At 55.4% G+C, this 55,609-nt stretch carries 54 protein-coding genes, 1 tRNA gene and 1 pseudogene (1 of these 56 only partly in view); 22 read left to right on the plus strand and 34 right to left on the minus strand.

Annotation, left to right across the window (positions count from 1 at the left end; genetic code table 11):
• Nucleotides 1-165: 165 nt before the first annotated feature.
• Complete coding sequence (locus DSM25558_RS00880) at nt 166-2,889, minus strand: hypothetical protein (protein ID WP_077100885.1); 2,724 nt, start codon at nt 2,887-2,889, stop codon at nt 166-168.
• Between the two features lie 231 nt (nt 2,890-3,120).
• Between DSM25558_RS00880 and DSM25558_RS00885 the strand changes: the two genes are divergently transcribed.
• The 3 genes from DSM25558_RS00885 (at nt 3,121) to DSM25558_RS00895 (ending at nt 5,108) form a co-directional block, all read left to right on the plus strand.
• Nucleotides 3,121-3,528, plus strand: coding sequence for a hypothetical protein (locus DSM25558_RS00885; protein ID WP_143239971.1), 408 nt, complete (start codon nt 3,121-3,123; stop codon nt 3,526-3,528).
• Nucleotides 3,529-3,627: 99 nt separating this feature from the next.
• Nucleotides 3,628-3,900: a hypothetical protein gene (locus tag DSM25558_RS00890; protein ID WP_077100889.1), complete on the plus strand. Its 273-nt coding sequence runs from the start codon at nt 3,628-3,630 to the stop codon at nt 3,898-3,900.
• Between the two features lie 212 nt (nt 3,901-4,112).
• Entirely contained in the window at nt 4,113-5,108 is a 996-nt protein-coding gene (locus tag DSM25558_RS00895) for a beta family protein (protein ID WP_083716257.1), read from the plus strand.
• Here DSM25558_RS00895 and DSM25558_RS28075 read toward each other — a convergent pair.
• The 4 genes from DSM25558_RS28075 to DSM25558_RS00915 form a co-directional block, all read right to left on the minus strand.
• The gene (locus DSM25558_RS28075) at nt 5,046-5,663 is read right to left on the minus strand and encodes a sce7726 family protein (RefSeq protein ID WP_077100892.1); all 618 of its coding nucleotides are present in this window, start codon (nt 5,661-5,663) and stop codon (nt 5,046-5,048) included. The two genes, DSM25558_RS00895 and DSM25558_RS28075, sit on opposite strands and share 63 nt — an antisense overlap.
• Nucleotides 5,664-5,933: 270 nt before the next feature.
• A complete protein-coding gene (locus tag DSM25558_RS00905; protein ID WP_077100894.1) occupies nt 5,934-6,680 on the minus strand; it encodes a hypothetical protein in 747 nt (248 codons plus the stop codon).
• Nucleotides 6,681-6,686: 6 nt separating this feature from the next.
• On the minus strand, nt 6,687-8,507 hold the full coding sequence (locus tag DSM25558_RS00910; protein ID WP_143239972.1) for a hypothetical protein: 1,821 nt from the start codon (nt 8,505-8,507) through the stop codon (nt 6,687-6,689).
• 133 nt (nt 8,508-8,640) lie between these two features.
• Nucleotides 8,641-8,880 (minus strand): hypothetical protein, encoded by a 240-nt coding sequence (locus tag DSM25558_RS00915; protein ID WP_077101446.1) that lies wholly within the window; start codon nt 8,878-8,880, stop codon nt 8,641-8,643.
• Between the two features lie 114 nt (nt 8,881-8,994).
• On the opposite strand from DSM25558_RS00915, the gene DSM25558_RS00920 reads away from it, so the two are divergent.
• Nucleotides 8,995-9,513, plus strand: a complete 519-nt coding sequence (locus DSM25558_RS00920; RefSeq protein WP_143239973.1) for a hypothetical protein — start codon at nt 8,995-8,997, stop codon at nt 9,511-9,513.
• 4 nt (nt 9,514-9,517) lie between these two features.
• On the opposite strand, the gene DSM25558_RS00925 is transcribed toward DSM25558_RS00920, so the two are convergent.
• From DSM25558_RS00925 to DSM25558_RS00945, 5 genes are all read right to left on the minus strand, one after another.
• A complete protein-coding gene (locus DSM25558_RS00925; protein WP_077100899.1) occupies nt 9,518-9,838 on the minus strand; it encodes a hypothetical protein in 321 nt (106 codons plus the stop codon).
• Nucleotides 9,835-10,029 carry a hypothetical protein gene (locus DSM25558_RS00930; protein WP_077100901.1) on the minus strand — a complete coding sequence of 65 codons (195 nt, stop codon included), beginning with the start codon at nt 10,027-10,029 and terminating at the stop codon, nt 9,835-9,837. The genes DSM25558_RS00925 and DSM25558_RS00930 overlap by 4 nt, the downstream gene beginning before the upstream one ends.
• Complete coding sequence (locus tag DSM25558_RS28935) at nt 10,026-10,187, minus strand: hypothetical protein (protein ID WP_200800708.1); 162 nt, start codon at nt 10,185-10,187, stop codon at nt 10,026-10,028. Before DSM25558_RS28935 ends, DSM25558_RS00930 begins: the two co-directional genes overlap by 4 nt.
• Nucleotides 10,184-10,861: a DUF1376 domain-containing protein gene (locus DSM25558_RS00935; RefSeq protein ID WP_077100902.1), complete on the minus strand. Its 678-nt coding sequence runs from the start codon at nt 10,859-10,861 to the stop codon at nt 10,184-10,186. Before DSM25558_RS00935 ends, DSM25558_RS28935 begins: the two co-directional genes overlap by 4 nt.
• 214 nt (nt 10,862-11,075) lie before the next feature.
• Complete coding sequence (locus tag DSM25558_RS00945; protein ID WP_077100906.1) at nt 11,076-11,282, minus strand: hypothetical protein; 207 nt, start codon at nt 11,280-11,282, stop codon at nt 11,076-11,078.
• Nucleotides 11,283-11,427: 145 nt separating this feature from the next.
• Here DSM25558_RS00945 and DSM25558_RS00950 point away from each other — a divergent pair, with 145 nt between their 5' ends.
• From DSM25558_RS00950 to DSM25558_RS00960, 3 genes are all read left to right on the plus strand, one after another.
• On the plus strand, nt 11,428-11,907 hold the full coding sequence (locus DSM25558_RS00950; protein WP_143239974.1) for a hypothetical protein: 480 nt from the start codon (nt 11,428-11,430) through the stop codon (nt 11,905-11,907).
• Entirely contained in the window at nt 11,904-13,058 is a 1,155-nt protein-coding gene (gene xerC, locus DSM25558_RS00955; RefSeq protein WP_077100910.1) for a site-specific integrase, read from the plus strand. Before DSM25558_RS00950 ends, xerC begins: the two co-directional genes overlap by 4 nt.
• Nucleotides 13,059-13,135: 77 nt before the next feature.
• A tRNA-Ser gene (locus DSM25558_RS00960) sits at nt 13,136-13,225 on the plus strand.
• 279 nt (nt 13,226-13,504) lie between these two features.
• On the opposite strand, the gene DSM25558_RS00965 is transcribed toward DSM25558_RS00960, so the two are convergent.
• Nucleotides 13,505-14,071, minus strand: coding sequence for a P-loop NTPase family protein (locus tag DSM25558_RS00965; protein ID WP_077100912.1), 567 nt, complete (start codon nt 14,069-14,071; stop codon nt 13,505-13,507).
• Nucleotides 14,072-14,269: 198 nt separating this feature from the next.
• Here DSM25558_RS00965 and DSM25558_RS00970 point away from each other — a divergent pair, with 198 nt between their 5' ends.
• Nucleotides 14,270-14,452 carry a hypothetical protein gene (locus DSM25558_RS00970; protein ID WP_077100914.1) on the plus strand — a complete coding sequence of 61 codons (183 nt, stop codon included), beginning with the start codon at nt 14,270-14,272 and terminating at the stop codon, nt 14,450-14,452.
• A 94-nt stretch (nt 14,453-14,546) separates the two neighbouring features.
• Here the strand turns inward: DSM25558_RS00970 and DSM25558_RS00975 are convergent, their stop codons facing one another.
• The gene (locus DSM25558_RS00975) at nt 14,547-14,915 is read right to left on the minus strand and encodes a hypothetical protein (protein WP_077100916.1); all 369 of its coding nucleotides are present in this window, start codon (nt 14,913-14,915) and stop codon (nt 14,547-14,549) included.
• A gap of 490 nt (nt 14,916-15,405) precedes the next feature.
• On the minus strand, nt 15,406-15,654 hold the full coding sequence (locus tag DSM25558_RS00980) for a hypothetical protein (RefSeq protein ID WP_077100918.1): 249 nt from the start codon (nt 15,652-15,654) through the stop codon (nt 15,406-15,408).
• 545 nt (nt 15,655-16,199) lie between these two features.
• Here DSM25558_RS00980 and DSM25558_RS00990 point away from each other — a divergent pair.
• Entirely contained in the window at nt 16,200-17,663 is a 1,464-nt protein-coding gene (locus DSM25558_RS00990) for a D-alanyl-D-alanine carboxypeptidase family protein (RefSeq protein WP_083716260.1), read from the plus strand.
• Between the two features lie 88 nt (nt 17,664-17,751).
• The gene (locus DSM25558_RS00995) at nt 17,752-18,015 is read left to right on the plus strand and encodes a hypothetical protein (RefSeq protein ID WP_077100924.1); all 264 of its coding nucleotides are present in this window, start codon (nt 17,752-17,754) and stop codon (nt 18,013-18,015) included.
• A gap of 116 nt (nt 18,016-18,131) precedes the next feature.
• On the opposite strand, the pseudogene gyrA reads toward DSM25558_RS00995, so the two are convergent.
• Nucleotides 18,132-20,962 (minus strand): annotated as a pseudogene (gene gyrA, locus DSM25558_RS01000) (DNA gyrase subunit A).
• 241 nt (nt 20,963-21,203) lie between these two features.
• On the opposite strand from gyrA, the gene DSM25558_RS01005 reads away from it, so the two are divergent.
• Both DSM25558_RS01005 and DSM25558_RS01010 read left to right on the plus strand, forming a co-directional pair.
• Complete coding sequence (locus DSM25558_RS01005; protein ID WP_077101448.1) at nt 21,204-21,833, plus strand: MarC family protein; 630 nt, start codon at nt 21,204-21,206, stop codon at nt 21,831-21,833.
• A gap of 63 nt (nt 21,834-21,896) precedes the next feature.
• Nucleotides 21,897-23,045 (plus strand): HPP family protein, encoded by a 1,149-nt coding sequence (locus DSM25558_RS01010; RefSeq protein ID WP_077100926.1) that lies wholly within the window; start codon nt 21,897-21,899, stop codon nt 23,043-23,045.
• A gap of 4 nt (nt 23,046-23,049) precedes the next feature.
• Here DSM25558_RS01010 and DSM25558_RS01015 read toward each other — a convergent pair whose 3' ends face one another.
• Together DSM25558_RS01015 and DSM25558_RS01020 are read right to left on the minus strand one after the other, a co-directional pair.
• Nucleotides 23,050-23,307 (minus strand): hypothetical protein, encoded by a 258-nt coding sequence (locus DSM25558_RS01015; RefSeq protein ID WP_077100928.1) that lies wholly within the window; start codon nt 23,305-23,307, stop codon nt 23,050-23,052.
• Between the two features lie 31 nt (nt 23,308-23,338).
• The gene (locus DSM25558_RS01020) at nt 23,339-23,872 is read right to left on the minus strand and encodes a single-stranded DNA-binding protein (protein WP_077100931.1); all 534 of its coding nucleotides are present in this window, start codon (nt 23,870-23,872) and stop codon (nt 23,339-23,341) included.
• A 289-nt stretch (nt 23,873-24,161) separates the two neighbouring features.
• Here DSM25558_RS01020 and uvrA point away from each other — a divergent pair, with 289 nt between their 5' ends.
• Together uvrA and DSM25558_RS01030 are read left to right on the plus strand one after the other, a co-directional pair.
• The gene (uvrA, locus tag DSM25558_RS01025) at nt 24,162-27,083 is read left to right on the plus strand and encodes an excinuclease ABC subunit UvrA (protein WP_077100933.1); all 2,922 of its coding nucleotides are present in this window, start codon (nt 24,162-24,164) and stop codon (nt 27,081-27,083) included.
• 42 nt (nt 27,084-27,125) lie between these two features.
• On the plus strand, nt 27,126-27,926 hold the full coding sequence (locus DSM25558_RS01030; RefSeq protein ID WP_077100935.1) for a DUF72 domain-containing protein: 801 nt from the start codon (nt 27,126-27,128) through the stop codon (nt 27,924-27,926).
• Between the two features lie 9 nt (nt 27,927-27,935).
• Here the strand turns inward: DSM25558_RS01030 and dusA are convergent, their stop codons facing one another.
• Nucleotides 27,936-28,946, minus strand: coding sequence for a tRNA dihydrouridine(20/20a) synthase DusA (gene dusA / locus DSM25558_RS01035; RefSeq protein WP_077101450.1), 1,011 nt, complete (start codon nt 28,944-28,946; stop codon nt 27,936-27,938).
• A 134-nt stretch (nt 28,947-29,080) separates the two neighbouring features.
• On the opposite strand from dusA, the gene DSM25558_RS01040 reads away from it, so the two are divergent.
• Nucleotides 29,081-29,770, plus strand: a complete 690-nt coding sequence (locus DSM25558_RS01040; RefSeq protein ID WP_077100937.1) for a fumarylacetoacetate hydrolase family protein — start codon at nt 29,081-29,083, stop codon at nt 29,768-29,770.
• A gap of 16 nt (nt 29,771-29,786) precedes the next feature.
• Nucleotides 29,787-30,314 (plus strand): gamma carbonic anhydrase family protein, encoded by a 528-nt coding sequence (locus DSM25558_RS01045; RefSeq protein WP_077100939.1) that lies wholly within the window; start codon nt 29,787-29,789, stop codon nt 30,312-30,314.
• Here the strand turns inward: DSM25558_RS01045 and DSM25558_RS01050 are convergent.
• The 3 genes from DSM25558_RS01050 to znuC are packed head-to-tail and all read right to left on the minus strand — an operon-like array spanning nt 30,311 to nt 32,419.
• Nucleotides 30,311-30,715, minus strand: a complete 405-nt coding sequence (locus DSM25558_RS01050; protein WP_077100941.1) for a Fur family transcriptional regulator — start codon at nt 30,713-30,715, stop codon at nt 30,311-30,313. The genes DSM25558_RS01045 and DSM25558_RS01050 overlap by 4 nt on opposite strands.
• The gene (znuB, locus tag DSM25558_RS01055; protein WP_077100943.1) at nt 30,712-31,530 is read right to left on the minus strand and encodes a zinc ABC transporter permease subunit ZnuB; all 819 of its coding nucleotides are present in this window, start codon (nt 31,528-31,530) and stop codon (nt 30,712-30,714) included. Before znuB ends, DSM25558_RS01050 begins: the two co-directional genes overlap by 4 nt.
• Nucleotides 31,523-32,419: a zinc ABC transporter ATP-binding protein ZnuC gene (gene znuC, locus DSM25558_RS01060; protein WP_077100945.1), complete on the minus strand. Its 897-nt coding sequence runs from the start codon at nt 32,417-32,419 to the stop codon at nt 31,523-31,525. Before znuC ends, znuB begins: the two co-directional genes overlap by 8 nt.
• A 103-nt stretch (nt 32,420-32,522) precedes the next feature.
• Between znuC and znuA the strand changes: the two genes are divergently transcribed.
• Together znuA and DSM25558_RS01070 are read left to right on the plus strand one after the other, a co-directional pair.
• A complete protein-coding gene (gene znuA / locus DSM25558_RS01065) occupies nt 32,523-33,509 on the plus strand; it encodes a zinc ABC transporter substrate-binding protein ZnuA (protein WP_077100947.1) in 987 nt (328 codons plus the stop codon).
• An 82-nt stretch (nt 33,510-33,591) separates the two neighbouring features.
• Nucleotides 33,592-34,797 carry a GTP-binding protein gene (locus DSM25558_RS01070; RefSeq protein WP_077100949.1) on the plus strand — a complete coding sequence of 402 codons (1,206 nt, stop codon included), beginning with the start codon at nt 33,592-33,594 and terminating at the stop codon, nt 34,795-34,797.
• A 107-nt stretch (nt 34,798-34,904) separates the two neighbouring features.
• On the opposite strand, the gene DSM25558_RS01075 is transcribed toward DSM25558_RS01070, so the two are convergent.
• From DSM25558_RS01075 to DSM25558_RS01085, 3 genes are all read right to left on the minus strand, one after another.
• On the minus strand, nt 34,905-35,231 hold the full coding sequence (locus tag DSM25558_RS01075; RefSeq protein ID WP_077100951.1) for an RcnB family protein: 327 nt from the start codon (nt 35,229-35,231) through the stop codon (nt 34,905-34,907).
• A gap of 178 nt (nt 35,232-35,409) precedes the next feature.
• A complete protein-coding gene (gene mgrA, locus DSM25558_RS01080) occupies nt 35,410-36,444 on the minus strand; it encodes an L-glyceraldehyde 3-phosphate reductase (RefSeq protein ID WP_077100953.1) in 1,035 nt (344 codons plus the stop codon).
• A 90-nt stretch (nt 36,445-36,534) separates the two neighbouring features.
• Nucleotides 36,535-38,997: a beta-mannosidase gene (locus DSM25558_RS01085; RefSeq protein WP_371479265.1), complete on the minus strand. Its 2,463-nt coding sequence runs from the start codon at nt 38,995-38,997 to the stop codon at nt 36,535-36,537.
• Between the two features lie 412 nt (nt 38,998-39,409).
• Between DSM25558_RS01085 and DSM25558_RS01090 the strand changes: the two genes are divergently transcribed.
• Nucleotides 39,410-40,468, plus strand: coding sequence for a LacI family transcriptional regulator (locus DSM25558_RS01090; protein ID WP_077100955.1), 1,059 nt, complete (start codon nt 39,410-39,412; stop codon nt 40,466-40,468).
• Nucleotides 40,469-40,518: 50 nt separating this feature from the next.
• Here DSM25558_RS01090 and eno read toward each other — a convergent pair whose 3' ends face one another.
• Nucleotides 40,519-41,793 carry a phosphopyruvate hydratase gene (eno, locus tag DSM25558_RS01095; RefSeq protein ID WP_077100957.1) on the minus strand — a complete coding sequence of 425 codons (1,275 nt, stop codon included), beginning with the start codon at nt 41,791-41,793 and terminating at the stop codon, nt 40,519-40,521.
• 225 nt (nt 41,794-42,018) lie between these two features.
• Complete coding sequence (gene kdsA / locus DSM25558_RS01100) at nt 42,019-42,867, minus strand: 3-deoxy-8-phosphooctulonate synthase (RefSeq protein ID WP_077100959.1); 849 nt, start codon at nt 42,865-42,867, stop codon at nt 42,019-42,021.
• 273 nt (nt 42,868-43,140) lie between these two features.
• Between kdsA and lexA the strand changes: the two genes are divergently transcribed.
• On the plus strand, nt 43,141-43,863 hold the full coding sequence (gene lexA, locus DSM25558_RS01105) for a transcriptional repressor LexA (RefSeq protein WP_077100961.1): 723 nt from the start codon (nt 43,141-43,143) through the stop codon (nt 43,861-43,863).
• Nucleotides 43,864-44,253: 390 nt separating this feature from the next.
• Nucleotides 44,254-44,931, plus strand: a complete 678-nt coding sequence (locus DSM25558_RS01110) for a glutathione S-transferase family protein (RefSeq protein WP_077100963.1) — start codon at nt 44,254-44,256, stop codon at nt 44,929-44,931.
• Between the two features lie 20 nt (nt 44,932-44,951).
• On the opposite strand, the gene DSM25558_RS01115 is transcribed toward DSM25558_RS01110, so the two are convergent.
• Nucleotides 44,952-47,438: a ComEC/Rec2 family competence protein gene (locus DSM25558_RS01115; protein ID WP_371479268.1), complete on the minus strand. Its 2,487-nt coding sequence runs from the start codon at nt 47,436-47,438 to the stop codon at nt 44,952-44,954.
• A gap of 261 nt (nt 47,439-47,699) precedes the next feature.
• Between DSM25558_RS01115 and gltA the strand changes: the two genes are divergently transcribed.
• Nucleotides 47,700-48,989: a citrate synthase gene (gltA, locus tag DSM25558_RS01120; RefSeq protein ID WP_077100965.1), complete on the plus strand. Its 1,290-nt coding sequence runs from the start codon at nt 47,700-47,702 to the stop codon at nt 48,987-48,989.
• Between the two features lie 83 nt (nt 48,990-49,072).
• On the opposite strand, the gene DSM25558_RS01125 is transcribed toward gltA, so the two are convergent.
• From DSM25558_RS01125 to lpxA, 8 genes are all read right to left on the minus strand, one after another.
• Nucleotides 49,073-49,804 carry an amino acid ABC transporter ATP-binding protein gene (locus DSM25558_RS01125; RefSeq protein ID WP_077100967.1) on the minus strand — a complete coding sequence of 244 codons (732 nt, stop codon included), beginning with the start codon at nt 49,802-49,804 and terminating at the stop codon, nt 49,073-49,075.
• On the minus strand, nt 49,782-50,441 hold the full coding sequence (locus DSM25558_RS01130; RefSeq protein WP_077100969.1) for an amino acid ABC transporter permease: 660 nt from the start codon (nt 50,439-50,441) through the stop codon (nt 49,782-49,784). The genes DSM25558_RS01125 and DSM25558_RS01130 overlap by 23 nt, the downstream gene beginning before the upstream one ends.
• Entirely contained in the window at nt 50,438-51,109 is a 672-nt protein-coding gene (locus DSM25558_RS01135) for an amino acid ABC transporter permease (protein ID WP_077100971.1), read from the minus strand. The genes DSM25558_RS01130 and DSM25558_RS01135 overlap by 4 nt, the downstream gene beginning before the upstream one ends.
• A 73-nt stretch (nt 51,110-51,182) precedes the next feature.
• Complete coding sequence (locus DSM25558_RS01140) at nt 51,183-51,968, minus strand: transporter substrate-binding domain-containing protein (RefSeq protein ID WP_077100973.1); 786 nt, start codon at nt 51,966-51,968, stop codon at nt 51,183-51,185.
• A gap of 11 nt (nt 51,969-51,979) precedes the next feature.
• Entirely contained in the window at nt 51,980-52,684 is a 705-nt protein-coding gene (locus DSM25558_RS01145; RefSeq protein WP_077100975.1) for a GntR family transcriptional regulator, read from the minus strand.
• A 126-nt stretch (nt 52,685-52,810) separates the two neighbouring features.
• On the minus strand, nt 52,811-54,016 hold the full coding sequence (lpxB, locus tag DSM25558_RS01150; protein ID WP_077100977.1) for a lipid-A-disaccharide synthase: 1,206 nt from the start codon (nt 54,014-54,016) through the stop codon (nt 52,811-52,813).
• Nucleotides 54,013-54,879, minus strand: coding sequence for an LpxI family protein (locus DSM25558_RS01155; RefSeq protein ID WP_077100979.1), 867 nt, complete (start codon nt 54,877-54,879; stop codon nt 54,013-54,015). The genes lpxB and DSM25558_RS01155 overlap by 4 nt, the downstream gene beginning before the upstream one ends.
• Before the next feature lie 3 nt (nt 54,880-54,882).
• A protein-coding gene (lpxA, locus tag DSM25558_RS01160; RefSeq protein ID WP_077100981.1) for an acyl-ACP--UDP-N-acetylglucosamine O-acyltransferase crosses the window boundary here: on the minus strand, nt 54,883-55,609 show its 3' portion. It continues 86 nt past the right edge of the window; only the last 727 of its 813 coding nucleotides appear in the window; the start codon falls outside the window, past its right edge — the gene reads right to left on this strand; it ends in the stop codon at nt 54,883-54,885.

Below are 55,609 nucleotides of genomic sequence, written 5' to 3' on the forward strand. Positions count from 1 at the left end.
GGTGCGTCGGTTTGTGTTTGGCAAAGCCAGGTGATGCCCGGGCCGCTGTACGTCGCGTACAGTCGCCATGGTGGTCTCCTGAGGTTTTGGGGGTTAGTTGCCGATGGCGCGGACGGTGCGTCCGGGGGAAAAGCCATTGTTTTGGAAAATGGACCTCTCCCGTTTTTAGTTTGCCACTCCTTTGGGTTGGCGGCTTTCCAGATCTTGGACCTTTTTTTTAAGGCTCTCGACTTCATCTACGAGAAGACTTACTGCCGCCCAAAGATATGGGGTGCGCTTGCCTTGGTCTATGCCCCACGGCTGATATGCAGCAGTGATGATTTCCGGGAATACCTTGGCGGCCCCCTCTTTCATTTCTGAAATTGGGGAGCCGCCTTCGTCCACTATCCAACTGTCATCCGCGCTGCATTCCTCGCTCGTGAATGGGTTCATGTACCATTTGCTTTCTGCGGAACATTCCTGATGCGTCCGAGGGTCAAAATAGAAGCCCCTCGAAGCGAGGTCAGCAGAAAGCGCATAGGACGTTTGCGCCCCCCAGCCAATTGCGCGCGTGCCGCCGTGCTCTTCATCCCAATCGAAAACCATGACGGGGTCTGCCTTGATCAATTTAATGGCAGCGATAGGATCATATTCACCCCGGAAGGTTTTCCACTGCTCATCCGAAGACGTATTGTAAGCCGTCGCTCCAGCCGAAACGGTGATCGTTCCCACGATTGTGTTGATGCGTGAGAAGCCTTGCACAGCACCGTCGCCGTCTCTGTTGACGAACAAGGACGCCGCACCTTTTCCGGAAAGCATAAGGGCCGGGTTTTGGCCCGATGGGACCTCATAAAGACCAGACCCCATGAATGCCGACTGAAGAATCGAGTTTGTTCCGCCGTTCGACATCCGAGCGACACGAATTCCAATGAAGTTATTTCCGGCACCAAAAGTATTTGAGCTGGAAGTGGACGCTGGCGCGATAGCTATTGACAGATTTTGGAACTGGTTATCGTCAACCGTGAAATTTCTGGTAGTCAGAATGCCAGTAGTGTCGAGAAGGGAAATTCCGGTAAGCACCACGTTAGCGTCGCTGGTCACATTACCCCGAATTGTATTGCTGGTCACATTTCCGCTATCGACGCTGTCAAGAACGACGAGGGATACGAGAGGCGCTCCTGTGCGCCCAAAGCGATAGGAAATTTCGTTTTCAGACATAAGCACTTGTCGAGCGCGCCTTACTGATATCTGAATGTTAGATACCCCGATATGGTTTCCTCCAATACGATACTGATTAACTCTCGTGAGAGGGTTGTCGATGACAAGGCCATCAAAGCACACTTGGAGATCGTTATCCGCGAACCACACGCCCTCAACGTTGTAGATAGCTACAGCAGTTTGGAAACCGAAGATGACGTTCTGGTTGATGTGCAGATTAGCCAAAGTTCTAGTGGACTGATCAGGTATTTCGATGCCGTAATGACTTTCGAAGTCTGATGATGCAAGATCGCCGCCGACATATATGCCTTGGATCATATTTCCTTCGACTCTCGCTCCAAATTGGAAGTCAAGGCGAATTCCCCGTACAAAACCCTGCGACGAGACTGTCTCACCGCGAATATCGTTGCGGAATATGTTGCAACGTGGGTCGAAATAGGGGATGGGCAAGGCGCTCAAAGAGAGCCAGGAGATATCGATTGCCGTACCTGTACTCCCGCGGGTCCATAGGCCGATATCCGTGATAGAAATGTAGTCTTCCCACGTCGTAGGTACTACTTTGATACCAAAGCCAGAAGCAGATGCCCCCCAAATGATTTTCGACTTGTCGCGCCCTCGCCCTACTAAGACGGTTGGGCCGTAAAAAACGATCTGGCTCTTGGAAAAGTAAACTCCATCAAGATCAACCGGACGACCAAAAGCTTGAGCAGCCATTATAGCGGGGGCATCGTCAGTAATGCCGTCTGCACGCGCACCAAACATGACAGGATTAACCGTGGTCGCAACCAACTCCCACCACACTCCATCCGCCGTCTGAAATTTTCCAAGATGTTCAGGCTCGTTGTCGACCTTAGCGTAGAGCGCACCGCCGCCATCGCCAGCAGCATGGTAGCCATTCACGCGAAGAACATTAACGCCAACGGGGATTTCTATTGCAGGCATACCAGCAACCGTAGCGTATATAGGAACGTTTCCCTGCGACACCGCATCGCTAGCGTAGCCAGCGGCGGTATCACGCGCCGCCTCAGACCGATAGGCCTCATCACGAGCTCGGTCGGCTTCAGCTTCGGAACTGTTCGCTGCGGCAACCGCCTTGTCCCGCGCCTCGTAAATAAGGCTAGCAATCGCTTCATCATTCGCGAGACGGTATGTAGCCCCGGTAATTACACCATAGACAACCGAGCCGCCGGCGAGATTTCGTACATCTTCGCCACTGTTCGTCTTGATGGTAAGTGGCGCTCCACCATTGAAGGAGACGGTGACAGGAGAAGCGGTGTTAGTCGCCGCGATAGGCAAAATCACTAGCGCGCTAGAAGATACAGGATTAGACGTGGTGGCCTGAATAGCGTTCGGAGTGCCAGCGCCGGGGTTAGACGCAACGATGAACGAGAAGGGCAGATCGAGAATTCGTGTCCAGCTTCCCGAACCGGAGACGCCGTTTTTTCGGTAGATGCCGTTGTTAGCCACGGTCGGATCATTGTAGACCCAGGCCGTGACGTCGGCTCCTCGTGCCAAATCGGCGTCAAGCTGCGCCTTAGTCGCCTTGGCGATAGATCCCGCTCCAGCGCTGAATGCATCTATCGCTTGCTCGACCTGTTTGAAGATACGACGGATGGCTGGCTTCTCTGGCTGGTAAGGTGCAGCCATAGGACCATCAGCAAAGACGATGTCGGCGTTCGGGTTCAGGGGCATAGAGGCTCCATCTAAGGGATTGCCCACGTCTCCGACGTTGGCGAGCGCCTTGCCTAAGGGCGGATCGGGCAGCGGTCAGAGCCGCAAACTTTGTTGACTCCATAAGACCATTTCCGGTCAGCAATTAGTATTGGAAGCGTCTGGAAACGTGTGACGGTTATGGGGAGTTTTCCGGCGAAGGTTGCAAAGCGCCCTTCTCTATTCTACCAAATTGGGTCTGGGGGACCCATCATGAAGAAATCAACTGCATTGGTGCTATTCGCAATTTTGGCTACGGGCTGCTCCACCAGCACCGCTGACCTCGAAAAGAAAACTGCGGCCACTGCACAAACACTGACATATTCTGAGAATTACCAAGAGATTTACAGACGGGTTTACACAGCATCGTCAAGATGTGTCGCTGGCAACATCAACGCCTACGCGTCAATGAATGTCGACGCTCAGCTCTACAACGAACTCGGTTATGGCGAGATCACTGGATCCTTGGTGAATGTCGGCGTCAGAAATTATTACTGGAAGGCAAAGATCGAGCGTGCTGGTCAAGGCTCGAAAATGACCATTAATTCTGGGAACACTCTCGGAGCCAACGCAACTATGAAAAAAGTTCTGAGTTGGGCATCAGGGGATCAAAGCTGCTGATGGCGTTTTCCAGCGAACCGGTTGCGGTGATGTCTAGATTTGGGTGAGGTGCAGCTTTCATCAATGCGCATCGACTTGAGAAACTTTTGGGAGATTGGAATGGGGCATAACGACCACATCGATTTTGATATGATTGAGCGCATCGAGCATTTTACCGGCACAGGCGAACTGGAGCCGGGTACAAGGGAACACGGCATTGCCCTCTTTGTTGCCGACAATGGCGTTGATGCGCTTTCGCCAAAGCAAAGAACTGTCTGGGACAAAGCTATTGTTCCAATCCTTTCCCAGCCGATGAATGATGAAGAGCGCATGCAGTTGGCAATAGAGCGCGACTGGGAGGACGAGGCACGTTACAACTCAACTGATAAATGAGATTTCTGCACGAAGAAAGGCGCGCCTTCAAGTACGCCCGGTTACCTGGTTTGATACTTGGGTTAACTCAATGAAGGGGTAAGTTAGAAGCGCCTTTTTAAAATGCTATTTATACACATTAATCGCGTTTTACTTGAATTGACACAGCCCCCACGACTCACGCAGGTTGCATTAGCAACTCGTTAGGTTGTTTCCATGATGAGGGGGGCTTCATGCCATACGCTTACAGACCAATGCTAAAAACCAAAGCCGGAGAAGCCGTCGCGCTCGGGCAATTGGCTGCCAACCACAAAGACAGGATATTCCCGATTTTCCAAGTCGGAGAGCAACCTCCAGCCACGTTTGCCAATAAGATGTCAAGCAATTGGCTGGGTCGAGGAGCAGCGTTAGACGGACTCTACAACTACAACTTCACAGGTACGACTGTTGCCTTTGACACAGTCTTCCAAGCACTCGTTGCCGCGGGTATCCCTGTTATCCCTTCCCTCGAGATTTCCGCTCCTTCGGCTTATGTCAGTGCCGTTTCTCAGAAAGTGGGAATAGCCGCGCTTGGACTGGTTTTGCGCTGCAGTCTCGCATCGCTGCCAAACAGCCAAGCCTTTGCCGCGAGCCGCGGTTGGCCAACCACTTCAATTGATCTCATCATCGAGCTTGGGCACATCGCTGAGTTTGACCCTATCACCCTCGCAGCATATGTCGGCAACACGATAGGCTTACATGTCGCACCCAACACGTGGCGATCCGTATCTCTTTCAGCGTCCTCTGCGCCGAAGGACTTTGGCGGGTTGTCGCACGGGGTGAATATTGTTCCGAGGCAAGAATGGGCAATTTGGAATGCTCTGGTCCAGTCACCCGCTCAACCTATCGACTACTCAGATTTTGGTGTGTCACACCTCGATCTAACGGAGCCGCCCGGCTACGCTATGGCAAACGCCACCGTGAGCGTGCGTTACACAGCCGCCAATTACTGGATTATGATAAAGGGCAGAGCCACTAGTGGGCCTCAGGGCATAGCAATGGGGCAGCAGTACCTTAGCCATGCACAGGCACTCGTCGCAAGGCCTGAGTTCAACGGCGTGCACCCTTGCTGGGCTGATGGCAGGATAACGGCTATTGCAAACGCGGCATCGACGCCTGGAGGGAGATCACAGTGGGTGGAGATCAACACTAATCGCCATCTTGCGTTCGTCGCTCAGAACCTGCCGTAACCAATTCGGCCTTTGTTTTAGCACCGATCTTACTTCTGAGCAAAGATCGGCAATCGGAAGACGCTGGCTCAATTCTTGAGCCAGTTTCTCGGACCCAGCGCTCTTGAAACCTTTAGTCCCACCCCAGCGAGCAAGACAGTCTATAGCTTCTTCTCTCCACAAAAGTCGGGCTACCTGCAGAGGATCTATTGCTGGATTTAAGCTACTTTCACGATAGGTGCTCAACACTACGCCATCAGAGGCGTCCGCAGCTGTAATCACACCCCACCAATCAGGTATAAGTGACATTGCCTTGGCTTGGTGCTTGTCTGCTACGACAAGTGTGACACGATCAAACACGCGGTCATACAGCACACGCTGGGCTGGAAGCCGCTGCAAAGTGTCTTTTGCACTCTTCAGCTCAAAACCGTGCATTTCTCCGTTTATCACGGCGACATCAACTCTAACGGCTCCCGCCCAGATGCCCATTTCTTCGATAATCATCGTATCGCGATCATTCGAATGCAAACCGACAAGATGGTCGCAGATCGCTGATCTTACATCGGCATCTCTCATGTAACCCTCCGTCGCATGTCGGGGCGTGCACTACAGGATTTTCCCGCCACAGCAAAGACTAATACAAATCTTTCATTTCGCTATGGCTCAGCTCTCAGTATTTTCATGGTATACATTTCGGAGCTTGCGCTGAAATGGTGATGTGCATGCCGCCGCTGTAAGTCGCTTATAGTGGCCATGGTGGTCTCTGCAATGGCTCCTGGAATCACGGTTCAAAGGCCGAGTTAAAACACCTCGCAATCTTGCCAATTTCCTGTTTTTTGCGCCACTTCAGCAAGCAGTCCTCTTACGTTTCTCGCGGTCGGCGGTGCGCCGCTGCTGTCGGTTCATGTTAGGAAATTGTTGCAAAGTGCGATGCTCTACGAACGGCGCTATCTGCTGGCCGATTTTGTCGTCCCACCTGTGGATGGTCTTAGTCGAAACGCCATGGGCATCGACCACTGTAAAATCGATCTGTCCGCCGACCAGGTGAGCAGGCGCTGTAAAATCTTCACCGGCCACACGAGTTACCGAAGCCTCGCGGTAGAACTGCATCATCGGAATGGCGATAGCTCTGAGATATTCGCTCCATGGCTCCGATTGATCGCGCAACCTGATACCCATCTCACTGAGACCGGCGCTTGCTGTGGCACATGAGCTTGCTAGGCCTGGATGCTCAAAGTCCAGAACGTCTGCATCGCTTCTGAATATCAAGCGATGGGGGCCATTCTTTTCAGACATCCCGGCGATCGTCGCTTCGATCCTCATCGAGGGTCTGCGGTCTGCAAATTTGTGCAGTTGGCTGGTCATCCAAGAGACGGCGTTATCAAAACCAAGCCGATCAACAGCTAAGATGAACTTTTCGGAAAAGTAATTGCCAAGGTCTCGCGATCCTCGTGTTGCGACGGCCACTCGCCCCGAAGATGAAGCCATTACCTTCCGCTCTACACGGGTCAAAATGTTTTCTTCGCTGTAAACCGCCCCATCAGTGACGATGAACACGGCTTCTGCTGTTTCGATTGATACGACTGCGCTCATGATTTTTCACTCCTTGTTTTCAAGATCGAAACCAGAGGAGAACCCTGTCTGGTCGTAGGCATCACACAATGCGGCAAGAGCCTGTGTCTTCTCGTGGATGAGACTGAGCTCTTTCTGATCAACCTCAGTGCCTGTGCGAGCGGCCTCTGCTCTTAAGGCCGACGTCAATTCATATTCGCGACGAAGAGCCGCCGCTGCGCCGCCAGTCTTGCCGATGAGGTCGATTTCAACCTGTTGGTCGAGAAGCATTTTTTCGAGGTTACGCTGACGATCTCTCTGCCCATCGATGATAGCTTGGTTGGCGCGGCGATAGGAAAGCTCAACCTGCTGATTGATGCGTTCCTCGCGAGTTGCGGTGTCCTCTCTGGCTGGGTCAACTGGTTCGGCCTGTAGTCGGCGGCGTTCAGCATCAGCAATGGCTCGGGGGGAACGGGCTCCGATGCCGGAAAGCTCTGCCTCATAGCTGCGGCTCCGGTAAAAGCGACTTTCGTTATTGCTCCGTTGATAGGATTGCTGACTGAGCGCAGCATCCATTCGTGATCTCTCGATCGTGAGTTCGCGCTGCCGATTGTTTAACTGCTGAAGGGCGTCGGCAGCCTCTGTGGCCTCTTTCGTGAAGCCGAGCAGCGTCTGAGCTATTTTCTGGAGCTTTTTATCCGATGGATCTGAGTTCGCTATCTCCTGAATGTTCTTGTTGAACTCAAGAACTTCCGGGTTGCCGGAGTGGATTTGATCCACGAGAGCCTTAACGGCACCTGTGAATTTGCCAAACCTAGCTGTAGAATCTTCACTGCCGATCGAGGATGCGCCGAACCCTTCAAAATCAAACTGAGACGCGTTGACAGAAGCGCCCGCCTGCCCAAGGAAACTGCGCATGTTCTCACGCAAGGTCTTTTCGAGGTTAGTTCGGTCTTGATTGGCGAAGAACCCAATAGCCGTTTGCGCCCGCTGGCCGAACTGCGCGCCGGACTCGCTGGCAGCGTCATAGAGGCCTTTGATCCGCTTGAGAGTGTCTTCGTGCTTGGCAAGCACATCCTCAAATCGGCTTGTGCTACCGACTGCCGAAAGCATACCCGAACCAAGCGAGATAGCCGCAGCAGCAGCAGTCGTGAAGCCGATAGCGGCAAGCGATGCCGGTGTAGCGATCGAAGCCAGACCGGCACCAAGCGTTGCAAGCGCACCCTTAATGCTTTGCCCGCCGACAGCCTGCGCCAACTGTGGACCCTGCTGTAGCCCGACCATAGGCGACGACATATAGGGTGCGGTCTGAAGGATATCGAATAGCTGATATCCCACGTTTGCGGGGTTGCTTTGATTGCCGAATGATCCACTACCGCCGACACCCGCTTGCTGGCGACCTTTTAGCGCAGCAATGCTGCTGAGCGCCGCTTGTCGCTCTCTGCCGATTGCGGATGCCATCTCATCTGCGGAAATGGCTCCCAGCCGTTGCGCTTGGCGGATTTCACCGAGGACAGTCTTATAGTTGTTCAACACCGTGAACACAGGATTGAACTTGCTTCGAAGCCTGTCCAGTTCCTGACCGTAGGCAGCGATGTCTTTGCTGCGATCCCCGAATGAGGAACGGACGTTGAGCGCGCTTTCAATGCGCTTGGATAGGCTCTCAGCATTTGCAGCAGCCACACCCAAGGCTTGGCTGATTTGCACTCCCGCGCCCGCAACTCTCGTAACCGCCCTTGAGGCAGATGAGCCCATCCGGTCTACAGCAGTTTCTGTTCTGCCAGCCGCGGTCACAAGTCTGTCAAGTGCTGATTCCGCGCTGGACGCTGGCGAACTGTCGATTGCGAACCCGAGGGTGGCTGTTGTCATGTGGATAGCTCCCGATAACCGTGTTTCTCGCTAGCTTTTGCGGTCGAACCCACCACATCGGATACCTTAGGAGTTTGTCTCGCATGCTCCGCCCTCAGGCACTGGATCTCTACACGGCTGGCGCACTTTTTACTCATGCCGCGCTCTGCATGTCTGAGGAGATATCACCGGGTTCAAAGACACCTGAGAAACGGCTACCAGAGGCGCTGAGCTTCTCAGCTGTGGCGGTAAGCACGAATTCATTGACGGATACGCCTGCTCGGCTTGCGGCGGCGAACAGAGCTGATCTAAAGCCAGACGTGACCCTGCCGCCGTTCAACATCACGTTGACGATGGGCTCTCTCTGCTTTCGCTGCTTGGCGATGGTTGGCATTGCCGCGGTCTCCTGATCTGTTGTCCAGAAGCAGAAGACCATAATTATTAAGCTTTGCGGATTGGAAGCATTCGGTAATGTGTTGTCGGGATGAAGAATAACAGGGAGGCAAATATGCAAACGACAGATCTGAAAATTAAGAAGCTCTCAGAGACGATGCCTGGGGAGCTAGTGCGTTTGTCGGCTCTAGGTCGTGCGCCACGTTTTTGCATCGTAATGGAGCAAAAGAGGGAGAACGCGATACTAGCATGCCTAGAGCCTATTGCCGGCGTGGTAGATCGACCGTTCCACTTTTTTCCTTCCAACAATCTCAACGCGGTATCTTTCGGTTCCGATTGGTTTCTTGATATTGAGTTAGACCATGAGTTCTATCCGGGATCACAGTCCATGCGGTGGGGATCAGGGGCCCTGAAACTGCAGGGAACGGAGTGGGTCCTCAGCATTCATCAGATGCCAACAGCCTATCAACTCTCAGAACTTTTCTTCAACTTGTCGTCAAATGAAATAACGGAAATGCCTGCCGTATCAACATCGGCACCAATCTCGCAATGGAGAATTTGGAAAGATCGAGAAGCCGCGACGTTGCCCGATGGAAAGCCTCTGGTGACTGTTCAGGCAGTTGAGGTGAATTGAACGTTCAAGGCAGCCCGAGATGATCGAAAACGCGGCGAACGCGTGGGTGGTCGCGCTTTCCATCTCTCAAAAGGTTAAGCGCGATAATGTCGCCGTGGATGACCATCTCCAACGCTGGCGCTGATATCTCTAACGGCGCTCCTGGCTTGGTTTGTCTGGCAATTCCGAACTCTTTGCATAGATCACGCACTGTTTTGTCGGTTTTGCCAGAGACATGAACTGCGGTCTTAAGATTTATAACCTCGTCCTTGCGCATCAAGATCGGCGCGAGGCCGGCACCTTCGCATTCGAGCAACTCTCGCGTGGTGAATAGCGTCTCGGTCAAAACGTGCCTCCGATGATATTCTCCTGCGCCCACGCAACGTATCGATCGAGCACAGAGCCAGCATCTTCGCCGGTGCATTTGCGGTAGGCTTCCCGTGTTGGCTGGTGCCGGATCGCCCATGCAAGGGCCTCAGGATTAACCGGCTCATAGCTATCGGGAATAACACTTATCGTGACTGGTTCTGCCGTCATGCCACGTTCCTTTTCAACGGTATCAGGTCGCCACCACCTTTCGGACGGGGGATATTGTAGATTGTCTCCATCGCTGCCTTATGGATCAGCGACGGAACGAGGTTGATCACGTTACTCGGCTTTGCGTCTGCCCATTCAAACAAGTTGAGCTGCGTCATGCGATGGCCCTCGCGTTCACTTCCCACGCTTCGATGTCGAATGGTGTAAGATGCCCCTCCATCAGCATGCCGAGGCAACGCTTCAGTTCTTCAGGTGGACACCCGCGGCTCAGAATGAACGATTTCCCTTCATCAATGGTCTTTGGAACCGGGAAAGGTCGCGTATACGTATCCTTTCTTCCTTCATCATAAGCCCGACTTTGTGACGGTGCCTGTGCCGTTGATGTTGAAGATGATTTTGATTGTAAAGGTGATGGTGATTGTGGTGGTGATGGTGTTTCGTTTAGCTTTCCATCAGCTTTGCCGTTAGCTTTAGCTGTAGGTTTCGTTTCGGTTTCATTTAGGTTTTCGCCAAGCTTCCGAGGGCGGCCACCTTTCTTGCCATTTTCCACTTTGGTCTGTCGTAATGCCTCAGACTGAACGCGCAGTTCTGCTGTCTTAGAATGCAGCCAGACCCAGTCAAACAAAGGCGCTAAGGCGTTTCTGATGCCTGGCCACTGCTCCCGATCAGCCATGCATATCCGGCGAAGTCTCTCATCGTCGGTCGGAAGTTCGCCGTGTTGCCATTGATGAAGGCGAAGCCTGACATGACATCCATATTCCTCGGGGCTTAAAGCGGAGGTTTCTGCGAGCTCGTCGCCGATATAAATCTGCATCCATGGGAGGTGGCTCATCCGTGTGCCCTCCGCCAAACCCGGTATTTACCCGCTTGGGCGCATGCCTCGGTTGCCTCAAGGGCAGTCAGGCCGAACCGCTCGCGAAGAGCTGAGATAACAGAGGTTGGTGCAGGGTTCTGCTCGGCTAGCCACTGCGCTGCCTGAATGACAGCCTCACTGTGTGCTGCGCTGCTTGCCCCCGGCCCTCCGCTGTTGTGGTGTACCGATCCTGTCATGCAGCAGCTCCAATTCGAGCCTGAAGGCCGAGTTTCGCAGCCAAGGGCGCAACAGGGACAACGATCCGCCCCCCGATCTTGATAGTTTCGAAGTCTCCTTTTTCTGCGGCGTTGTATGCTGCATTCCGAGCGAGTCCGAAAAACAAGCGACCAGCGTCCGGTACCGAAATGGTGGGGCTTTTCAGCGCTTCTTCCAAAGTCATCAACGATCTCCAAATTATCGGCGTTAACGGCGCGACTTGTGCCGTTTTTTAATCATTGATCGTTCGAAGTATTTCGTCAAGCGCTACTTGTGCTTTTTGTGCCGTTTTTTTATGCTCCATGTGAAGTGATATTTAAGGGTGTGAAATGGTAAAACCTCGTGAGAACCGCGTTCCAATCATGATGTCCGAAGAAGAACTCCGCGCGATTGATGATTGGCGATTCGAAAATAGGATTGCCACCAGATCAGACGCGGTTCGGAGATTGGTCCAGATAGCATTACGGTTCGAGCGTCAGTTCGACTCCCTTCACTCTGAAGCGCGAGCCTTAACTGAGTTCGTTCCCCAAACTATCGACCAGTTGAACAAGGACATGAACCAGCCCGATAAGGAAGCGTGGGACGCGTCAGTTGGGTTGCAGGTTTTAATTGCCCTTTTGAACCAGAGCGAAGGTCAGAAAAGGCTACTATCGATCCTTTTCGGCGTTCTGGGCGAGTCTGCGACCCTCAAGGACGAGCAAGCAACAGCTTCGGCAATCGCCCGAACGGACGAGGCTGCTGAGGAATATTACAAGTCTATCGATGAACTGCTCAGTCCGCTTGTCAATAAATGGGAGGATCAAAAGTGAAGGGGCACATAACAGAGCGATCCCCAGGCAAGTGGGGAATTGTCATTGACGTCCCCGATCCAGAGACAGGCAAGCGACGTCGCAAGTGGCACACCTTCCACGGCACAAAAAGACAGGCTGAGACCGAATGCGCCCGGCTGGTTGCTGAGGTGAACGGCGGCAACTATGTTGAACCGGCAAAGACGACAGTGCGCGATTACTTCATCCGGTGGCTGAAGCACGAGAAGTCGAACGTCTCGCCAAAGACGCATCAGCGTTACGAGGAATTGCTTCTGAAGAACGTGGCACCTGTAATCGGTGCCCTCACTCTCAATAAGCTCACCGCCGCCCGTATTGATGGTGCATGGGGCCATCTTCTGGAGAGTGGTCGAAGAGACGGGAAAGGCGGTCTATCGCCTCGTACGGTCCACCATTGCCGCCGCGTGATGCTGACTGCAATGGATCAGGCAGTGAAGTGGGATTTACTAAAGCGCAATCCTGTGGCTCTCACTCGCCCGCCGAAGGTCGAGAAGCAGCAGATGGAAGCGTTCGATGCCCCGCAGACAGCCATCATGCTCGATGACTTTCGAGAGAACCGTGTCTTCATCCCTGCCCTTCTCGCCGCACTGTGTGGACTGCGCAGAGGCGAAATATTGGCCCTTCGTTGGAGAGATATCGATATGGCGGCCGCAACCATCGCTGTCAGGCAAAGCGCCGAGCAAGTAGGCACCGTTGTCCGTTACAAAGAAACGAAGTCTGGCAAGTCTCGCGTGGTTGCACTGTCCTCATCGGTGATCGAGGAATTAAAGCGCCACCGGCTTGCCCAGGCGGAGGAACAATTGAAGATCGGGATCAGGCCAGATGATGCTTCCTTTGTCGTCGCACAGATCGACGGCAGCCCCTTGAAGCCGGTCTCGCTTACACACGAGTGGACGCGCTTGCTGGCGAAAACCTCCCTACCCCGAATCAGGTTTCACGATCTTCGGCACTCGCACGCGACACAGCTGTTGGCTGCCGGTGTCCACCCAAAGATTGCCAGCGAAAGACTCGGACACTCTACAATCGGCATCACGCTAGACCTCTATTCGCATGTCATGCCGGGGATGCAAGCAAACGCAGCAGAGCAGGTTGACGCCGCTATTCAATCTGCTAGAAAGCCAGCCACCAAATGATTGGGTAGCAAAGCGGTAGCAAGCGCCGTTTTCGAGAAGTTAAACAGACTAAGATTTCTCAACTATATCAATCACATGGATGGGTGTCCGAGTGGTTTAAGGAACCGGTCTTGAAAACCGGCGTGCGTGAGAGCGTACCGTGGGTTCGAATCCCACCCCATCTGCCACAATCATATGATTATGCATGGCAATTCTTGTTGAGCACTCCGATCCGGAGCGAGCCGCAACTGCACTTCTTTGCAAAGCTGGCTTGATTCTATCTCCCAGCAAATACAAACCGAATCGGTGTCCGCGCTGAATGGAATGCCTCGATGGCTGCAATCATTCGAGATCCCGTCTGGATGACGGCACTTCTCTAATCTGCTTGTCAGCGTCAAGCTTTGGTCGAACTCATTCTTGAGGCTTCTCCGGGGCAGCTTCCGTCCACAATTGGTTCATTGGGTTGTTCAGGCTCGGTCACGTCCGATGTCAGAAAGTGCGGTAGTGACTGTTTGAGCCAACGCTTGAGTGTCCTTTTCGCCGTCAAATCTAAGCACCGGAGCGGATTGCGCATCGAGCCAACGCTTATGCTGCTCCAGATTGCGCCCAGCGAACGAGGGTGAATCATAGTGAGACGCCCAGTCCCTGAATGCCAAATGTCGCTCATACATGTCCCCGCCGGGCAGGATACGATCGCCATGCAGCAAGGCCTCTCGCCTGTCCAGACGCTGTAGCCGTACAGCCGTCGGCGTATATAGGAACACAATAAGATCGACATTCTTGATCAGGGTGTCGCCCCAACCCATAAAGGAACCTGAAAGAACCCAGCCCTTGCTTTGAGCCTGCTGTTCGTTGATCAGCCGAACCCGATCTTCCGGCGGGCGCTTGGTGGTGAAAGGCGGATCGGTCGGCATCCAGTAGAAGTCGTCTACATCCAGCAGCGGAACTGCGAATTGCTCGGACAGCGTGGCACCAAGCGTCGAAACGTCCGAGCAAGATGCTCCGATCACGTATAGTCTCGGCGTATTGGTCATGTCGTCGTCACCATAAAAAGGCGGATCATATACTGCGCTGCGTCAGGCTCTGCAACGCCCGCTTGTGGCGTCCAGCCGAAACGGCTCTTCAAAGGATACAGACCCACGTCTGCATCCTCGTGACACCAAAACCATTTGAGACTCCTGCGCATGTATTTATAACGTGCGAAAACGACGATTCTCGAAAGGCATTTGATAATGTGGATTGAAGTGACAGCGGTCAGTAACAATCAGAAATTCGCCATCAACTTTGACCATGTGACGCAAATATCACCGCTTGTTCAGGGCACCCTTATTCTGCGCGCTGGAAATGAACGTGTGCAGGTCATGGAGAGCTACGATTATATCATCGCGCGCCTGCACGCGGCTGCATCCAAATAAGTAACGCCTTCAGCCGGATAGCCGAACCACTTTGATCTTTAAAAACAAAAAGCCGACCCAAGGGTCGGCTTTCAAATTCATGACTGAATGCGCCTTACTGGCAAACACGCATGCTTTCCATATGCCAGCCGCCGTCATAGGCGTTACGGACCTGACGGTCCTCGAACCAGCAACGTGGCGGGGGTGGTGGCGGCGGCTCGACATAACGGGGACCGCTGTCTCTTGCCAGGGCACCGCCGATAATACCACCCAGAACACCGGCTGCGATTCCGCCCGCGATAACACGGCCATTGTCATGGTCGCGATGTCTGCGTGGTGGGTCACGATATGGTGGTGGCGGAGGACCGCGACGGTCGTAACTATATGGGCCATCGTAATACTGCGCGGAAGCGGTTTGCACGCTGGTCAGAACTGCGCCACCGGCGATGACAGCAGCAAGCATTGTCAGAAGAATTTTTCTCATAGCGGGCTTCTCCATGTGAGCCGAACCATAACCGGGTAGCGTCTCAATATGCTCTCAAAATGGCACGACACTCATGAACAAGTTCTGAACGCAAAATTCACCATAGCGATATGTTCGTTAATTTGGATCGGCGTACCGTTAGCCGGAACAGTGACCTTTCGGGCTTTGCTTATGAAGGATATGTCAACCTTGCTTCCTCCTCGGGAGGAGCTCCCAAGTCCTGAAAGCCAATCAGGCGAAACTCTAGCCCCGCCTTTTGGTGGGGCCTTTTTTATAGCGCGCCAGAATTTTAATGAAATATGTCAGGATTACTGATGTAATTATTTCAGATAGCGTACCGATACCAGGCTGATTGACCTACCCGCTAAGTCGCATTTTCAATTATCAATGCATATCGCTCAAGGGCTCCGGCCCGATTTTTCCCCGAGCGAACAACCTGCCCCGCTGCGTTTTGCGGGGCTTTTTTGTTTGCAGCAATGACAAGCGGTGCCTATCCGACTCTGCTGGATATCACGACGTTGAGCGCTGGCCCTACGCGCTGGTTGTCGTGGCGGTTTCGAAGCAGGTCATTAAACAACTCAATGACAGCTGCCGGCATATCTCTCGAAAAATCGTCGAAGAGTTCGGTCGCTCTATTCCAGGAGTAGATAGCAGCAAGCGTCAGAACCAGCAGCAGCAACCATGGCCATAACGGTTTTTTACGCGGCGGCCTGTCTTTGATATTATCGTCAACCGTCATCCTGCCGCCCTCAAATGCATACCGTTACTTTCGACCATATCGAGGCTCGCCACCCGGGGCATAAGCCGCCTTTTGCAAAAACCGGAAAATGCTGCCGCACTGAGCGCATCGTATCATATATTCCGAGGGATTTCTGGATGGACGCTCTGTACGGAAGCCCTTCGGCATCTCATCGATACGAAAATCGACGTCAGCATGATGCTTCTCGTCTTTCTCCGACGCCTCGGCAAAACCGCTATGGCCGCATTTTGCACATTCGAGTTTGCGGGAATATCGGTCACGCGAAGCCATGGTCCATCCTTTGTTTCGGGACAGGTAGCAATCGGCAAGCAGCAGTTCAATACATAATGCCTTGTAGCGACCTCTTCCTGCACTGAAATCGCCGGGTCGGACTAGGGGGCGGTGAGAGGAATGGCTGTGCTGTTTTCGATCAAAGACCGCATTTTATCCGCTTCAGATACCATTCATAAACCACTTGGTAACGCCATCGCTCTAAAGTTGGCGTCTGAAAAGTCTGGCGGGGCGTGTCGGACGGAACCTGTGGCATGCGATTAAAGAGTTCAACCGTGTTCAAAAAACTATCTGAGGCACTAGGGCGCACGGCAGGCGCTTCGTCTTTCGTGAAAGTTTTCATGTTTGCAATGGCTGTGGCGACGGCAACTGCCGCCACAACCCAAGTTGCGAATGCTGACCCGAAATTTGCGGGCATCGTTGTGGATGCCAAGACCGGCAAGGTTCTTTATAGTGAAGATCCTGATGGCTTGCGCTATCCAGCATCACTAACAAAGATGATGACCCTGTATCTGACGTTCGAAGCTTTGAACTCAGGTCGCATTTCGCTCAATTCGGCGGTTCCCATTTCGGCAAACGCCGCCAAGGAGCCCCCATCCAAGTTGGGCGTCCGCGCAGGCGGTAGTGTCACCGTTGAGCAGGCAATTCTGGCGCTCGTCACCCGTTCTGCCAACGACGTTGCAACCGCTCTTGGTGAAATGATCGGCGGCAATGAAGAGCGTTTCGGACGTATTATGACGGCGAAGGCCCGTGCATTGGGCATGACCCGCACGACCTACCGCAACGCAAATGGCCTGCCAAATACAGCGCAGATGACGACGGCCCGAGACCAGGCACGTTTGAGTGTCGCCCTGCGTCAGCATTTCCCGCAATATTACGGGTATTTCAACACCCGTGTGTTCAATTTTGGCAAGCAGGTTATCGGTAACCACAATCGTCTCGTCGGCACTGTTCGCGGTGTTGATGGCATCAAGACCGGCTACACCCGTGCCGCCGGTAGCAACCTGGCGACCTCTGCTCAGCTCGATGGACGCTCCATCGTTGCCGTTGTTCTCGGCGGTCGCTCCAGTGCTGCTCGTGATGCCACGATGCGCAAGCTGGTGGCGGAATATCTTCCGCAGGCTTCGCGTGGGGGTAACAGCAACCTGATTGCATCAACACCAACCATGCGTATCGAAGAGCCGGTCGCGGTTGCAGCAACCACACCAGCATTCGTTCCTCCCGCAGGTCTTCCAAATGCCGGCCCCGTGCCGCAGGCTCGCTATGCGGATGAAACACCTGTTTCCGCTTTCGCTCCAAGCCAGGCCAATGCAGCCGTTACGGCCATGGACGTAGCAACACGTGGCAAGCCTCCGGCTAATCTCACGCCACCTGTCGATATGCGGCCTGATCGCTCAATGGTGACCAATTCGACCAAGGTCGACAACATCGTCACTGCCTCCACCAGCACTGCCCCTTCTGCGAACGGCAATGCAGGTTGGGTTATCCAGATCGGCGCGTCTCCAGACGAAGGCTCTGCGCGAAACCTGCTTCAGGCAGCGCAGGATAAGGGCGGCATCTCTCTGCGCTCCGCCAAACCTTTCACGGTCGCCTTCAACAAGGACGGCGCCCAAATGTTCCGCGCTCGCTTCGGTGGCTTTGGCGGCCAGAATGAAGCGGTCAATGCATGTAATGCTTTGAAAAAGAAAGGCATCAGCTGCTGGGCATCGCTCCAGTAAGCGGAAGACGGTTTCAGGGGCCGGTAGCATGAAAATACAGATTACCGGTTCCACTCCTCGAATTGTATTGTGTAACGAGGCTTTCCAGATGGCGATCAACGAAAACTATTCGGACATTGCAGCAGGTAAAGGCAGACAGCAAAGTCTGTCCGTTCTGCATCCGATCCATGAAGCGGCGATGAGAATTGCCGATCTCGGCTTGAACAGATCGCGGCACAAGACCCGCGATCTCGTCAACCTTCTCCTGTCCCACGGTGCTCGCGCCTGGCGCAGCAACCAGCCGGAAGCGAAGATTCATCTCCACATCGCTTCGAAATCCGGTCGCGGTGCCATTCATTTGCGCCTGCGTTAAAAACTTCACAGCCAATAAAAAAGCCCTGCGAAACATCGGTTTCGCAGGGCTTTTGTTTTGTAGACGATCACGGTTGACGAAAGCGGCGGGACGCAGACTGGCCCGCCGCTTGTGACTTACACGCCCTCGCCGTCCCCTTCTGGTGCTGCACCGGCATCTGTCTCGACGCCGTCGACTTCAGCATCACCCAAAGCCTCGACGTCATCATCGCCTTCAGGTTCGTTGATACGCTCGACGGACACGACCTTTTCATCCTTCGCAGTGGAGAAGATGGTTACGCCCTTCGTTGCGCGGCTAGCAAAACGAATGCCGCCGACGGGAACCGGATCAACTGACCGCCATCGGAAACCAGCATGATCTGGTCTTTGTCATCGACCGGGAAGGCTGCAACCAGTTCACCGATTTCCGCCGTCTTGGACGTATCGGTAGCACGGATGCCCTTGCCACCACGGCCCGACGTGCGGAAGTCGTAGGACGAGGAGCGCTTGCCGAAGCCCTTTTCGGAAACAGTCAGAACGAACTGCTCTTGGGACTTGAGGAACTGGTAGCGTTCTTCGGTCAGATGACCCTCCTCCGTTACTTCCTCGCCAACCAGTGCGATCTCTTCGGCGTCGGTCTCACCCGTCAGGGCGCGGCGTTCTGCAGCGGCACGCTTGAGGTAAGCTGCACGCTCCCATGGTTCTGCATTCACGTGGCTGACAATCGTCATCGAGATGATGCGATCACCTGCGCCAAGATTGATACCGCGAACACCGACCGAGTTACGGCCAGCAAATACGCGCACATCATCCACAGGGAAGCGAATGCACTGGCCGAGTGCCGTGGTCAGCAGAACGTCATCGCCTGCCACTTCGCCAAGAGCGTCAGGGCCTGTGCAGGTCTCGACGGAGAGGATTTCATCACCCTCTTCATCCAGCTTCATGGCGATCTTGCCGTTGCGGTTGACCTGAACGAAGTCGGACAACTTGTTACGGCGTACCGTTCCACGCGTGGTCGAGAACATCACGTCCAGCGTTTCCCACGTCGTCTCGTCTTCCGGTAATGGCATAATGGTGGTAATGCGCTCGCCAGCCGCCAATGGCAGCATGTTGATCAATGCCTTGCCCTTAGACTGCGGTGTACCGATGGGCAGGCGCCATACCTTTTCCTTGTAGACGATACCACGTGAGGAGAAGAACAGAACCGGCGTGTGGGTATTGGCCACGAACAGACGGTTGACGAAATCCGCATCGCGGGTCGCCATACCGGAACGGCCCTTGCCGCCGCGACGCTGTGCACGATAGGTCGTCAGTGGTACGCGCTTGATATAACCCAGATGCGATACCGTCACGACCATGTCTTCACGGGAGATGAGATCCTCATCGTCCATGTCAGGACCGCCTTCGACGATCTGACTGCGGCGCGGCGTGCCGAACTCATCCCTGACAGCAGCGAGCTCATCCTTGACGATCTGCTGGATACGAACACGCGAAGACAGAATATCGAGATATTCGCTGATTTCTGCGCCGATCTTGTTCAGCTCGTCGCTGATTTCATCACGGCCTAGAGCTGTCAGTCGAGCAAGACGCAGTTCGAGAATCGCACGCGCCTGCTCTTCAGACAGGTTGTAGGTCTTGTCTTCATTGATGCGGTGGCGCGGATCGTCGATCAGAAGGATCAGGCTTTCCACGTCGGAGGCGGGCCAGCGGCGCGTCATCAACTGTTCGCGCGCAGTTGCCGGGTCCGGCGCCTGGCGGATAACGCGAATGACTTCATCGATATTGGCAACGGCAATCGCCAAGCCCACCAACACATGCGCGCGGTCGCGTGCCTTACGCAGAAGGTATTTCGTGCGGCGGCTGACGACTTCTTCGCGGAAGGATACGAAAGCACGCAGCATGTCGAGCAGCGTCATCTGCTCCGGCTTACCGCCGTTCAGTGCCACCATGTTACAGCCGAAAGACGTCTGCAAAGGTGTGTAGCGATAAAGCTGGTTCAAAATGACTTCGGCGTTGGCATCGCGCTTCAGCTCAACGACGACACGATAGCCTTGACGGTCGGACTCGTCACGAAGGTCGGAAATGCCTTCGACGCGCTTGTCCTTGACGAGCTCGGCCATCTTCTCGATCATCGACGACTTGTTCACCTGGAAGGGAACTTCGGTGATGATGATCTGTTCGCGGTCACCACGCATCGGCTCGATCGTCGCGCGGCCGCGCATGATGACGGAGCCGCGACCCGTCTCGTAAGCCGAACGAATGCCAGAACGGCCGAGAATGAATGCGCCTGTCGGGAAATCCGGACCAGGGATGATTTCCATCATCTGCGGCAATTCGATTTCCGGATTGTCGATCAGCGCGATGGAGCCGTTGATGACCTCAGTCAGATTGTGCGGCGGAATATTGGTAGCCATACCGACGGCGATGCCGCCTGCGCCATTGACCAGAAGGTTGGGGAACTTGGCAGGAACCACGACTGGCTCCGACATGGTGCCGTCGTAGTTGTCGCGGAAATCGACCGTTTCCTTGTCGAGATCGTCGAGCAGCGCGTGCGCCACCTTCTCAAGGCGGCATTCGGTATAACGCTGGGCAGCCGGCGGGTCGCCGTCGATGGAGCCGAAATTGCCCTGACCGTCGATCAGCGGCATCCGCAGCGACCAGTCCTGGGCCATACGAGCCAAGGCATCATAAATCGCAGAGTCACCGTGCGGGTGGTATTTACCCATCACGTCACCGGTCACACGTGCGGACTTGACGTATTTCTTGTTCCAGTCGAGGCCGAGTTCATTCATTCCGTAAAGAATACGGCGGTGAACGGGCTTCAGTCCATCGCGAACGTCTGGAAGTGCACGGCTGACGATAACGCTCATGGCGTAATCGAGATACGACCGCTGCATTTCCTCTATGATGGAAATCGGCTCAATGCCTGGCGGAAGCTTTCCGCCGCCTGGGGGGCTCTGGTCAGTCAAATCGGATCACATTCTATGTTAAGAATCGGATGGATTTTTATAGCGGAAACAGCACGAAAGCGCCAATTTCCAGCGCGGTTTTGAACAGTCTTTTGCGTCATTTGCAAGACGATGCACAGTTTTATCCCTAAGCGGGGTGAAAACGGTTTCAAACGGCGTCAGACTTACCTACCATAGCATGAAAATCGACCTGACGCCGAAGCGATTGCTCTCGATTTCCGGGAATGATGATGGGGAAAGCATGGCAAGCACCGAACTTCTTCTCAACGCCCTGACCACGATGCTTGTCACGCTCGACCCGCCTGGTCTGGCACCGGTCTTTCTGGCGCTGACGGCGGGCATGACGCGCGCCCAACGCGGCCAGGTCGCGCTTCGCGGCTCGATCATCGCTTTCGGCATCCTTGCCATGTTTGCGCTGTTCGGCTCGTCAATTCTGGAGGTGCTGGGCATCTCGCTCGGTGCGTTCCGCATCTCCGGCGGCCTGCTGCTGTTCTGGATCTCGTTTGAAATGATTTTCGAGAAACGGCAGGAACGAAAGGAAAAGACGTCGGAAGTTGCGATTACGCTAGATCACATCCAGAACATCGCCGTCTTCCCTTTGGCACTACCATTGATCGCAGGCCCTGGCGCTATCTCAGCCACGGTACTGATTTCCGGGTCTATGGAAACCAGCTTTGAGAAAGTCCTGTTCATTCTCCTGCTGGCATTCAGCATGCTGCTGGTTTTTCTGGCACTGTTGGCCGCCGACCGGCTGGACCGTTTCCTCGGCAATACCGGTCGTGCAATTCTCACACGTCTGCTCGGCGTCCTGCTGGCGGCGCTATCGGTTCAGTTCGTGGTGGACGGTGTTAAATCCGCGATGGCGTCCTGACAGAGACGAGGCTGGATTTTCTGTTAAAACGCCAACTCCTGACGAGACTCAAGAGTGGTGAGAATGCGAAATCTGCTGCGCCTTATCGTGCCGGAAGCGATGCCGGTCAGTTATAAGGAACGCCTGCGTGCCGCGACCGGCGCATTGCTCGGCATTTTCATCACTGGCTACATCGGTCATCTGGCTGTTGGTAACAGTGCCGTGCTGCCTGCGCTGATTGCCCCAATGGGTGCGTCCGCCGTTCTGCTGTTTGCCGTTCCATCAAGCCCGCTTGCGCAGCCATGGTCCATTCTGTGCGGCAACATTGTTTCCGCCATCGTGGGTGTCACTGTCGCGATATGGATCGCCGATCCATTCGTGGCAGCAGCGGTTGCGATCAGCGTCGCCATTGCGGCAATGATGGCACTGCGCTGCCTGCATCCGCCAAGCGGTGCTGTTGCGTTGACGGCTGTCCTTGGCGGAGCCGCCATCCACGATCTCGGCTACGGATTTGTCCTGTGGCCGGTCGCGGGCAACTCCATGGCGCTTCTTGCGGTCGCCGTGATCTTCAACAACCTTTCGGGAAGACGTTACCCGCACTCCATCCGGTCTCAACCGTCCAGCCATGCGACGAAAGACCCGGCACCCATTCAACGCATCGGCTTCTCATCGTCCGATCTTGATGATGTTCTCAAAGAATACGACCAGGTTCTCGATATCGACCGCGACGACCTGGAAACGATTTTACGCCGCACCGAATTGCGCTCTTACAAAAGGCGAGCAACCTATCTCGATTGCGCCAGCATCATGTCCCGTGACGTTGTCGCCGTCGCCCCGGACGATTCACTGAAGGCCGCGCACGCACTGATGCGTCATCATCATTTCAAGGCGTTGCCGGTTACGAACGACAACGCAGAGGTGGTTGGCATCGTTACCCAGACGGATTTCCTGGACAAAGCAAGCTGGACAAGTGGTCGCCCAGCAATCGGGTTTCTCCAGCGTGTGCGCCTTATATTTTCCGGACGTAGCGCGCCGAACGATACGGTCAAAGACATCATGACGTCTCCGGTCAAAACCGTATCGCCGGAAACGCCCATAGAAGAAGCCATCATCATATTGGCGGAACAAGGTCTGCATTACCTGCCGGTCGTCAGTGAAAACGCAAAACTCGCAGGCATCATTTCTCAGTCAGACGTGATGATCGCAATGTTGGCAGACAAGGCTGAAAAATAAGCCTTTACCGTTTTGCCTTCAAAATCCGCTTCCATATCGTACCGCCGAGATAGCGGTTGAAAACGAGAAAATAAGCAACGATCAGTGCAAAGACCAGAACTGCTGGCATGCCCTGCAGGCTGAAGCCGTCTTCCGTGCGCCCGCCAAAGACGAGCGCGACGAGATAGCCAAATATCCAAAAAGCAGTAAAAAAGTCCAGTATGGCGGCCAGCACAATGCGCCAGGTCGATGGCTGGCGCGCTGGTGTGATCGTTTCTGTCATGCCTTACCCCTGCCCCAGGTGTTTCTATAGATCAGAACGGAATGTCGTCGTCCATGTCGTTGGAGAAGTTGCCGCCGCCAGACTGGCCGCCGCGTGCGGGCGCAGATCGAGCCGGCTTCTGATCGTAACCACCACCGCCACCAAAATCGCCGCCGCCAGATGCTCCACCGAAATCATCTCCGCCACGGCCAGCACCGCCACCGCCGCCTTCACCACGACCATCGAGCATGGTCAGCGTCGAGTTGAAGCCCTGCAGCACGATTTCCGTGGAGTAACGGTCGTTGCCAGTCTGGTCCTGCCATTTGCGTGTCTGAAGAGCGCCTTCGATATAGAGCTTGGCACCCTTTTTCACATACTGCTCGATGACCTTGCAGAGACCTTCGTTGAAGACCACGACAGAGTGCCATTCGGTCTTTTCTTTCCGCTCACCGGAGGTGCGATCGCGCCAGCTTTCAGAAGTCGCGATACGAAGATTTGCGATAGGGCGACCGTCTTGCGTGCGACGAATTTCCGGATCAGCGCCGACGTTCCCGAGCAAAATTACCTTGTTTACGCTGCCAGCCATCTTCTCAATCCTGTCTACCGACCTTCATGGCCAGCATTTTATCTTTAAAATCCTGCGCATCATAGCCCATCGTTCAGCATGATGTGCACCAGATGGAACGACAATCCACAAGGAATGTTCTTTCAAAGCGCATACCCTTGCCTTTCGTTCCTATTTTGTTCTATTAAGGCTGTATTGATGAGTCAAGTCCAACGAAAACCGGATGTGAAAAGGTTAATTGATCTCGACACGCCGATCTGCGTCATTACATAAGAGCCTGCCCCTCCCACAGAGTATCCCGAGCCTTGTCATGAGTGAATTAAAGACGATTTCGATCCGCGGTGCCCGCGAGCATAATCTCAAGGGCATCGATCTGGACCTGCCACGCAACAAGTTGATCGTCATGACCGGGCTTTCGGGCTCCGGCAAATCCTCGCTTGCTTTCGATACGATCTATGCGGAGGGCCAGCGGCGATATGTCGAAAGTCTGTCCGCTTACGCACGGCAGTTTCTGGAAATGATGCAGAAACCGGATGTAGATCAGATCGAAGGTCTGTCTCCCGCTATTTCCATCGAGCAGAAGACGACGTCGCGCAATCCCCGCTCGACCGTCGGTACTGTGACGGAAATCTACGACTATATGCGTCTGCTGTTTGCACGCGTCGGCGTTCCCTATTCGCCAGCCACCGGGCTGCCCATCGAGAGCCAGACCGTCAGCCAGATGGTCGACCGTGTGCTGGCATTCGAGGAAGGGACGCGCCTTTACATCCTCGCCCCCATGGTTCGCGGACGTAAGGGCGAGTATAAAAAAGAGCTGGCCGAGCTGATGAAAAAGGGCTTTCAGCGCGTCAAGGTAGACGGTCAGTTCTACGAAATTGCCGAAGTCCCTGCCCTGGACAAGAAATACAAGCACGATATCGATGTCGTCGTGGACCGCGCTGTCGTACGCCCGGATATGGCGGCACGTCTGGCGGACAGCCTTGAGACCTGCCTGAAGCTCGCCGATGGTCTGGCAGTCGCCGAATTTGCCGACAAGCCTTTGCCGCCTGAAGAAACAGCTGCCGGTGGCTCAGCCAACAAGTCGCTCAATGAAACCCATGAGCGTGTGCTGTTTTCGGAAAAATTCGCCTGCCCTGTCTCTGGCTTTACGATTTCAGAGATCGAGCCGCGTCTGTTTTCCTTCAACAACCCATTCGGTGCCTGCCCGACATGTGATGGCCTTGGTTCCCAGCAGAAGGTGGATGTGGCGCTCATCGTGCCGGAGCCCGCGCGGACGCTGAAAGACGGTGCTGTGGCCCCTTGGGCCAAGTCGTCTTCCCCCTATTACAATCAGACGCTGGAAGCACTGGGCAAGGCGTTTAGCTTCAAGCTATCGAGCCGTTGGAACGATCTGACGGATGCGGCGAAGAAGGCGATCCTGCACGGAACCGGCGACAAGATCGAGTTCGAGTATCAGGATGGCGCGCGCTCCTACAAGACGGTGAAAAATTTCGAAGGCATCGTTCCCAACCTCGAGCGGCGCTGGAAGGAAACCGACAGTGCATGGGCGCGCGAAGAAATCGAACGTTATATGTCGGCTGCACCTTGCCCCGCCTGCGCAGGGTATCGACTCAAGCCCGAAGCGCTGGCGGTAAAGATCAACACGCTGCATATCGGCCAGGTGACTGAGATGTCGATTAAGCTCGCCCGCGACTGGTTCGAAGTGCTGCCGGAAGCGCTGAACACCAAACAGAACGAGATCGCTGCCCGTATTCTGAAAGAAATCCGCGAACGCCTTCGCTTCCTGAACGATGTCGGGCTGGAATATCTCAGCCTGTCGCGCAATTCCGGGACACTGTCTGGTGGCGAAAGCCAGCGCATTCGTCTCGCATCGCAGATCGGCTCAGGCCTGACAGGCGTGCTTTATGTGCTGGACGAGCCATCCATCGGTCTGCACCAGCGCGACAACGCGCGCCTGTTGGATACGCTGAAACATTTGCGTGACATCGGCAACACCGTCATCGTGGTGGAGCATGACGAGGACGCCATTCTCACAGCCGATTACGTGGTGGATATCGGCCCAGCCGCTGGCATCCATGGCGGCGAGGTGATTGCGGAGGGAACGCCGCAGCAGGTGATGGCCAATCCAAAATCTCTGACGGGCAAGTATCTCTCCGGCGAACTGGGCGTTACAGTTCCATCAGAGCGCCGCAAGCCGAAAAAAGGCAAAGAGATCAAGGTCGTGGGCGCGCGCGGCAACAATTTGAAAAACGTTACCGCATCCGTGCCCCTTGGTGTTTTCACTGCCGTTACCGGTGTCTCCGGAGGCGGCAAATCGACGTTCCTCATTGAGACGCTCTACAAGTCAGCTGCACGTCGTGTCATGGGCGCGCGCGAAATTCCGGCGGATCACGATCGGATCGATGGCTTCGAGTTCATCGACAAGGTTATCGATATCGACCAGTCGCCTATCGGCCGTACTCCACGCTCGAACCCTGCCACTTACACCGGTGCGTTTACACCGATCCGGGACTGGTTCTCAGGCCTGCCCGAGGCGAAGGCGCGGGGCTATGTACCGGGTCGTTTTTCCTTCAACGTCAAGGGCGGACGTTGCGAAGCTTGCCAGGGCGATGGCGTCATCAAGATCGAAATGCACTTCCTGCCGGATGTCTATGTCACCTGCGACGTGTGCCACGGCAAGCGTTACAATCGCGAAACGCTGGATGTGACGTTCAAGAGCAAGTCGATTGCCGACGTGCTTGATATGACCGTCGAAGAGGGCGTCGAGTTCTTCTCGGCAGTGCCTGCCGTGCGTGACAAATTGCAGTCGCTGTTCGATGTCGGCCTTGGCTATATCAAGGTCGGCCAGCAGGCCAACACCCTCTCGGGTGGTGAGGCGCAGCGCGTTAAGCTGGCAAAGGAACTGTCCAAGCGCTCGACGGGACGCACGCTCTACATCCTCGATGAGCCAACGACCGGTCTGCACTTTCACGACGTCAAAAAGCTTCTGGAGATGCTGCACGAACTGGTCGATCAAGGCAATTCCGTCGTCGTTATCGAGCACAATCTCGAAGTCATCAAGACGGCGGATTGGGTAATCGACATCGGTCCTGAAGGTGGTACCGGAGGTGGCGAAGTCGTCGCGACCGGAACGCCAGAGCAGATCGTCAAGGAAAAACGCTCCTATACCGGCCAGTTCCTCAAGGAACTTCTGGAGCGCCGTTCCGATAAGAAAATACAGGCGGCAGAGTAATCGACGTTCTGGCGTGCAATCGATGGGTGGATGGAGGAAAAGATGAGCAAGACAGGTACAATTCGCGCCGGTATCGGCGGTTGGACCTTCGAGCCATGGGAAGGCACGTTCTATCCTGACAAGCTGGTGAAAAGGCGTCAGCTGGAACATGCCAGCCACCATCTGAAAGCCATTGAGGTCAACGGCACCTATTATGGCAGCCAGAAGCCGGAAACCTTTGCCAAATGGGCATCAGAAGTGCCGGATGGTTTCATTTTCTCTTTGAAGGCCAGCCGATACGTGACCAATCGAAAAGTGCTGGCCGAGGCCGGTGAATCGATGGCCAAGTTTCTGACCCAGGGGCTGACGGAGCTTGGAGATCATCTCGGTCCCATCCTCTGGCAGTTCGCGCCGACGAAGACGTTCGAGCCGGATGATTTCGCGGCCTTCCTTGACCTTCTGCCCGAAAAGCAGGATGGGCTGACGCTTCAGCACGTCGTTGAAGTCCGCAATCCAAGTTTCCAGGTGCCTGAATTCATCGACCTGCTAGCGAAGCACAAGGTCGCCGTTGTGTGCGCGGATCATCACGATTATCCCATGTTGCCGGATGTGACCGGGGATTTCGTTTATTGTCGTCTGCAGAAGGGCGAGGATGATATTCAGACCTGTTATCCAGAAAAGGACGTGAAGGCTTGGGGTGAGCGTCTCAAAACCTATGCGGCAGGTTCTGTCCCTGATGATCTTCCGCTGATTGCGCCGGACTGGAAGGTCGAAAAGAAGGCGCGCGACGTGTTTGCCTTCTTCATCACTGGCGGCAAGGTCAATGCGCCGAATGGCGCGCAATTGTTGCAGACTCTGGTTTAGCGTCTGCGATCACACGGCAATATCTGAAGCCGCGTCAAAATTGATGGCCGCAAAGGCGGCCGCAATGACCTCCGGCCCAGCGCCTGGCTTCGTTGCGTCGTTGGATAAAATCTGGCGAAAACGCCTCGCGCCCGGCATTCCCTGAAACAAACCCACCATGTGGCGCGTGACGTGATTGACCCGTCCGCCATGGGCAACATAATCGTCAGCATAGGCCATCATATTATCACGCAACGCCAACCAGTCTGGCTCGCCCGCCGGCTCGCCATAAATGCGGTGATCGACCTCGGCCAGTATCGACGTGTTGTGATAGGCGGCGCGACCGAGCATGACGCCGTCCATATGGGTTAGATGCAACTGCGCCTGATCGAGATCGGTGATGCCGCCATTGATACCGATGAAGACATCCGGGTTTTCCCGCTTCATGCGGTAGACGAGGTCGTAATCCAGCGGCGGAACATCGCGGTTTTCCTTTGGCGAAAGGCCTTGCAGCCACGCTTTGCGCGCATGGATCCAGACCGCATCCGCGCCGGCTTCAACAACGCGAGCAATAAAATCGGGCAGGACGGTTTCAGGTTCCTGATCGTCAACGCCGATCCGGCATTTGACCGTGACAGGCACGGTCGCGACAGCCTTCATGGATGCCACACAGCGAGCGACTGTTTCCGGTTCACGCATCAGACAGGCGCCGAAAGTTCCGGATTGCACCCGATCAGACGGACAGCCCACATTCAGATTGATCTCGTCATATCCATAATCGGCCGCAATTTTCACCGCTTCCGAAAGCTTTGTCGGGTCGGAGCCACCAAGCTGGAGCGCCACAGGATGCTCGGCAGCGTGATAGCCCAAAATCTTGTCACGCTGTCCATGAATGATGGCATCGGCGACGATCATCTCCGTATAAAGCAAAGCATGGCTGGACAGCTGCCGGTGAAGAAAACGGCAGCGCGTATCAGTCCAGTCGATCATGGGGGCCACGGCAAATATTTTGCCACCGGTCGCGAGCGCTTTTTGGTACATGGATCGTAAAACCTCTTTCTGCGGGGCTTCTAGCGCAATGTGCGTGAGAAAGCCAGTTTCCGCCATGGTCATTTAAAGCTGGAAATCCCGGCAGAATCGCGGGACAACCGTCTCCTGAAATCAGGAGTGCAAACATGTCCGCCACCGTTATTCCCGTTCCTCCGTCGGTTCTTTTGCCCGTTGAAGGCGCGACCGAGACATTCCCTGTTCGCCGGGTTTATTGCGTGGGGCGGAACTACGCTGATCACGCGATCGAGATGGGACATGACCCATCGCGTGAGCCTCCCTTCTTTTTCCAGAAGAATGCGGAAAATCTGCTGCCGGCGGGCCAGGACTTTCCCTACCCTGCCTTGTCGTCCAATGTGCATTACGAAGTGGAATGCGTCGTCGCTTTGAAAAGCGGCGGATCGGATATTTCAGTGGAAGACGCACTGGATCATGTCTGGGGTTATGGCGTCGGCATCGATATGACGCGGCGCGATATGCAGGATACGCTGAAGAAAATGGGCCGTTCCTGGGAGGGTGCCAAGGCGTTCGAACACTCGGCGCCCGTTTCCTCGCTCGTTCCGGCGGCTAAAATCGGCCACCCTGCCACTGGTGGCGTCTGGCTTGAGGTGAATGGCGAGCGCAAGCAAAGCGGTGATCTCGATCAGATGATCTGGAAGACAGCGGAGATCATCGCCGAACTTTCCAAGCTCTTCACCCTTGCCGCCGGTGATATCATCATGACGGGTACGCCTGCGGGCGTGGGGCCGATCGTTGCCGGCGATCGGATCGATTGCGGCGTGGATGGCGTTGGCACGCTTTCGGTCAAGGTCGTCTGAGAGCAGGAGCGATAGGATGCCGCTTTATCGCCTCGGCGAACGCGTACCGCAGACCCCTGCCCCGGATCGCTACTGGGTGGCGCCCGATGCCAATGTCATCGGGTCCGTAACGCTGGAAGAGGATGTCGGCATCTGGTTCGGCGCGACGCTTCGCGGCGATAACGAGCCGATCACGGTCGGGCGCGGCAGCAATATTCAAGAAGGCGTGATGGTGCATGCCGATCCTGGTTTTCCGGCCAAGATCGGCGCAGGCTGCACGATTGGGCACCACGCCATCATCCATGGCTGCACCATTGGCGATAATTCGCTGGTCGGCATGGGCGCGACCGTGCTGAACGGCGCGAAGATCGGTAAGAACTGCCTTATCGGCGCCAATGCTTTGGTGACGGAAGGCAAGGAATTTCCCGACAATTCGCTGATCGTCGGATCCCCTGCACGCGCCATCCGCACATTGGATGACGCGGCGGTGGATGGCTTGAAAAAATCCGCCGAAAACTACGTGCGCAACTGGCAACGCTTTGCCAAGGAATTACAGCCGCTTTAGGCGGCGCAGGCCTCGCACAGACCGCGGATTTCTATCGTGGTCTTCTCTGCCTTGAATTTCTGGCTCTTTGCCCAGTGTCCCAGGCTGTGATCGACCTGATGATCGTGAAACTCCGTGACCTGACCACAGGCATTGCAGATAGCAAAGGCCACGCTTCCATGATGATGCGTGCAGCAATCAGTCTGCGTATGGGCGCAGGCAACGAAAGCATTGAGACTTTCCAGCCGGTGCACCAGACCGAATTCGATCAGCTTTTCCAACGCCCGGTAGACTTGCAGCGGCGCTCGAAAGCCGGCATCCCGCAGCTTGTCGAGAATAACATATGCACTGAGCGGTGCGTGCGATCGTGACAAAGCATCGTAAACAAGCGACTGGTTGCGGGTAAGACTTAGTGTGGTCATGAACGGCCTCCCTGCTCTGCCTTGCGCGACAATCCGGGCGCAGGCAAGAGACTTAAGATAAAAAGCATAACAGCAGCGACAACGATGGATGGACCGGACGGCGTGTCGTATTGCAAAGACCCCATCAACCCGCCAATGACAGCGACAGCGCCGATCAGCGACGCCAGTACCGCCATAACTTCCGGTGTTGACGAAAACCGGCGCGCCGTGGCGGCGGGAATGATCAGCAGCGACGTAATCAGCATGATGCCGACGATCTTCATCGCAATGGCGATGACAAGCGCCATCAACAGCATGAAGAGAAGCTTGGACCGCTCCGGCCGCATGCCTTCCGCCTCGGCAAGTTCGGCATTGACGGTGGAAGCCAGCAGGGGCTTCCACAAATAGACAATGGCCAGAAGCACCACCACGCCACCGCCCCATATCAACTGGATGTCTGATACCGAGACGGCCAGGATATCACCGAACAGGAACACCACGAGATCAATGCGCACCCAGGTCATGAAGGCGACGATAACGAGGCCGAAGGCGAGCGCGGAATGCGATAGAATGCCCAGCAGCGCATCCGACGATAAAGCCTGACGCTTTTGCAAAAACAGCAAAATCAACGACACCACGGATGCGACGATGAAGACGCTGACGATCAGGTTGAGTTGAAACAGCAGGGATAACGCCACGCCCAGCAGTGCTGAGTGCGCCATGGTGTCACCGAAATAAGCCATGCGGCGCCATACGACGAAGCAACCCAGCGGACCCGCCATCAGCGCCACGCCCACACCGGCAACCATGGCCCGAACAAAGAAATCGTCAAACATTCCGGGCTCCATGGCTATGGTGGTCATGGTCTTGATGATCGTTACCGCAGCCGCAATCGTCCCTATGATGATCATGCTCATCATGGTGGTGACCGTCTTCGGGATGGCAATGGTCTGTCACCGATCCATCCGCATGCTGCACCCGACCGTCCGGCAAATGCGTGTGATCGTGCTGGTGACTGTAGATGGCCAGCCCCTTTGCCGCGGCACCACCGAACAGGCGCATATATTCCGGGCTTTGGCTCACGGCCTGGGGCGTTCCCCGGCAGCAGATATGGCCGTTCAGGCAGATCACCGTGTCGGTCTCAGCCATGACGATGTGCAGATCGTGCGAGATCAGCAAAATACCGCAACCGGTGGAATTTCGGATATTTTTGATGAGGTCGTAAAGCGCAATCTCGCCAGAGAAATCCACACCCTGCACGGGCTCATCCAGCACAAGCAGGTCTGGCTTGCGGGCAATGGCGCGGGCCAGCAAGGCGCGCTGGAATTCACCGCCGGAAAGATGCTGCACTTCCGCTTTCGCCAGATGGGCAATGCCGGTGGCATTCAAGGCGGCGTCTATCTCGCGTGGCGGCAATTGCCCGGTCAGGGTCATCAGACGACGAACCGTTAGCGGCATCGTCCAGTCGACTGAAAGCTTCTGTGGCACATAACCGACTTTCAGCCCGGAAATGCGTGAAACGCTGCCCTCGTCCGGCTTCAAAACACCGGTTGCCATTTTCGCGCTGGTGGATTTTCCAGACCCATTCGGCCCGATCAGCGTGACGATCTCGCCGCGACGGACGGAAAACTCCACGCCGCGCACCAGCCAGCGTCCATTGCGTTGAACGCCGGCGTTGGAAAGGGAAACGAGATTGTCGTCACTCCGGGCCGGAGAATGAAGCATGTGTTTTTCCAATTGTCGCTGTTGCCTATGGCTATCGCATACGTTATAGCGTTACGCAACATATGTAATAACATAACAATTCCATACAAGTGGAGCATACCGCATGAAATCTATCGCCGCCATTCTTCTCGCATCCGCAGCCATGATCGCCTCTTCAAACGCCATGGCCGCACCCAACGTGGTGGTTTCGATCAAGCCTATTCACTCACTGGTGGCTGCAATCATGGACGGCGTGGCTGAGCCGACATTGATCGTGAATGGCGGTGCGTCCCCCCACACCTACAGCCTGAAGCCTTCCAATGCCAAGGCGATAGAGAGCGCAGACGTGGTGTTTTGGGTCGGTGACGGCCTGGAAAAATTCCTGGAAAAGCCGCTCCAGTCTTTGGCAGGTAAGGCGACGGTGGTGGAACTGGATGATGCCAAGGGCATCGAAAAACTCAAGTTCCGTGAAGGCGGCCCGTTCGAGGCGCATGATCATGAAGAGCACGAAGGCCACGACCATGCGCATGAGGAAGGTCACGACCACAAGCATGAGGCGGAGCACAGCCATGATGACGGGCATGATCATGACGAAGGCGAATATGACATGCACCTCTGGTTGGACCCTGCCAATGCAAAAGCCATGGCTGTCGAAATTGGCAAGACGTTGATGACCGCGGATCCCGGCAACGCCAAGACCTACCAGGAGAATACCAAAAAGCTGGTCGATAATATCGACGTGCTGGACAAGGAAATCGCAGCGACTGTTGAGCCCATCAAAGCCAAGCCCTTCGTCGTTTTCCACGATGCCTATCAGTATTTCGAGCATCGTTACGGCGTGAAAACCGCAGGCTCGATAACGGTCAGCCCGGAAAACACACCCGGCGCGGATCGCATCAAGCAGATCCACGCCAAGGTGAAGGAGCTGAACGCGACCTGCGTGTTTGCAGAACCTCAGTTCGAACCGAAGCTCGTCAAAGTCGTGACTGAAGGCACAAATGCAAAGTCCGGCACGCTCGATCCGGAGGCTGGCACACTGAAGGCTGGTCCGGACCTGTATTTCCAGATGATGCGCGGTATCGCGACATCGTTGAAAGATTGCCTCTCGTAACACCGACAGCGAATGGAAAGGTGGCGCTTTGCCGCCTTTCATTTTACCCATCAATGTAATAGTATTACATAAGGAAAATTCCATGGCTGAAAAACTGCCTGTAACTGTCTTGTCGGGTTTTCTCGGCGCGGGAAAAACCACGCTTCTCAACCATATTCTGGCCAACCGCGACGGGCTGCGCGTCGCCGTTATCGTCAATGACATGAGCGAAGTGAACATTGATGCTGCACTCATCAGAGATGGTGACGCCAATCTTTCCCGAACGCAGGAACAGCTTGTGGAAATGACCAATGGCTGCATCTGCTGCACATTGCGCGACGATCTCTTGAACGAAGTGCGGCAGTTGGCGCAGCAGAACAGGTTCGATTATCTGCTCATCGAATCCACCGGCATCGCAGAACCCCTGCCCGTTGCCGCGACGTTCGATTTTCGGGACGAGGATGGGCAAAGCCTGTCTGACGTTGCCAAATTGGATACGATGGTGACCGTCGTTGATTGCGCCAATCTGCTGAAGGATTATGGTTCGGCAGACTTTCTCGCGGATCGCGGCGAGACAGCCGGTGATGGTGACAACCGCACCCTGATCGACCTGCTGGTTGAGCAGATCGAATTCGCCAATGTCGTGATCCTGAATAAGGTTTCCATCGCGACAGAGGCAGAGCGCGATGCAGCTCGAAAGATCATCGTCGGCTTGAACCCCGATGCAAAACTGATCGAAGCCGATTTCGGCAAGGTTGAACCCAAAAGTGTTCTTGGTACTGGTCTGTTCGATTTTGCCGAAGCGGAAACGCACCCCCTGTGGTTCAAAGAGTTGCACGGGTTCAAACAGCACATCCCAGAAACCGAAGAATACGGCATTCGCTCTTTTGTCTACCGGGCAAAACGCCCATTCGATCCCACTCGCTTCCACGCCTTCATCAACCGGGAATGGCCTGGCGTCATTCGCGCCAAGGGCTTCTTCTGGCTTGCTACTCGCCCGGACCATGTCGGAGAAATCAGTCAGGCCGGTGCGCAGGTCAAGACCGGCAAGATGGGCCTTTGGTGGTCATCCGTACCCAAACAGCACTGGCCGGAAGACCCGGGTTTCGAGCGGATGCTGGCACCCTATCTGGACAATATCTGGGGAGATCGGCGGCAGGAAATCGTCTTTATCGGCGCCGACCCAATGAAAGAGGAAGAGCTTCGCGCCGCACTCGACGAGTGTCTGGTCAAGGCAAAGGTGTTTACGCCGACCGCTTGGTCTCATCTGCAAGATCCGTTTCCAGACTGGAGTTGGAAAGCGGCATGAAGAAAGTATCGAATTTCCGCTGTACTGATGTCACGGATGACATCGCCTCAAACGAAAACTGCGGCCATGGACAAAGTCCACGACCGCAGATGACTTCGAGTTACGGCTTAACGAGCGCCGGACAGTCCGATGATGATGCCGTTGGCAACGTTGATCAGCAGGTACTGATTGTCGACGCGAACCCAACGCTGGCCCCGACCCGGCTCTCTCAGGCTATGGCGGCGATAATCGCGGCGATCGATCACGTTACGACGTTCCGCCGCAGATAGGCGCTGACCACGGTCCCAGCGATGCTTCTTGATGATCACCTTCTTGGTGGTGACGCTCCGTTCCATTGTTCTATGGCCCGGGCGATCATCGTGGCGGCTCTGCGCCTGCGCCATGGGGGCTGCAAGAACGGTGGCGGCGAGAAGGATGGAGAAGAACTTTTTCATCGGTGTTTCCTTTCGTGAAGTGATGGGCTGACTCTATCGTCACAACAATGAACGGAAACTGAATTCTGAAATTACAATTCTGTAATGGTTGTTAATGGTTAGCGCGATCACTTAAAGTTTATGAGGACCGGAAAATATGAAAAAAGGCCGCCCCTTATGCTCAGGGCGGCCCTTTCGTTTATGCCTTCAGTTCAGCGGATTTTGCCCAAAGATTGATATCTGCATCCTTGGCAAAGTGGTCGATCTCGGCCAATTCCTCGGTGGTGAAATCGGGCTTGTCGAGCGCCCTCACGCAATCTTCGACCTGCTCTGGACGGCTGGCACCGATGAGCGCGGTGGTAATGTGGCCGCCACGCAGCACCCAGGCAATGGCCATCTGTGCCAGTGTCTGGCCACGTCGTTCCGCAATCGCGTTCAGTCCGCGAATGTTCTCGATGTTGCGCTCATTGAGGAAGGCAGGGTTCAGCGACTTGCCCTGGCTGGCGCGGCTCGCGTCCGGCACTCCGCCCAGATACTTCGTCGTCAGCATACCCTGCGCAAGTGGAGAGAACACGATGGAGCCAATGCCGAGCTCCTCCAGCGTATCGACCAGACCATCCTCTTCGATCCAACGGTTGATCATCGAGTAGCTGGGCTGATGAATGATGCAGGGCGTTCCAAGCTCTTTCAGAATAGCGGCCGCCTCACGCGTGCGCTGCGAATTATAGGAGGAAATACCGACATAAAGCGCTCTGCCCGACCGCACGATATGATCCAGCGCGCCGCAGGTTTCTTCCAGTGGCGTATCGGGGTCGAAACGATGCGAATAGAAGATATCCACATAATCCAGCCCCATGCGCTTCAGGCTCTGGTCGCAAGACGAAATCAGATATTTGCGGCTGCCCCACTCGCCGTAAGGGCCCGGCCACATGTTGTAACCGGCCTTGGACGAGATGACCAACTCATCGCGATAACCAGCGAAATCGGTTTTTAGAATCTCACCGAAGGCGGTCTCGGCACTGCCGGGAGGCGGGCCGTAATTGTTGGCGAGATCGAAATGGGTGATGCCGAGATCAAAAGCCTTTCGGCAAATAGCCTGCTTGGTCTTGTGTGAAAAATCATTGCCAAAATTGTGCCAAAGGCCCAACGAAATCGCCGGAAGCTTCAGTCCTGATGTGCCGCAATGATTGTATTTCATGGACGCGTAACAGTTTTCAGCCGGTTGCCAAGCCATGGATATTCCTCCCTAAACTGCTGTAAGCCTGCGAAAGAACTCCGCAGGCGTGATGTGGTGGTTCGAACTTAAAGAGATGCTGCCTCCGTATCAACCTTGCGATTGAGATGAAAACAGATCGAAAATCTTAAAAACAGGTCGTGACGTCTGCGCCTTATCGGCCGCCGCGAAAACGATGCGTCGTGTTTCTCCGGCAGCCAGATCGAACAGGTTGTCGGAATATCGCCCGGCCACGTCAGCCTCGATCATCACGAACAGCGCAAGCCCGGTGGCGCTGACCTCTATTTCGAACTGGCCGTCACCCAGCGGCTTGACACTGTGATCAAGACCGGACGGCTGAAGATCAATCGCCTTATAAGTATCAGGGACGTGGTGTCCTTCGCCCGTCATGCCGTTCGAAGCGATGAAGTTCCAGGAGAGCAAGGCACCATCGGCCAAATGTTTCATGTCGATTTCCGTCATGATGACGGCTGCATCCGGCCCGCAGCTGCCGCTTGCGGATTTCAGCGGCGTGCGCGTTCCATCGGTCGAAAGCGCGAAGATGTTCATATCGATCTCCACCTCCTCCGCCGTGTCGTTGACGGTGGAAAACCGCACGGTGCTGCCGTCTTCGGATGGGATGGCGGACACCGTCACGGGCTGGAAGAAGCGCCGTGCGGCGTAGTGCAGGGCTTTCCAGCTACCGCCGTAATCCAGGCTCGACCAAGAGGCCACCGGCCATGTATCGTTCAACTGCCAGTACAGCGTGCCCATGCAATGGGGTTTGAGCGAGCGCCAATATTCTACAGCCGTTTTGATCGCCAGCGCCTGCTGCACCTGGCTGATATAGACGAAATTCTCGAAGTCCTTTGGAAAACGGAAGTAGCGGAACATGGTCCCCGCAATTCGCTCATTGCCGCCCGCGTTCTTCTGGTGAAGCTCGATCACCGGCGACGAGATATTCATGTCCTTTTCGTCCGCATAGGTGCGGATAACAGGCATGGACGTGTAGGACTGGAAACCGAATTCCGAGCAGAAGCGTGGCTTCACGGCACGGTAATTGTCGAAAGATTTGTTCTCGTGCCAGACGGACCAGTAATGCATGTCACCGGAACCATCGGCGTGCCAGGCATCGCCGTAATCCAGATAACCCGACGCCGGGCTGGATGGCCACCATAGGGCAGACGGCGCGGCTTTCTTGAGTGCCTTCTCGATCGTACGGTTCAGCCGATCATAGGCCACGAGATATCGGTCACGGTTATCACGGGACTCTTCGAACCAGTTGAGCGCACCGACGAGTTCGTTGTCACCACACCACAGCGCGATCGACGGATGCGATGCCAGGCGCTTCACCTGATAATCGACTTCGTGCTCGACATTGTCGAGAAAGTCGCCCGTGCACGGATAGAGGTTGCAGGCAAACATGAAGTCCTGCCACACCATCAGGCCCAGCCGGTCGCAGACATCGTAAAACCAGTCCTGCTCGTAGAAACCACCGCCCCAGACGCGCATCATGTTCATATTGGCTTCGACGGCCGAGGACAGCAAATCCTCGGTCTTTTCCCGGCTGGTCAGAGATTGCAAAGCGTCGGCCGGAATCCAGTTCGCGCCACGGCAGAAGATTTCCCGCCCATTGATGCGAAAGGCAAAGCGGCTTCCCGCTTCGTCTTTGTCCGTCAGCAGCTCCACGGTGCGAAAGCCAATCTGCCGTGTTACCGTTTCGTCCGGCAATTCAACGGTGAGTGTGTAGAGCGCCTGCTCACCACTGCCCGCTGGCCACCAGAGCTTTGGCTTTTCCACGAAGAAAACGTGTCGAATCACCGTGTCACCGGCGTGAACACCGCAATCAAGCCGCAGCCGTTCATCGCCAAGCGAAAGATGAATCGGCACGCTGGCCGGCTGCGCGGCATAAAGGGTGACTTCGACATGCAGCTCAACACCACCATCGACATGATGTTGCGACGTGCTAACATGTTCGATGCGCGCCGTGTCGAGGCGCCGAAGGGCAATCGTGCCATAGATACCGAGCGGCGCGAGCGCGATATTCCAGTCCCATCCGAAATGGCACTGAGGTTTGCGCAGCATATTGCCGTGTGGAATCGGAGAATTGCCGGGGTGGTAAGGAACGTAGAACGGCTGCGCCGCCTGCCGCTCCGCGCCAGCCTTGATGCTGGAGTGAAAATGGATTCGGACAGTGTTTTCGCCGGGCCGCAAGGCTGCAGCGACATCAGGTCTATAACGACGAAAGCAATTGTCGGCGGAAAGCACCGGCACGTCATTTATGAAAACGACGGCAACAGTGTCGAGATAGTCGATATCCAGATACCAATCGGCATCGGCATCATCCAGCTGAAAGCTCCGCTCGATAATCCAGTCACGGTGACCAACCCACTGAACGTCATTTTCGTTACGCCCGAAATAGGGGTCGGGAATGACCTTCGCTTCATGCAAAGCCGTGTGCACATCACCCGGAATGTTGATACGGGCGTGATGGTCGCCTTCAGCGGAGGAAAGTTTCCATTCGCCCGAAAGATCGATTGCAACGTCGTTTGCGTAAGAAGATGTCATGTCCATGCCCTGTCATTTCGTGATGCATCGTCGTGAGGAAACACTGAATCGGCATCCAAACACCCGTCCTCGCCTTTTCAAGGGCAAGGTTCGAAATGCCTGACTGCTATCCGTGGCGTGTCTCCTCATCCTCCTCCGGCAACGTTACTGTAAAATTTGCAAGGCGTCACGAGTGATTGGGTTAGGGGGGATGATTGTTGGGTAAGAATAAACTTCCTGAAATAAATACAGAAGCTTACATAGGTTTTCTCACGTGATATAAGGCAATATCTGCCCCTTCTGGACGATATTTTTTTCGGCATCGCAGTGTCTTCACACGCTTAAAGTCGCCCGATCATTCACGACCAGAGTGTCCGCGCTTTGCAAGGACAAAAAACCAATCTACCATGGTCTCCCGCAAGGTATGGCGAGTGGCGACATGAATGATGGCATAGAGACTGAACCCGGCGGGCAACCGCTACCGGGCAATGAGCGCCCAACGCTCAAGACGATCGCCCTGATGACAGGCCTTGGTATCACCACTGTTTCCCGGGCCTTGAAGGACGCGCCAGACATCGGCGCCGACACCAAGGAGCGGGTGCGCCAAGTCGCACAGCAGATCGGCTATCAGCCAAACCGTGCGGGCGTTCGTTTGCGCACCGGCAAGACCAACGTCATCGCACTGGTACTAAGCGTGGATGAAGAGCTGATGGGTTTCACCACCCAGATGGTGTTCGGCATCACCGAAATTCTGTCCAGCACGCAGTACCATCTGGTCGTGACGCCCCATACCCACGCCAAAGATCCGATGATCCCGATCCGCTATATTCTCGATACCGGCTCTGCTGATGGCGTCATCATTTCGAAGATGCAGCCTGACGATCCGCGTGTGCGTTTCATGACAGAGCGCAACATGCCGTTTGCCACCCACGGGCGGACGGATATGGGCATCGTCCACCCCTATCATGATTTCGATAATGAGGCTTACGTCTACGAGGCCATGAGGCGGCTTTCCCAATGCGGGCGGAAGCGCATTGCCGTCCTTTTGCCTCCGAAGCAATTTTCATATCATGATTACGCGCGTCGTGGTTTCGACCAGGGCCTGCGTGATTTCGGCCTTACAGAGTTTCCACTGACGAGCATCAGTAACGACACACCGCTGGACCAGATCAGGGACGAAAGCAGGGCGCTGATGCTGAGTGACGATTGTCCTGATGGGTTGGTGTCCATCAGTGGCAGTTCCACCATCGCCTTCATCGCGGGCATAGAGGAAACCGGCAAAAAGATCGGCAAGGATATCGACGTCGTCTCCAAGCAGTCCGCAGATTTTCTCAACTGGCTGCGTCCAGAAATTCACACCATGAATGAGGATATCAAGCTGGCCGGCCGTGAACTGGCGAGAGCGCTGCTGGCCCGTATCGATGGAAAACCGGCGGAAGGCTTGCAGACGCTCAGTCAGCCGGTGTGGTCGAGCCGCGCACCAAAGTTCAACGCATAAAAAAGGCCCGGAGCGATCCGGGCCTCTTGTTCAAATGTCGTGCGCGAAGCTTAACCACGCAGGATGGAGCGACCGGCATAAGCTGCCTGTGGCCCCAGCATTTCCTCGATACGGATCAGCTGATTGTACTTGGCCAGACGGTCGGAGCGCGACAGCGAACCGGTCTTGATCTGTCCGCAATTGGTCGCAACCGCGAGATCGGCAATCGTGGAGTCTTCCGTTTCGCCGGAGCGGTGAGACATGACGGCGGTGTAACCAGCCTTGTGCGCCGTTTCGACAGCATCAAGCGTTTCCGTCAGCGAGCCGATCTGGTTGACCTTCACGAGAATGGAGTTGGCAACGCCCATCTTGATACCGTCACGAAGGCGGGCAGAGTTGGTCACGAACAGATCGTCACCAACCAGCTGAACCTTGGAGCCGATCTTGTCCGTCAGGTACTTCCAGCCATCCCAATCGTCTTCGGCCATGCCGTCTTCGATGGAAATGATTGGGTACTTGCCCGCCAGTTCAGCGAGGTAATCCGCCATGGCTTCCGGCTCGAGCGTGCGGCCCTCGCCTTCCATCTCGTACTTGCCGTTCTTGAAGAACTCGGTCGAAGCGCAATCGAGAGCAAGCGCAACGTCGTCGCCTGGCTTGTAACCGGCCTTTTCGACGGACTTCATGATGAAGTCGAGAGCCTCAGGCGCGCTCTTCAGGCCTGGTGCAAAGCCACCCTCATCACCCACATTGGTGTTGAAGCCCTGTGCCGACAGTTCCTTTTTCAGAACGTGGAAGATTTCAGCGCCGATACGGACCGCGTCACGGATGTTTTCCGCGCCAACCGGCATGATCATGAATTCCTGGAAGTCGATCGGGTTGTCGGCATGCGCGCCGCCATTGATGATGTTCATCATCGGAACAGGCAGCAGATGCGCGTTTGGACCACCGACATAACGGTAAAGCGGCAAGCCAGTCGTTTCGGCAGCAGCCTTGGCAACAGCCAGGGAAACGCCGAGGATGGCGTTGGCACCCAGGCGGGACTTGTTTGGTGTGCCGTCAAGCTCGATCAGGGTCTGGTCGACATGAATCTGGCTCTCGGCATCGAACCCGCCCAGCGCGTCGAAGATTTCGGTGTTGACAGCTTCAACTGCCTTTTCAACGCCCTTACCGAGGTAGCGCTTGCCACCATCACGCAGTTCTACGGCTTCGTGCGCGCCTGTCGATGCGCCCGATGGAACTGCTGCACGACCGAAAGAGCCGTCTTCCAGGTAGACATCGACTTCAACAGTCGGATTGCCACGGCTGTCGAGAATTTCGCGTGCGATGATATCGGTAATGGCTGTCATGATCTCTCCCTTGGGATTGGAACAGGATTTTTCAGTTGCCTGTCTTAGAGTGCATACCGAAAACTGTGAAGCGCTTTTCGAATGATCGGCGCGATAAACAGGGCGACGGAATAGCGACTCGATGTGAATTTCTTCAGTCGCTGTAGACGACGCGCAAGAAATTACAATGACGGTGCCCGTTTCAGGCACCGCTTTTCAATAAAAGCCGATTAAGGCCAAAACCCGTCACGCAGATTTGGCGATGTCGTCAAAAGCGAGCAGCTTTTCCAGAAGCTTCGGCATGTCCTTCAGGTGAACCATGTTCGGACCATCCGATGGCGCGTTATCCGGGTCCTCATGTGTTTCCACGAAAAGACCCGCGATGCCAACGGCAACAGCAGCACGCGACAATGTTTCCACGAATTCGCGCTGACCGCCCGTCGAACCGCCCTGCCCACCCGGCTGCTGCACGGAGTGGGTAGCATCGAAAACAACCGGTGCGCCCAGAGATGCCATGATCGGCAGGGAGCGCATATCAGACACCAGCGTATTGTAACCGAAGGACGCACCGCGTTCGCACAGCAGCACATTCGGGTTACCGCTGTCGTTCAGCTTCGCCAGAACGTTCTTCATATCCCACGGCGCCAGAAACTGGCCCTTTTTGACATTGATGACGCGACCAGTCTTGGCAGCAGCCACCAGTAGATCCGTCTGACGGCTGAGAAACGCCGGAATTTGCAGAATATCAATCACCGGCGCAACGATGCCGCACTGTTCTTCCGTGTGAATGTCCGACAGAACCGGAAAGCCGAACTGCGCCTTCAACTCGGCAAAAATCTCCAATGCCTTGTCGATACCGATGCCCCGCTGGCCGGAAAGGGACGTGCGGTTGGCTTTATCGTAAGAAGACTTGTAAACCAGCCCGATACCCAGCTTGCCACACAGCTCTGACAACGTTTCCGCAATCATGAATGCGTGGTCGCGGCTTTCCATCTGGCAAGGTCCGGCGATCAGCGAAAAGCGTTCTGTATTGGAAAAGGAAACCGCTTTGGAGCCCTGCCCCGCAACGACTTTCAGATTGTTCGTTACACTCATCGTCTTTCCTTGCAATAAAGCGGGCGATTTCAATGGTGCAGACCATCGAGATATTCCCTTATCGTTTGTTGGCCACGCATTTAGCAGCAAGGCGGCCCAGAGTCACGGTATAGGTCCGCGTAAGACCATCTGGTGTTGCTGATTTACGCATCAACAGATGCTTAAATGAATTTCACCGAATTTTAAGGGATTGCAGAACACATATGGAACATATAGTGTTCGTTCTGTATTTGTTTCGCGAATCTTCGCCTCTAATTCCAAGGGTGTTCCTTCATGCTCACGCGCAAACAGCAGGAATTGCTTCTGTTCATTCATGAAAGAATGAAAGAGTCCGGCGTGCCGCCATCTTTCGATGAAATGAAAGATGCACTCGATCTTGCTTCAAAATCAGGTATCCATCGGTTGATCACCGCACTTGAGGAGCGCGGCTTCATTCGCCGGCTACCGAATCGGGCGCGCGCTTTGGAAGTCATCAAGCTTCCCGAATCCTATTCGCCACAAGCCAAGCCTCAACGCGGGTTTTCACCCAGCGTTATCGAGGGTAGCCTGGGCAAAGCAAAGGTGGCTGAACAGCCGCCCCGTCCCGCAGCGTCCAACGACAGCGCACCCAATTCTGTTAGCGTCCCAGTTATGGGCCGGATAGCTGCGGGTGTGCCGATTTCCGCAATTCAAAACAACACCCATGACGTTGTCGTTCCGATGGATATGTTGGGTTCGGGCGAGCACTACGCTCTGGAAGTCAAAGGCGATTCGATGATCGAAGCCGGGATTTTCGATGGTGATACGGTCATTATTCGCGATGGAAGCACTGCAAATCCGGGCGATATCATTGTGGCTCTGGTCGATGACGAGGAAGCAACGCTGAAGCGCTTCCGCCGAAAAGGCGCTTCCATTGCGCTGGAGGCTGCAAACCCTGCCTATGAGACGCGAATTTTCGGACCGGACAGAGTGAAAATTCAAGGCAAGCTGGTCGGTTTGATCCGCCGTTATCATTAATATGTTGCGGGCATGCGTTGTCATGCCCGCTACTCAAATTGTATTTTGATGGTCATAATATTCCCTGCCAGCCTGTCTGAAATATCAATTTAAGACCACAAAAAATCACGGCAGTTAGGCTACAAAACCTATATTCATTAGTCGGGTCACGAAATCCACTAATTGGTGTATCTCAATCTCGTTGCATCTGAGAATCACTACGTCGCTGTGTGCCTCGCGCTCGTCTTATCGAAGATCGAACGAACAGTTACCAACGTTGGCGTACCTAAATGTTGTTTTCGGGTAGGTCCGTCCGCGGCCATCAAATAGTTTGATGAGCATTATCACTCCGGCGGCCTGTATCCGGTCTATTGCGTGCCGTATTGATGGACGATAATGGGGAACATTGACATGTATGATCTTTACATAGCCAACAAGAATTACTCTTCATGGTCCCTGCGGCCATGGGTTTTGATGCGAACCTTGGAGATTTCGTTCAACGAAAAACTCGTACAGTTTGGCACGTCGAACCACGATTTCACGCGCTTCTCTCCGTCGGGAAAGGTGCCCTGCCTCGTAGAAAATGACCTGACCGTATGGGACAGCCTCGCCATCGCTGAATATCTGGCAGAGCGCCATGATGGTGTGTGGGCAAGTGATGCCAAAGCGCGGGCGTGGTCGCGCTCGGCGACTGCCGAGATGCATTCTGGTTTTCAGGCGTTGCGCAACGAACACCCAATGAGCGTCGGTTTGCGCATACGGCCATCGTCCATCAGCGAGCCCCTGCAGAGGGACATATCTCGAATAGACGCGCTCTGGCAGGACGGCTTGGCAGCTTTTGGTGGTCCGTTTCTGGCAGGGAAAAACTTCACCGCTATAGATGCGTTCTACTGCCCCGTTGCATTCCGGTTCCAGACCTACTCTACACCTCTGTCGGTGGAGGCCGAAGCCTACAAAAACCGCCTGCTTTCCCTTTCCGCCATGCAGGAATGGCAGGGTGCTGCTTTGCTGGAAACGTGGCGAGATGCGGGTCACGAGGCTGAGGCGCGGGCCGTGGGAGAATGGACAGCGGATCTGCGCGCGAAATAGCAAATGGCGGCAGCCACACGCTATGGGTCCAGCGCCAACATATTTTCGATATGCGCAGGCAACTCGGGATCGAAGTCCTCGCTGCGCCAATCATAACTGCGGTGCATGGTCCATGATCGATCCTGACCCTGCATTGCAACCTTCGCCCGTAGAACGGCGTCGCCTTTACGGCCAAGCCAGACTTCCATGGAGCCGGTACGTCGTAATGTCTCCTGACTGATCAGGATCGCACCGGACCGACAGGCGGCGAAGGGCACTCTGCGTGTCGTCACCACTAGGTCGGCAACGTCGCATGCCGTTCCCGTCAGCGCAGTGTTGGAAATAACCGCTACAGTTACGCCCTTCTGCGACTTAGCCACACACCACATATCTTTGCGGCAGGTGAATATATCCGTGGCACCGGTTGCTGCTCGCATCTCCTCGGCAGCCCGCGACTTTTCGATATCGGTCAAACCCGCCGTGCGGGCTTGAGAGCTAACCGCTTCCTCTGCATCATCACCAGCAGGTGACGTGACACGATCGAGCATTTTGGGGGCGACGTGATGCGCGGGTAAAGGCACGGCTCTTTGCCATTGCTCGTAAACGAAGCCGGAGGCGCGTTGTTTGGTGGAGGCAACCGCGTCTGCGGATGTCAGCGCGACCAGCGAACCATCCTCATAGATCAGCAGGTCCGGTTTATCGCGCCCCTGCTCGATCAGAAGCATGGCAAAGCCGGCGGCTATGAAGGGCAACCCAATCAAGGCAAGTCGTGTGCGAAGCAATGCCAGCAGCAGGAAACCCGTTGTTGAAATCGCCAGAAACCAGCCATTTTGCCGTCCAATCGTCTCGTCACCGCCCCAACTCGACACGGTCTTGGCCACTTCAATGACCATCGCCATGCCGTAGCCCATGATTTTCAGAAACGGCGCGTCGAGCCCGAATGGCATCAACAGCATGCCGATGAGCGCAAACGGCATGACGATCAGAGACATGATCGGCATCGCGGCAAGATTTGCTGCCAGCCCATAGGTGGTGATGCGATGAAAATGCTCGATGGAATAGATTGCCGTCGATATGCCACCGATCAGTGACGTGATCACGACACCGCCAATGATCGTCGCAGCCTTACTGGCTATCGATAGCCACCATGGCGGTCGGGAGATGACGAGACGCTCCCGCTCGCCGCGCCACCGGCTCCAGAACGCATATGCGGAGACGAGCGCGAGCGTTGCTGCAAACGACATCTGGAAGCTCGGCCCCATGACCTCGTGCGGCGACAGGACGATAATCACGATCGCCGAAAGCGCCACGTTGCGCAGGCTGATCGACGGCCTGTCCACCAGCACAGCAAACAGCATGATCGACATCATCAACCATGCCCGCTCTGCGGACACCGCAAATCCTGAAATGAGATAATAGGCCAGTGTCATCAAAAGCGCTGCAAAGGCAGAGATTTTCTTGACCGGCCGGCGCTGGGAGAATCCAGGAAACAGGCTGAACACGGTTCGCATTCCGATGAAGAAGATGCCAGCGGCGAGCGCCATATTCAGCCCGGAAATCGCAACGATATGCGCCAGACCGGAAACACGCAGAGCCTCCATCGTCTCATTGGAAATCGCGCGTCTCTCGTCGGTGATAATCGATGCGGCAAAGGCACCCGCATCACCACCGATGAGGTCACGAATGCGTTGAGCGATGTGGCTGCGAAGTTGGTAGAGCCAGGTATCGGCATCCTGCACGAAGCTGCTGGCACCCGCCTCATCTGCATTGGAGGGCAGTATTTTGGGTGCCCCATAAAAAAATCCCGTCGCGCCAACACCATTGAAAAATGACGCAAATGCAAAGTCGTTGAGCCCCGGCAGAGCTGGGCCGGAGGGTGGGGAAAGGCGGGCTTTTCCGCTGACCGTCTGGCCGATGAGAACTGCCTCATGTCGACTTCGGGCCACCACGGAAATTCGCTCCGGCGGCCGCGAAAGCGTCGGGTCGGACGTCGATTTCAGCGCAACGACATATCGCCACGATCCCCGCGCGTCCAGTTCGCGACGCTCGACGGTTCCGCTAATCGTCGTGGTCACCGGAGTGTCAAGCATCACGGTCCCTGCCCTGCCCGTTTCCCAATCGGCAAGCAGCATGCCGAACAAAAACAGTGCGACGGCTTTCAAACCGGCAGACATGACGCCAGGGCGATAAAACAGCGCACATGCCGCTATCGCCAAGCAGACGGTCTCCCACAGAATGAACCGTGTCGAAGGTGTCACCGACAGAGAAAACCAGAATGCGGCTCCTGCCGCGATGAGAACAGGAACGAAAAGAAAGTCCTGGCGATGAGAAACCTCTTCCTCAAGACAGCGTGCGAGCCAGCCTCTCAGTCGCAATATCTGACGACGAGGAGAATGAGAGCCGCGTCCCTCAATCGTCAGTGATCGGTTGGACGTGTGCAGGGGCAACAGAAAATCATCGAGTTCCGTCTGCGCAACGGCGCTCGTTTCCGCAAGGCGGAAATACTGCTTTTCTTCGTGTGTATTCAAGTACCGCTGCCCCCTGCCGCAGACGGTTAGTTTGCAACCCTGAAAAGCAGATTGCAACCATTTGCGCGATTAAGGAAGCATTGACCTAGAATGAAACACTCTGCCGTGGAAATGCTTCATTTCGAGATATTGACGTGCCGCAATGCACAATTTGCCTTTTGGATAGCTTGGCTTTATCGCGCGGATCATATAGCTAAATCGCTGACGCTTAAACTGGCTGATGCGTCACCCCGCATCGCCTGCATATTTCGGAGGTATGGTATGACGGAAACTAGCGCGACAGTGACACTCGGCGATAAAAAGGTCGATCTTCCTGTCCGAGAAGGCACGATCGGACCGAAGGTTGTCGATATCGGTACGCTTTACAGGAACACCGGTACCTTCACTTACGACCCGGGCTTCACGTCCACTGCCTCTTGCGAATCCAAGATCACCTATATCGATGGCGACGAAGGTGTTCTTCTGCACCGCGGCTATCCCATCGAGCAGCTTGCAGAACAGGGCGACTTCCTCGAAACCTGCTATCTGCTGCTGTACGGCGAACTGCCGACGACCGCACAGAAGAAAGACTTTGACACCCGCGTAACGCGCCATACCATGGTGCATGAACAGATGAGCCGCTTCTTCACCGGCTATCGCCGTGATGCGCACCCGATGGCCGTCATGTGCGGCACGGTCGGCGCGCTGTCTGCCTTCTATCACGACTCGACTGACATTACCGATCCGCACCAGCGCATGGTCGCTTCGCTTCGCATGATCGCGAAGATGCCGACGATTGCGGCAATGGCTTATAAGTACCACATCGGCCAGCCCTTCGTTTATCCGAAGAACGATCTGGATTACGCCTCCAACTTCCTCAACATGTGTTTCGCCGTACCTTGCGAAGACTACAAGGTCGATCCGGTACTGGCCCGCGCCATGGACCGCATCTTCATCCTGCATGCCGACCATGAGCAGAACGCCTCGACATCGACCGTTCGTCTTGCCGGCTCTTCTGGCGCCAACCCGTTTGCATGTATCGCCGCGGGCATCGCATGCCTCTGGGGCCCTGCCCACGGCGGCGCCAACGAAGCAGCGCTTAACATGCTGAACGAAATCGGTTCGGTTGATCGTATTCCTGAATACATCGCCCGCGCCAAGGACAAGAACGATCCGTTCCGCCTGATGGGCTTTGGCCACCGCGTTTACAAGAACTACGACCCGCGCGCCAAGATCATGCAGAAGACGATGTATGAAGTTCTGGAAGCCACCGGTAATGGTGACGACCCGATCATGCAGGTTGCGCTGGAACTCGAAAAGATCGCTCTGTCCGATCCATATTTCGTCGAAAAGAAGCTCTACCCCAACGTCGACTTCTACTCCGGCATCACGCTGAAGGCTCTCGGCTTCCCGACGACCATGTTCACCGTTCTGTTCGCCCTGGCCCGCACAGTCGGCTGGATCGCACAGTGGAACGAAATGATCGAAGACCCACAGCAGCGCATCGGCCGTCCACGCCAGCTGTATACGGGCGCCGCAAAGCGCGACTATACGCCGGTTTCCAAGCGTTAAGTTTGGAAGCATCGACTAAGAACCATAAAGCCGGGCCAACGCCCGGCTTTTCTATTGCTACAAAGCTCAATTCCGCAAAGCTTTCAATGCGCCGTCACGCCCAGAAACTGTTTCAGCTCGGGTGTCTTGGGTGCCGAAAAAACCTCCTCCGGTGGGCCTATCTCATGAACCTTGCCTTCGTGCATGAAGACGACGCGGGAGCAGACATCGCGCGCGAATTTCATTTCGTGGGTGACCATGACCAGCGTCATGCCTTCTGCGGCCAGTTCCCGTACCACGGCCAGAACTTCGGAAACGAGTTCCGGGTCGAGGGCAGACGTGATTTCGTCGCAGAGGAGTGCGGTGGGCTGCATGGCCAGCGCTCGGGCAATGGCCACGCGTTGCTGCTGACCACCCGACAGTTCGTCGGGATAGGCGTCGAATTTGTGGGCAAGACCGACACGCTCCAGCATTTTGCGCGCCAGCGCCTCTGCGTCCGTCCTCGGCGTTTTTTTCACCACGGTTTGGGATAGCATGACGTTTTCGCCGACGTTGAGATGCGGAAACAGATTGAACTGCTGAAAGATCATGCCGACCTTCAGCCGCAAGGCTTTCAGGTGAAGCTCATCATCGATGAACTGAGCGCCCGCCACAGAAATCGCGCCGGACGAGATGGTCTCGAGACCGTTTATGCAACGCAATAGCGTCGATTTTCCCGATCCACTCTTGCCGATGATGGCGATGACCTCGCCCGGATCGATATCCAGGTTGATGCCTTTGAGAACCTCGTTGCTGCCAAAGCTTTTGCGAACTTCAGTGATTTCGATGAGCGACATTGAGCTTCCTTTCGAGGATCTGGCTGCTTTTCGACAATGGCCAGCACAGCGCGAAATAAATGAGGGCAACGAGGCCATAAACGGTGAAAGGCTGGAACGTGGCGTTGGTGACGATCGTGCCTGCCTTGGAAAGCTCCACGAAACCGATGATCGAGGTGACCGCCGTTCCCTTGATGACCTGAACGGCGAAACCGACTGTGGGTGGAATGGCAACCCGCATGGCCTGCGGCAGGATGACGTAGCGCATCTGCTGCAAGCGCCCCATGCCGAGGCTAGCGGAGGCTTCCCATTGTCCCTTGGACACAGCCTCGACGCATCCGCGCCATATCTCGGTGAGGAATGCCGCAGCCCAAAGGATCAGCGTCAATCCGGCAGCCAGCCAGGCTGGAACATCGATACCGACCAATCCCAACCCAAAGAAGGCGATGAAAAGCTGCATGAGCAACGGCGTTCCCTGAAACAACTCCACATAATATTTGGAAAAGACCCGCAGGGATTTCTTTCTGGAAATGCGCATGAACAAAAGCAAAAGACCGACGGCTGCTCCGCCGAGGAAAGACACCAGCGAAAGAAGAACCGTCCAGCGGGCTGACAACACCAGGTTTCGCAAAATATCCCAGGTGGTGAACTCGATCATCGGGCACTCCTTCTGGGAAAGATGAAGCCGCCAACAACCAGAAGCAGCTGCCGCAACAAAATGGCGAGCGCGAGATAAATGACCGTCGATACCATGTAGGCCTCGAAGGCGCGGAATGTGCGCGACTGGATGAAATTGGCCGCAAATGTCAGATCTTCCGCGGCAATCTGCGACACGACAGAAGAGCCGAGCATGACGATGACGACCTGCGATGAGAGAGCGGGCCAGATGCGCTGGAGCGCTGGGACGAGCACGACGTGACGGAAGGTTTCGAACCGCGTCATGGCAAGGCTCGCTCCGGCCTCAAACTGACCCCTGGGCGTCGCCTGAATGCCGGCGCGAATGATTTCGCAGCTATAGGCCCCGAGATTGATGACCATGGCGATATTGGCCGCCGTCAATTCGTTCAACTGCAAGCCCAATGATGGCAGGCCGAAGAAGATGAAAAACAGCTGGATGAGAAATGGCGTGTTGCGGATCATCTCCACGTAAACAGCAATCGGCGGACGCAGCCATGTTGGCCCCAAAGCCCGCACCCATGCGCAGAAAATGCCGAGCGCGATTCCCAGAACACCACCAATAGCAATCAGCTGCAGCGTGATGAGAACGCCCTTCACGATTGCCGGATAATATTCGAGAAGCCACCCAAACTCGAAGGTGTAGTTCACGTTGGTTCCTTTCGAAAAAATACAAGGAACCGCGCCCTGCTCGAAGGCAGGGCACGACTTTTAAAAAATTGCTTTAGAGATCTTTAGGCAAATCGGTTTTCAGCCACTTCTGGGCAATGGCATTGAGACTGCCGTCGGCTTTTGCAGCAGCAAGGATCGCATCGACTTTCTCACGCAAAGCGGGTTGGTCCTTGTTGAGGCCGATATAGCAGGGAGAGTTCTTGATCAGGAATTTCAGTTCCGGCCGCTTTGGCGGGTTCTTTTCCAAAATAGCGGCCGCAACGACGTTGCCGGTCGCAACCGTTTCCACCTGCCCGGACAGGAAGGCGGAGATGGTGCCGTTATTGTCTTCATAGCGCTTGATGGTGGCATCGGCTGGCGCGATCTTCGTCAGCTCCAGATCCTCCACAGCGCCGCGTGTCACGCCGATCGTTTTGCCCGACAGGTCTTCTGCCTTCTCGATCTTCACGGCGTCAGGTGCAAAAACGCCGTTGAAGAAGGGTGCATAAGCCACCGAAAAATCGATCACCTTTTCTCGGTCGGCATTCTTGCCGAGGCTGGAAATGACCAGATCGACTTTGTTGGTCTGGAGATAAGGAACGCGGTTTGCGCTGGTGACCGGCACAAGTTCTGTTTTCACGCCCAGCTTTTCAGCAATCAGATTGGCGACATCGATGTCGTATCCACGGGGTGCCATGTCGATTCCGACGCTGCCGAATGGCGGGAAATCCTGCGGGACTGCAACACGGATCGATCCGCGCGCAGAAATATCGCTCAAGGTATCCGCCGAGGAAGGAGCGGCGAAGCTCACACTGGCGGCGAGAGCTACGGCGGCGAAAAATGTGCGTCTGTTTAACATTATGAAATCTCCTAAATGGTTGCGTGATGGGCAGGAAGAGAAAGTGAACTGCGAAGATCGGAATGGCGGCCGCGCTGGCGCGTCAGATCGAGGCCGGTCTCGACCTCGTCCAGATGCGTGGCTGCAAGGTCTGCGGCCTTGGAAAAGTCACCCGCATCCATCGCCTCGAACATGCGGCAATGTCCCTCATGAGATTGGGCAGCGTGAAAATCTGATTGGTACAGCATCGAAATAAGGATCGTGCGGGCTGTCAGGTCGCGCAGCAGATCGATAATGATTTCGTTTCCGGCAATTTCAGCAATACGAATGTGGAAATCACCCATCAGGCATGTGAGCCGTTGCCGGTCGCAAGCAGCCATCGCGTCTTTTTCTTCGCTCAGGTGATCAAGAAGAATTTGACGACCCTGTGGGGGCAACCTCGTCATGCTCCGCAACAGACCGCACTCGATGACGCGCCGCGCCTCATAGACTTTAATCGCCTCCTCGGCCGACGGCTCTATGACGAACCAGCCGCGGCGTGGACTGACCTTGACGACGCCACGGCTCCCAAGCCGCATCAGCGCCTCACGTATCTTGGTGCGCGACACGCCATAAATTTCGGCGAGCTGACTTTCGCCCAACCGGGTTCCGGGGCGTATTCGAGCGGAGAGAATGCCGGAAACGATGGCCTTCTCTATCGCAGTTTGGTCGGTGTCGGGTGCATGTCTATCTTGCATACAAGATGGAAAAGCAAACGATGTGCCAATTGATCAGCACAAAAGATTGCAGGCCGGATCATTACGACACGTTGGCAGACCAGTGATTTTTGATTATTTTTTAATCCAGGCGGATTTCGACACCGATCAAATATTATGCGCCAAGGTGCCAACGGCACCAATCTTGCTGCGATAGACAGACAGTAAAATCTCAGCACCAACCTCACCCGGAGGACGCTCGGTGCGCAGACGCTCCTGCACCAGCGCAAAACCTTCCAGCATGGCCTGCCGCTGGAGCGTATCGGATGACAGTCGCTCGGCCCAACGCAGCATGGAGCCTGCGCGCACCACTTCGTTGATATATTCCGGCACCACGGCATAATCTGCAATAAGGTTGGGCAGAGCACCCGTCCAGGTCTTGATGCGCCTGCTCAGCATGGTGAAGATCCAGTCCGTTTTGTAGACTGAAACGACCGGCACATGGGCCAGCGCAAGCTCCAGAATAACCGTTCCAGACGCGGCAATGGCGGCATCCGCCTCAGCAAACGCCTGCCACTTGAAGGCTGAACCCATATCGATCTGAGGGCGGATATGATCCGGCCAGGACGCCGCAAGCCCACGGATCAAGCTTTCCTGTCTGGGCACCGTTGGAAGAACAAATCGTGTGGGACCATTTCGCTCGACAAATGCCTGCGCCGCATCCCTGAACGGCTCCATCAACCGCGTGATTTCGGTCGACCTCGAGCCAGGCAGCAGAAGAATGGTTCTTGGCTCTCCCAAGCCAGGCAGAGGTCGCGCGGCACGCTTTGCACGAACCTCCAGCAGATCAGCATCGACGCTCAGCCGATGGCCGACGAATGTTGTCGGCGGGCCGCCAAGGCGTCGCATTGTCTCGGGCTCGAACGGCAGCAGCGCCAGCACGTGGTCGACATAGGACAGCATCGCCGTTGCGCGGTATTCCTTCCACGCCCAGACGCTTGGGCAGACGTAATTGATGACCGGCAGCTGCGGCAATGCTTTGCGTACACGCTTGGTAACGCGGTGCGTGAAATCCGGGCTGTCGATGATCAACAGAACATCCGGCTTTGCGGCGATAATCGCATTGGCCGTTTCCTTGATTCTCGCGATCATCTGCGGCAGTTTTTTCAAAACCTGCGTGAAACCCATGATCGACAATTCGGAATAATCGAACAGCGAAACGAGACCTTCTGCGATCAGGCCATCGCCGCCAACGCCGACCAGTTCGACATGTCCCGGATATTGCTGCTTCAAGGCCCGCACCAGATCCGCCCCCAGCAGATCGCCTGAGACTTCCCCGGCGATCACCGCCAATTTGAGAACGCTGTCGGTCACATCATCTCTCCCGCAAGGCCCACATCTATACCACAGACGAACAACCCGGCATCATCGGCAGCCCTCAACATGACCTCTCGGTCCAGCACGAACGCCCTGCCCGCTTCGACAGCTATGCCGGCGAGCCCGGCTCTTGCCGCATTTTCCACGGTGGATGGGCCGATGGTTGGTAAATCGGCGCGAATATCCTGCTGCGGCTTGCACAGCTTGACCAGAACGCCTTTCCTGCGGCTGGAGATGCGCCCCTCTGCGCGTAAGGAGGCAACGCGCGCCAACATGCCATCGGTCCCCTCGACGCCCTCCAGTGCCACGAGGCGCCCGCCGACGGAGACAGAGCCCTGCCCCACGTCCAGCGCACCGAGTGCGAGTGCGGCCTTGGCGGCCTTGGCGATATCCCGGTGGTCATCATCTCCAGGCGCGACTTTACCGAGCGCACCCGTCGTCGCCAGCAAACCCGGCGCGATTTCATGCGCACCGATAACCCGTGCGCCCTGCGCTTCGATCAGCCTGATCACCATTTGCAGCACTGTATCATCGCCACCGGACAAGAGGGTGCGGATGATGGACGGCATTTTTGCAATCATTTTGAAGTTGGGACGAATCTCTCGCCACTCAGGGCGCCGCGAGACGCCACCCGATAGCACGACGCGGTCGATACCCTGTGCCGACAGCAGTTTACCGAGCGCCGAAACATCGCCAACGCTGATCGAGACACTTTCGAACTTCGTCCAGTCAAGATCGGCTTCGTTTTTCAAACGGATGATGAAGGGCACCTCACCTGACTGTTGCGCAGCCTCCGCTACATAGTAAGGAAGAAACCCACTACCAGCGATGATTGCCAGCCGCCCCGCACCCTGTGTCACAGCCTATTTTCCACGGTGGGGCGAGGAAATTGCCCTATCACTGGCAGCAGCAATAAAGTCGATGATCTCAAGTGCCTGTGGGCATTCCAGATATTCATCGCGGATGGCGGCGGCGTTCGTGCGAACATTGCCTCCGCTCTCGAATATCTGCTTGTAAGCACGGCGAACCTTGTGGATTTCAGCACGCTCGATGCCTGCGCGCGTCATGCCGACGATGTTCAAACCGCTCAAAATACCGGGATTGCCATTCAGCATCCCATAGGGAACGACATCGTAACTGACGGCGGACAGCCCGCCGATAAAGGCTTGGCGGCCAACACGCGTGAACTGATGAACGGCAGAGCCGCCACCCAGAATGGCCCGGTCCTCGATCGTCACGTGACCCGCCAGCATGACGTTGTTGGACAGGATGATATTGTTGCCCAGACGACAATCATGCGCCACATGCGCATAGGCAAGGAACAGATTGTTGTTGCCGACAACAGTGGTGCCGCCATGTTCGACGGTACCGGTGTTCATCGTCACACCTTCACGGATCGTGCAGTTTTCACCGATGACCAGCGTCGTGTCGACCGCGCTGTGGTGTGCACTCTGCGAATCGCCACCGATCACGGCTGATGGCCAGATTTTCGTACCCTTGCCGACCGTGGTCGAGCCAAGAACGACGACGTGGCTGATCAACTGAACATCATCATGCAGCGTGACTTTGGGGCCGACATGGCAGAACGGG

Source organism: Agrobacterium sp. DSM 25558, assembly GCF_900100825.1.
Classification (GTDB): Bacteria; Pseudomonadota; Alphaproteobacteria; order Rhizobiales; family Rhizobiaceae; genus Agrobacterium.

What these genes read in the sequence shown, in the direction of transcription:
- DSM25558_RS00880 (WP_077100885.1), bottom strand. Translation starts at nt 2,889, where the DNA reads ATGCCCCTGAACCCGAACGCCGACATCGTCTTTGCTGATGGTCCTATG.
- DSM25558_RS00885 (WP_143239971.1), top strand. Translation starts at nt 3,121, where the DNA reads ATGAAGAAATCAACTGCATTGGTGCTATTCGCAATTTTGGCTACGGGC.
- DSM25558_RS00890 (WP_077100889.1), top strand. Translation starts at nt 3,628, where the DNA reads ATGGGGCATAACGACCACATCGATTTTGATATGATTGAGCGCATCGAG.
- DSM25558_RS00895 (WP_083716257.1), top strand. Translation starts at nt 4,113, where the DNA reads ATGCCATACGCTTACAGACCAATGCTAAAAACCAAAGCCGGAGAAGCC.
- DSM25558_RS28075 (WP_077100892.1), bottom strand. Translation starts at nt 5,663, where the DNA reads ATGAGAGATGCCGATGTAAGATCAGCGATCTGCGACCATCTTGTCGGT.
- DSM25558_RS00905 (WP_077100894.1), bottom strand. Translation starts at nt 6,680, where the DNA reads ATGAGCGCAGTCGTATCAATCGAAACAGCAGAAGCCGTGTTCATCGTC.
- DSM25558_RS00910 (WP_143239972.1), bottom strand. Translation starts at nt 8,507, where the DNA reads ATGACAACAGCCACCCTCGGGTTCGCAATCGACAGTTCGCCAGCGTCC.
- DSM25558_RS00915 (WP_077101446.1), bottom strand. Translation starts at nt 8,880, where the DNA reads ATGCCAACCATCGCCAAGCAGCGAAAGCAGAGAGAGCCCATCGTCAAC.
- DSM25558_RS00920 (WP_143239973.1), top strand. Translation starts at nt 8,995, where the DNA reads ATGCAAACGACAGATCTGAAAATTAAGAAGCTCTCAGAGACGATGCCT.
- DSM25558_RS00930 (WP_077100901.1), bottom strand. Translation starts at nt 10,029, where the DNA reads ATGACGGCAGAACCAGTCACGATAAGTGTTATTCCCGATAGCTATGAG.
- DSM25558_RS28935 (WP_200800708.1), bottom strand. Translation starts at nt 10,187, where the DNA reads ATGACGCAGCTCAACTTGTTTGAATGGGCAGACGCAAAGCCGAGTAAC.
- DSM25558_RS00935 (WP_077100902.1), bottom strand. Translation starts at nt 10,861, where the DNA reads ATGAGCCACCTCCCATGGATGCAGATTTATATCGGCGACGAGCTCGCA.
- DSM25558_RS00945 (WP_077100906.1), bottom strand. Translation starts at nt 11,282, where the DNA reads ATGACTTTGGAAGAAGCGCTGAAAAGCCCCACCATTTCGGTACCGGAC.
- DSM25558_RS00950 (WP_143239974.1), top strand. Translation starts at nt 11,428, where the DNA reads ATGGTAAAACCTCGTGAGAACCGCGTTCCAATCATGATGTCCGAAGAA.
- DSM25558_RS00965 (WP_077100912.1), bottom strand. Translation starts at nt 14,071, where the DNA reads ATGACCAATACGCCGAGACTATACGTGATCGGAGCATCTTGCTCGGAC.
- DSM25558_RS00970 (WP_077100914.1), top strand. Translation starts at nt 14,270, where the DNA reads ATGTGGATTGAAGTGACAGCGGTCAGTAACAATCAGAAATTCGCCATC.
- DSM25558_RS00975 (WP_077100916.1), bottom strand. Translation starts at nt 14,915, where the DNA reads ATGAGAAAAATTCTTCTGACAATGCTTGCTGCTGTCATCGCCGGTGGC.
- DSM25558_RS00980 (WP_077100918.1), bottom strand. Translation starts at nt 15,654, where the DNA reads ATGACGGTTGACGATAATATCAAAGACAGGCCGCCGCGTAAAAAACCG.
- DSM25558_RS00990 (WP_083716260.1), top strand. Translation starts at nt 16,200, where the DNA reads ATGCGATTAAAGAGTTCAACCGTGTTCAAAAAACTATCTGAGGCACTA.
- DSM25558_RS00995 (WP_077100924.1), top strand. Translation starts at nt 17,752, where the DNA reads ATGGCGATCAACGAAAACTATTCGGACATTGCAGCAGGTAAAGGCAGA.
- DSM25558_RS01005 (WP_077101448.1), top strand. Translation starts at nt 21,204, where the DNA reads ATGGCAAGCACCGAACTTCTTCTCAACGCCCTGACCACGATGCTTGTC.
- DSM25558_RS01010 (WP_077100926.1), top strand. Translation starts at nt 21,897, where the DNA reads ATGCGAAATCTGCTGCGCCTTATCGTGCCGGAAGCGATGCCGGTCAGT.
- DSM25558_RS01015 (WP_077100928.1), bottom strand. Translation starts at nt 23,307, where the DNA reads ATGACAGAAACGATCACACCAGCGCGCCAGCCATCGACCTGGCGCATT.
- DSM25558_RS01020 (WP_077100931.1), bottom strand. Translation starts at nt 23,872, where the DNA reads ATGGCTGGCAGCGTAAACAAGGTAATTTTGCTCGGGAACGTCGGCGCT.
- uvrA (WP_077100933.1), top strand. Translation starts at nt 24,162, where the DNA reads ATGAGTGAATTAAAGACGATTTCGATCCGCGGTGCCCGCGAGCATAAT.
- DSM25558_RS01030 (WP_077100935.1), top strand. Translation starts at nt 27,126, where the DNA reads ATGAGCAAGACAGGTACAATTCGCGCCGGTATCGGCGGTTGGACCTTC.
- dusA (WP_077101450.1), bottom strand. Translation starts at nt 28,946, where the DNA reads ATGTACCAAAAAGCGCTCGCGACCGGTGGCAAAATATTTGCCGTGGCC.
- DSM25558_RS01040 (WP_077100937.1), top strand. Translation starts at nt 29,081, where the DNA reads ATGTCCGCCACCGTTATTCCCGTTCCTCCGTCGGTTCTTTTGCCCGTT.
- DSM25558_RS01045 (WP_077100939.1), top strand. Translation starts at nt 29,787, where the DNA reads ATGCCGCTTTATCGCCTCGGCGAACGCGTACCGCAGACCCCTGCCCCG.
- DSM25558_RS01050 (WP_077100941.1), bottom strand. Translation starts at nt 30,715, where the DNA reads ATGACCACACTAAGTCTTACCCGCAACCAGTCGCTTGTTTACGATGCT.
- znuB (WP_077100943.1), bottom strand. Translation starts at nt 31,530, where the DNA reads ATGTTTGACGATTTCTTTGTTCGGGCCATGGTTGCCGGTGTGGGCGTG.
- znuC (WP_077100945.1), bottom strand. Translation starts at nt 32,419, where the DNA reads ATGCTTCATTCTCCGGCCCGGAGTGACGACAATCTCGTTTCCCTTTCC.
- znuA (WP_077100947.1), top strand. Translation starts at nt 32,523, where the DNA reads ATGAAATCTATCGCCGCCATTCTTCTCGCATCCGCAGCCATGATCGCC.
- DSM25558_RS01070 (WP_077100949.1), top strand. Translation starts at nt 33,592, where the DNA reads ATGGCTGAAAAACTGCCTGTAACTGTCTTGTCGGGTTTTCTCGGCGCG.
- DSM25558_RS01075 (WP_077100951.1), bottom strand. Translation starts at nt 35,231, where the DNA reads ATGAAAAAGTTCTTCTCCATCCTTCTCGCCGCCACCGTTCTTGCAGCC.
- mgrA (WP_077100953.1), bottom strand. Translation starts at nt 36,444, where the DNA reads ATGGCTTGGCAACCGGCTGAAAACTGTTACGCGTCCATGAAATACAAT.
- DSM25558_RS01085 (WP_371479265.1), bottom strand. Translation starts at nt 38,997, where the DNA reads ATGGACATGACATCTTCTTACGCAAACGACGTTGCAATCGATCTTTCG.
- DSM25558_RS01090 (WP_077100955.1), top strand. Translation starts at nt 39,410, where the DNA reads ATGAATGATGGCATAGAGACTGAACCCGGCGGGCAACCGCTACCGGGC.
- eno (WP_077100957.1), bottom strand. Translation starts at nt 41,793, where the DNA reads ATGACAGCCATTACCGATATCATCGCACGCGAAATTCTCGACAGCCGT.
- kdsA (WP_077100959.1), bottom strand. Translation starts at nt 42,867, where the DNA reads ATGAGTGTAACGAACAATCTGAAAGTCGTTGCGGGGCAGGGCTCCAAA.
- lexA (WP_077100961.1), top strand. Translation starts at nt 43,141, where the DNA reads ATGCTCACGCGCAAACAGCAGGAATTGCTTCTGTTCATTCATGAAAGA.
- DSM25558_RS01110 (WP_077100963.1), top strand. Translation starts at nt 44,254, where the DNA reads ATGTATGATCTTTACATAGCCAACAAGAATTACTCTTCATGGTCCCTG.
- gltA (WP_077100965.1), top strand. Translation starts at nt 47,700, where the DNA reads ATGACGGAAACTAGCGCGACAGTGACACTCGGCGATAAAAAGGTCGAT.
- DSM25558_RS01125 (WP_077100967.1), bottom strand. Translation starts at nt 49,804, where the DNA reads ATGTCGCTCATCGAAATCACTGAAGTTCGCAAAAGCTTTGGCAGCAAC.
- DSM25558_RS01130 (WP_077100969.1), bottom strand. Translation starts at nt 50,441, where the DNA reads ATGATCGAGTTCACCACCTGGGATATTTTGCGAAACCTGGTGTTGTCA.
- DSM25558_RS01140 (WP_077100973.1), bottom strand. Translation starts at nt 51,968, where the DNA reads ATGTTAAACAGACGCACATTTTTCGCCGCCGTAGCTCTCGCCGCCAGT.
- DSM25558_RS01145 (WP_077100975.1), bottom strand. Translation starts at nt 52,684, where the DNA reads ATGCAAGATAGACATGCACCCGACACCGACCAAACTGCGATAGAGAAG.